Raw genomic sequence first — 57,671 nt, forward strand, 5'->3', positions numbered from 1 at the left:
AATTTTAGTATACTCATCTAATGCACCATCCGCAGTCTGTGTAACACCAATAGCATCATTTGCATTCATAATAGCTTGTCCAAGACCCTGCGCTTGTTGGCGAAGTGTATCGGCAATTGCCATACCTGAAGCATCATCTGCTGCTTTGTTAATACGTAAACCTGATGATAGTGAGTTAAGACTTTTATCTAGTCCAAGATTTGTTTGTGTAGCATTTCTGTGCGCATTCATCGCACTAATATTCGTGTTAATTCTAAAACCCATCATAAATCCTTTTTCGGGTTAGAGCCTTTCGCTCTAAATTAATTTTTTATCTTGGTATCCTTACCTTGATGTAAAAGTAGATCGGTACCTAAAAAAATAACTTTAGTAATTTTATAAATTTTTTCTATTTTATATTTTTTAAACTTTTTGTGTTAAACTTCCGACATTAAAACCAATATACTATATATATAGGAATACTAATTTGAACTTAATTATTGTCGAGTCTCCTGCCAAAGCTAGGACTATAACAAACTTCCTTGGAAAAAACTATAAAGTAATTGCATCTAAGGGTCACATTAGAGATTTACCAAAAAGTCGTTTTGGAATAACTGTTGATGAAGAAACAGGTGAAATAACTCCAAAATATTCAGTTGCAAAAGAGAATGCACAAACCGTCAAAGAGATAAAAGATTTAGCAAAAAAAGCTGACACTATATACATCGCAACCGATGAGGACCGTGAAGGTGAAGCAATCGGATGGCATATTGCACATGCTATAAAAAAAGATCCGGCAGAACTGCCACGTATAGTTTTTCATGAGATCACAAAGTCTGCTATAAAAGCTGCGTTAGAGCATGCAAGACATATAGATATGAATATGGTAAATGCTCAACAGACTCGCCGTTTACTTGATCGTATAGTTGGTTACAAACTATCACCTCTTTTAAGTTCAAAAATTCAAAAAGGCCTATCAGCCGGACGTGTTCAAAGTTCTACTTTAAAACTTGTAGTCGATCGTGAACGTGAGATCAAAGCTTTTGTTCCACAAGAATATTGGTCTATCGATACACTATTTAAAAAAGATATTGAAGCAAATCTTATCAGTTTTGAAGGTGAAAAAATAGAAAAACTTAGTATTGCCAATAAAGATGAAGCTTCAAAAATAGAACAAAGTGTAAAAGCTGATTCTTTTACAATATCTAATATTGAAACAAAAAATAGAAAGTCAAAAACGCCACCGCCTTTTATGACATCAACTCTCCAACAGGCTGCTTCAAGTAAACTTGGATTTACACCTAAGAGAACTATGATGGTAGCTCAAGCATTGTATGAAGGTGTAAAAACTCCTGACGGTACAAGTGGTGTTATTACGTATATGCGTACTGACTCACTAAACCTGGCTCAAGAAGCCGTAAGTATGGTTCGCGGTGTAATTGAGAATAGATTCGGTGCAAAATACCTGCCAAAAGAAGCTAAAGTTTATACAAAAAAAGCAAAAGGCGCTCAAGAAGCTCACGAAGCTATTCGTCCTACAATGCTAAGCTTCACACCAGAAGTTGCTCAGAAATTTTTAAAAGCAGACGAGATCAAACTTTACCGTTTAATTTATGAGCGTTTTATGGCTTGTCAAATGAATGATGCAGAGTTTGAACAACAAAGCATTACTTTTAGCGGAAAGAATTCAGAATTCCGTGCAAGTGGTAGAAAATTGACTTTTGATGGTTTCTATGCACTAACTGGTACTGAAGACAAAGACAAACTTTTACCACAATTAAAAGAAGGAGAAAGCGCTGAAATACAAAGCGTAAAACCTACTCAACACTTTACAGAACCACCTTCTCGCTACTCTGAAGCAGCTTTGATTAAAAAGCTGGAAAGTGAAGGTGTTGGTCGTCCATCTACATATGCTCCAACTATTGCAACTTTAAGTGGGCGTACATATGTAAGTATTGAGAAAAAGCAAATTATTCCTACGGAAATGGCATTTACAGTTACTGAAACCTTAGAGAAAAACTTTGCAAATATCGTAGATATTAACTTCACTGCACGTATGGAAGAGAAACTAGACCAAATTGCAGAAAGCGGTGAAGACTGGGAAAAACTTTTAAGTGATTTCTATGTTAGGTTTATGAAGCAAATTGAAGAGGGAAAAGAAAAAATTATCTCACTAAAACTTGCTAAACCACTTGGTCGCTCTTGTCCTAAATGTGGAGAAGAGCTTCTTCTAAGAAGTGGTCGTTTTGGAAACTTTGTAGCTTGTAGTGGTTTTCCAAAATGTAAATATACTGAACAAGTAGATGAAGAAGGAAACAAAGTAGAGAAAAAAGAAGAGACTTCTGATGAAATTTGTGATAAATGTGGAAAAGAGATGATCGTAAAAACTGGTCGTAACGGTCAGTTTTTAGCATGTAGTGGTTATCCTGAATGTAAAAACACTAAAAGTATCCAGGTTGAAGAAAAAGTGAGTGAGACTCCTTGTCCGGACTGTGGAGGTAAGCTTAGTCTTAAAAACTCTCGCCGTGGGCCATTCTGGGGATGTGAAAACTATCCGGACTGTAAATTCATCTCTAAATTTGAACCTACTACAATTAAGTGTAAAGAAGATGGCTGTAACGGTGTTTTAGCCGAGAGAACTTACAGGAACAAAGAAGTGTACGAGTGTGTAAAATGTAAAGCACGTACACCAAAAGAAGAAATAGAGAAGTAATGAAGATCGGTGTGCTCTCAGATACCCACTCTAAAGTAGGTAAAACAAAAAAAGTAATTGAAAAACTACTACATGAGGGTGCTGAATTTTTTATACATGCCGGTGATATTGTTGAAGTTGAAGTTCTTGATCTGCTTGAGAGTAGTGGGAAAAAGTATGTAGCTGTATATGGAAACAATGATGCACATTTGGCAGAGTTTCATAACAAATACAATCTTGTTCAAGAGCCAAATTATTTTAAATTTGCAAATTTAAAATTTAAACTTATGCACCTGCCTTTTTATATGACTCCCGATACAGATGTTGTAATCTCAGGTCATACTCATACTTTTCATAGTGAATATAAGAACGATACTCTTTTTTTAAATCCTGGTGAAGTATGTGCTAGGAGCAAGCCAATATCAGAGTGTGCCATGCTTGAAGTAAAAGAGAACAACCTGATTGTTACTCATTACACTAGAGATAGAGGAAGCGAAGAATTTTTACCGAGAGTGATGAACTATGCAAGATAAGAAAATATTTTTATGCTCGATCTGTAATATAAACAGCGGTACATGTAAAGAGGATTGTAAGTTTTGTTCTCAAAGTGTCCGCTATAAAGCAGATATAGATCGTTACAAACAAAAACCTATAGAAGATATACTAGGTGAAGCAAAAACTGCAAGAGATAACGGTGCACTTGGTTTTTGTCTGGTTACTGCGGACAAAGGACTAAATGATAAAACTCTAAAGTTTGTATGTGACACAGCTAAAATACTAAGTAAAGAGGTACCTGAACTTAGACTAATTGCCTGTAATGGGACAGCTTCACTTGATCAGCTGTTAACTTTAAAAGAAGCGGGAATAAAAGCTTATAACCATAACCTTGAGACCTCACGTGAGTTTTATCCTCGCATTTGTACAACACACTCATGGGATGAGAGATATGAAACTTGCCAAAATGTAAAGAAAGCCGGTCTTGTACTAATTAGCGGCGGGATATTTGGTCTAGGTGAAACTCAGGAAGATAGAATAAGCATGTTAAAGTCTCTAAAATCTTTAAATCCGACAAGTGTACCTATCAATTTTTATATGCATAATGAAGCGTTGGAATTAAATCCAAGCACAATTTCCATAGAAGAAGCATTTGAACTTATCAAACTAACACGTGAAATGATTCCTGATGCTGAGCGTATTATGGTTGCCGGTGGACGTGAACTTATGTTTGGTGATCGCCAAAGTGAAATATTTGATTACGGTGCAAATTCAATCGTAATAGGAAATTACTTAACAACTTCAGGTAGAATGATGAGTAAAGATTTAGATATGTTAAAATCATTAAATCTAGAAGTTGCTAAAGAAGTAAAATAACACAGGAGAAGATAATGAGCGATACCATTGTACTTATTACAACAATATCACTTATTATTATATTCTCGCCTTTTTTTGCCAAAAAATTAAAACTTCCAACTACACCGATAGAGATTATATTCGGATCAGTTCTAGCTTCAATAGGATTACTTCACGATGAACATATATTTGAACTTGTAGCAGAGTTTGGTTTTTTATATTTGATGTTTATTGCAGGGACTGAGATCAACTTGACAAACGTGTTTAAGACACCTAGTCATATAGTAAAAAAAGTTGCCCTATATACAATTATTTTATATGCATTTTCAATCTTTTTATCGCTGTATTTGGATCTTGGAAAAATATTTATGGTGCTACTACCGCTAATTTCAGTAGGGCTTGTTGCAACCCTCTCAAAAGAGTATGGGAAAACACCTTGGCTTGAGTTCTCAATGACAAGTGGTGGTATTGGAGAGGTTGTAAGTATAGCCGTTTTAACTATAACCTCAGCAGGACTTCAATCAGGTGTTGGGATAGGACTTTTTAAAACTATTTTGGCACTGACTCTGTTTTTGATTTTTATGTTTGTTCTCTTTAGAGCTATAACTATCTTAACATGGTGGTTTCCAAGCATATCTACAATTTTAATGCCACATGAAGATAAAGCTGAACAAGATATTCGTTTATCCATGGGTATATTTTTTCTACTTGTTGCATCTATGCTCTACCTTGATCTTGAACTTGCCTTTGGAGCATTCTTGGCAGGTATTTTTATTCCGACATTTTTCCCTCATAAAGAAGATTTACCGCATAAACTAGAAGCTTTTGGTTTTGGATTTTTGGTCCCAATATTCTTTATTTATATCGGTACTACATTTAACCTAGAAGCTCTAACTATGGATGGTTTAATATCTAAAGCCCTTATGATAACAGTAATGATGATTATGATGCGTGTTATTGCCTCTTTGGTATTTGTAAAAGAGTTAGGATGGATTGATTCCATTCTAATGGGACTTTCACACTCTATGCCGCTAACGCTTCTTATTGCGATGGCTACACTTGCTTTTCACGCAAATTCAATTGATAAACTTCACTACTACGCATTTATTTTAGCAGCCCTGTTTCAAGTGATCAGTGTGATGGTTGTCATCAAATTTATAAACAATTATAAAGAAAAAAATACGCTATAATATTTTAAAACATCTAAAGTTCTCAAGGATTGATATGGCTCGTTCAGTTTTACTACAACTTGCACGTGACTCCATTGAAGAGGTATTAGAAGCAAAAAGAAAAATAGATAAAAATGCACTTATTGATGAACACCCTCTTTTAAAAGAGAGTGTTGACGTTGATGTTAAAATATACTTGCATAACAAACTCAGAGGTTTATCTAATCTAAAAAGCAACAATCAATCACTTATTGAAAATATTATTTTAAATGCAAAAAAAGCTGCTTTTGAAGATAAAAATTTTACTCCGTTGTCAACTTCTGAATATCTGGAATGTGAAGTGGAGATAGAGCTTAAAACTTCAAATGGAGATATGAAAGAGAGAGACCCGTCTATATTAACTACGACTAGTTACTCGCTCGAGAAGGAATTAAACAATTAATGTACTATGTTATAAAAAGACAGCACGCTCAGCCTTTACACCACTTTATAGGTTTTGTAGTGAAAAAATATATAACTTCAAAAACTTCAGAGAATGTTATTTTTGAATTTGAAAAAGACGGTAAAGTTGAACGTAAGTGGGTAAAACGAGAAGATATTATTTTACTTACTGACAATAAACAATACTTTTTAGACACATTTAAAAAATTTAAACAAACAGAGGCTGAACAGCAAAAGCTGGTAGATGAAGCACAAGAACAATTAAACCAAAGTATAGAAAATTTTGAAACTACTATGAATGAAGAGATAGATAAATTCACTGAGATTAAGAATGTATCAGATATACCTTGTAAAATGTTGGAAGATTAATTCAACAAAATAGTAAAACTAAAAATATGCCTAAAATTGACAACGATAAATTTTATTCATCTGCCATAGAAAAATACGGAACAACTGCAAAAGGTGTTAACTGGAATTCTGAAAAAACACAAAAGCTGCGCTTTAAAACGATCCTTAAACTTCTTCCAAAAGAGTTGCAAAAATATACTATTTTAGATGCGGGATGCGGTTTTGGCGACTTTTATTTTTACCTTGAAAAAAACAATAATCAGCCAAAAAACTATATCGGTGTAGATTGTCACGATGATATGGTATCTATAGCATCTAACAATACAGGACATGAGATCTTAAATATAGATATTGTGCAAGACAGATTACCAAAAGCTGATTTTATAGTATGTAGCGGTGCTATGAATGTACTAAGTAATTATGAAACATATCTGTTTATGAGAAACTGCTATTTATCTTCAAATATAGCATTTATTTTTAATATTTTGCATGGAGATAAAGAGAGTGAGACATACAACTATCTAACAAAAAAACAAATTGAGCTGTTTGCAAAAGAGTTAAGTGTAAAAAAGGTAACTTTCTTAGATGGTTATCTAGATGCAGATATAACTGTTAGGTTCGATAAATAATGTGTGCTATTTTTGGAGTAATTGGTGAGTATGACCAGCAAAAAGCAGAGAGCTCTTTTTCTAAAATGCTTCATCGTGGACCGGATGAGTCTAATATAATTCAAACTAAAGACTTTTTCTTTGCACATCAACTTTTAAAAATTCAGAACACTTCAAACAAGCAACCATTTAAATTTAAAAATATACTTATCTCCTTTAACGGTGAGATCTACAACTATAAAGAGCTCTCAGATGAACTGAATTCTTTTGGATATACAACACAAGATGAAATAGAAGTGCTTGCATCCGCTTATGAGCGATGGGGTGTAGAGTTTGTACATAAACTAAGAGGTATGTTTGCCATAGCTATCAAAGATGAAGATTCTCTCTATCTTTTTCGTGACAGACTTGGTAAAAAACCTCTTTTTTATCTTGATGGGGAGAGTTTTGTATTTGCTTCGGAGATCAAAGCGCTTGTGCCGTATTTGAAAAAAAACGAGATGGATAACGATGCCCTGCTCTCATACCTTTCATTTTTGGCTCCAACTCCTCCGTATACTTTTTTTAAAAGTATTAAAAAACTTGGAGGCGGAGAGTATCTTATATATAAAAATAACAAGATATCTATAAAAAAATATTTCAATATTTTAGATCAAAAATCAAACCTGATAACTGATAAAGATGAAGCACTGCACCTTCTCGAATCAAAACTAAAAGAATCTATTGAGATTCGCTTACAATCAGATCAGCAAATGGCAGGACTCCTCTCAGGCGGAATCGACAGTGCAACCCTAAACTATTTTAGCTCTAAATACGGACATAATTTGCAAACGTACACCTTGGGGTATAAAGGTTATGAGAAATATGATGAGAGTCTTGATGCCAAAGAGAGTGCAAAGCTTTTGGGACTTGAAAACAAAAGGGTTGAAGTATCACTTGATGATTATAACTCAAGTGTGGAAGATATTTTAAGCTCTTTAGATGAGCCGCTTAACGATCCGGCAGCCATTCCTCTAAACCTGCTTTTTAAAGAGATAAAAAAAGACGGTATCAGAGTTGTACTAAGCGGTGAAGGAAGTGATGAGCTTTTTTTAGGCTACCGTCATTATTTTAACTACCTTGACGTAGAGCAGATGAAAAACTTAAAAAATAAAAACTGGTTAAAGAGATATTTTAAAAATAATTATGATGAAAATAGAGAGTGGGAGTGGTATAAAAGAGTTTTAAATGATAGTGTATTGTTTCGCACATCTGGTGAAAAATTTACTGATCTACAAAAGAATAATCTACTTCGCCAAAATATTGTAGATGATCAAGCACTCAAATACATAAAATCCTACCGTGATATGTTTGAGAACTCTACACATACGGATGAAGCTAATTGGTATAGTTATATAGATCTTGTGCTTTTTCAAGCCGAGCATTTCTTGAGCAAACTCGATCGTGTAAGTATGGCTCACTCCATAGAATCACGTACACCTTTTTTAGATCATGAACTAGTCTCGTTAGTATTTAGTATCGATCCAAAATTAAAATATGAAGATGGAATAACAAAATCTCTTTTAAAACAAATTATGAAACCTCATATAAACAAAGAGATACTCAAACGTAAAAAGAAAGGTTTCTCAAATCCTTACATAGAGTATCTTATAGAATCTAAAAAAATATCGCTTATACAAGAAGTAAACAAACAAACTCATCTTTTTAAAGAGCTTGAATTAAAAGAGTTGCTAAGCGCTGCAAAAAGTGGAGCCTTTAAACACCATATCTGGGGGCTTTATGTTTTAAGTGTATGGATTAAAAAGAATCTTCTTTAGTTTTTAGAAATCTTCCTCGCAGATAAAAATAGATAATCTTTTCCTGTTATTACTACACGGTAGCCTTTTTGTTGAAGATACTTTTTACAAAAGTGAATATCTTTTAACACTAAACCCATCTCATTAAAACTGTAGTTTGGCGCTTTTGCACCATAGATCATCTCACCATCAATCCAGCGGCAATTTGGAAAACCCAGTATTATAGCTCCATCTTGTTCGAGATGATTTTGATATAACTCCATAAATTTTGCATTAAAGTTGATGTTTGAGCTTTGAAGTGTACCAATTGAGATCATAAGGTCAAACTTCCCTAAAGATATATCTTCCAGCTTATTAATATCCGCACATAAAAACTTAACATTTTTAAAATCCATAAACTGCTTTTTAGCATACTCTATTGCCGAATTTGAATAATCGATCCCTAAAAAGTTTTTTTTCTCAAACTCTTCTGCTGATAAATACTCTTTTATAGCTAAAAATTCATCAGCTTTATTTACTCCGATATTTAAAACACTTTTCCTAGAGCTTATATTTACAAACTGCAAAGCTTTTTCAAAATAGTATAAAAATGAGATCTCTTCATTTTTATTAATATTAAAAAATTCACTCTCTACTCCATATTTTTCTGAATCAGCACTTTGTATATGAAAGCTTTTGTTTGTATCAAGTTTTTTTAGAGTAATAATATAAACATCTTTAAATGAAAGGTCTACAATTTTATATAAAAATATTTGAGCCAACTCAACAAAAGTTTTTATACCAAGTCTGTCAAAATTATCTTTTGTACAACGAAGTTCAACTTTTCCATCTTCATCAATTTCTAGGTTTTCAAATAGTTTTATAATTTCAGAAATACTTAGTTTATCTAGTGTTTTTTTAATCATAAACAGTATTATATTATATATTTAGTAACACATATGTTACGATTTTACTCAAATGTTAATTATTTGAGAATGTTATCATAAAATTATAATACATCATATTTTTGTGATATTAACATTTTATATAAATTATATTTATTCATCAAAGTCCCTATATATTAGGTCTGATATAATTAAAACAAATATTAACATCTATAAAAAAAGTTTTTTTATAATTTATTCTTATATATTTTAAACAAGACTTATTTAAAAATCTTATATTCTTTTTATTGCTTTAAGTTTTTAATTATTTTAGTACATATAACATTATCGATATCCTAAAAGAATTTGATTTCTTAGGTATTTAAGGAGAATGAATGGAAATGAATCGTCGTGAAGCACTTAAAGTTGGTGCATTAAGTGTTGCTGCTGCAGCAACAATGGCTACAGTAACAGGCTGTAATGAAGGTGCTAAACCAGCTGAAAAATCATGTGCTGGTGATGCTAAAGTATTAGGTAAACATCAAGTAGTTATTATTGGTGGTGGTTTTGGTGGACTAACTGTCGCTAAAGAACTAAAAAGAAAAGACTCAAAATTTGATGTTTTAGTAATTGAAAAAAATGAAACTTTTATGTCTTGTCCATTTTCTAATACTTTATTAGGTAGATTAGACGGTGTAAATTTAGGTACATTTATTCATGATTATGCACAAGCAATAGAAGGTCATGGTTACGGGATGCTTCAAGCTGAAGTTACAGGTATTGATAGAGCGCACAAACAAATTCATACAACTAAAGGTATAGTTGAATATGAAATATTAGTAATGTCACCTGGTATTGCATACAACTATAAAGGGCAATTCCCTAAATGGTCTGATGCTAAAATCAACCATATTAAACGTGTAGCTCCAGGTGCACTTATTCCTGGTAATGAGCACGTTATTTTAGATCGTCAATTAGCTGATATGGAAGATGGTAATGTTATTGTTACTGTTCCTGCAGGAAAATTCCGTTGTCCACCTGCACCGTTTGAGCGTGCAAGTATGATAGCTGCATATATGAAAAAAGAAGGTATTGAAGGTAAAGTTATTATCCTTAATCCAACTGACAAAATAGCTAAAGGTGCTGCATTTAAAGAGGCTTGGGCTGAACTATACCCTGGTCTAGTTGAGCACATGGATTTTGCTACAATTCAAGATGTTGATCCGGCTACTAAAACTGTAACTTATAAAGTTAAAGATGAGATGGAAGATGGTGGTTTTGCTACTAAAACTATGAAGTACTCTGTACTTAACTTAATCCCTAACAATATGTCTAACCCTGTTGTAGATATGAGTGGTGTTGAAACTACTACAGACAGCTTCAAAAAAGTTGTAATGAATGGTTGTTCTTTCCAAACTAAAACAGATAAAGATGTATATGCTGTTGGTGACGTTGTTGCTCATGGTATCCCACCAAGTGGTCAAACAGCTAACTGGGCAGGTCATCAGTGTGCTAATGAGATTGCTCATAGATTACACGGTAAAGCTTATGAGCTTGGTGTTAAATCAAAATCAGTTAAAGCAGGAAATGTTTGTTACTCAATGGTTGGTGACAAGCCAGAAGAAGCTATTATGGTTACTCATGACTTTAGCTGGGATGCAGCAGCTAATTTAATTAAAGGTAAAGGTCACGTGCCTAAAGCTCCAAGCGGTAAATTCCGTTCAGGAAATACAGCAAAAGCTACTCGCGAGTGGTACGGAGGAATTATGAGAGCTCTTTTCTCATAGGTCATTTAAAAACTATTCTTCCACATTTTGTGGAAGAAGTTTTATATTTATAAATTTCTCTCTTTTCTTTTTTGTTTCATTTTTAACTTTGCTAATTCACGCATATCTTCGGTAGTATCACTCTCATCCATGATCTCAACACCAAGAATTGTTTCTACACAATCTTCAAGTGTAACTATACCTTCTGTTTGATCGTAGTTGTCCATAACCAAAAACATATGATCTTTTTTAGCAATAAACAAATCAAGTGCTTTTGCAACAGGGATATTTTCATTAATCGAGAATATATCTTTTTTTATACTCTCTAGAGTTACGTTTTCATCAATTTGAGCTTGTTTGAAAATCTTTTTTGTAAGTACGATTCCTGTTACATCCTCAATTGACTGATTATAAACCGGAATACGAGAAAACTTGAATATAGCAGGCTGCGAGCTCATAACCTCTTTTATACTCATAGTCTCATCAAGAGCGAACACAACACTTCTAGGTGTTAAAATATCTTTAACTTTTACTTCGTCAAGTTTTAATATATTTTCAATGAAATCACTCTCTTTTTCATCAATCACACCATCATCTTCACTTAAAAGCATACTCTGCAATAGTTCTTCTTTTGTTAGAGAGTGTACATCCTCTTTACCTTTGGATATCTTATCAGTTATAAACAGTGTAGATATAATTATTGGATATGTGATCCATATAAAAATTCTAATAGTATATGCAGATATCGGAGCTAGCTCTTTCCAGTATATAGCACCTATCGTTTTAGGTATGATCTCCGATAAAAACAATATAGCAAAAGTCATAATAACAGATATTATCACAACTGCATCGTTTCCAAAAAGATTAGCAGCCTGAGCACCAACTGCTGCTGCACCAATAGTATGTGCTATAGTATTTAAAATAAGTATTGATGCTATTGATTTATGTATATTTGTTTTTTGAAGTCTTAGTAGTGTACCTACACTGGGTCTATCTTTTTCAAGAACTGAAATATATGACATATTTACAGATAAAAGTACTGCTTCAAGCACGGAACATATAAAAGATATCCCTACCGCCAAAGCAAAATAAAGTAGTAACAAGTCCATTAAGTTTAATAAATCCTTTGTTTTATAATAAAATTAGTGTAGCTAAGCCTAAAAAACTAAAAAAGCCAACTACATCAGTAACAGTTGTTAATATAACTGCGCTTCCTATGGCCGGATCTACATCTAATCTTTTTAAAAAGAGCGGTATAGAAGCGCCAAATAAACCAGCCATAAGCAGATTTATAATCATACTTAAAGCAATAACTAATCCAAGATGATCAATTCCAAACCATATGTATGCAATTAATCCCATAACTACTGCAAATACAAAACCATTTAAAAGAGATATTAGTACCTCTTTTTTGATTATCCTAAATGCATCACCTTGAGAGATATCCCCTAAGGCTAACTGTCTAACTACAACCGTTAAACTTTGAGTACCTGCATTTCCACCCATAGAAGCTACAATAGGCATCAATACTGCAAGTGCAACCATGCTTTGTAAAGTATCTGAGAACAACCCTATTACAACTGAAGCTAAAATAGCGGTTATTAGGTTTAAGCCAAGCCATGAAGCTCTTTTTCTACCAGCTTTTATTACCTCTTCATCTTCCTCGGCTTCATCATCAACACCGGCAAGATTATACATTTGCTCCGTGGCATGTTCGTTAATAATGTCATATATATCATCAGATGTGATACGACCGACTAATATTCCATAGTCGTTTACAACAGGCATAACTGAGAGGTCATACTCTTCAAAGTAATGTACTACATCTTTTATATCTTCTCTGTCACGTGCAGATTTTGGCTCAAACTTCTCACCGGTATTTTCAATATTTTCTTTTAACGTTTTAGAAAAATCAAATATAAGCAGATCATCTAAGCCAATTGCATAACGCAGTTTATTATCTTTGTTTGTTATAAAGAGATTTTGTATATTTTCAAGCTCGTTTGCACGTCTTAATTCTGCAAATCTTCTTATAACATCGTGAACTATCTCCTCCTTAGAAGCAGTAAAAACCTCAAGCTGCATATAGGCACCAGCTTCATCTTCATCATATGTTTGAAGCTTAGTAATCTCTTGTTGATCATCTATGTCAAGCGTATCAAAAACCTCGCTCGCCATATGTTGATCTACTTCTTCAAGCTCCTGCATAAACTCTAGTTGGTCATCTGATTCAAGTTCAGTTACGGCATGGGAGAGTTCATCTACACTTAAATTTTCAACTACATCATCAAAAAGTCTATCAGGCAATGCTAATGCTACATCACCTATTAAATTTTTTGGTATAAGTTTTACACTATCGGCAAATTCATTGTCATCCAACTCTCTAAGAATATGAGCTATATCCGATGGGTGCATCTCATTTTCAGTATGAGATTTTAAATAATCTTGTAGTTTTTCCATGTGTCGAATTATACCACTAAATAAGTAATTAAGATAGATGTACTATTTATTAATATATAATTTTTTATAACTGCTTAAGTTTAAAAACTCTACAATAAAACATTCTATTTTTCAAAGGATTCACATGAAAAAAGTTCTAGTAAGTATAGCTGCGGTTGTAGCTTTAAGTTCATCGTTAACTGCAAATGTAAATAACCAAACAGGTTGTGGTCTTGGGGCAATGATTATCAAAGATGATTCTACTGCTATAATGCTTGCACTTCAAGCTACAACAAATGGTATGGCTTCTCAAACTTTTGCCATTACTTCAGGTACAATGGGCTGTAAAAAAACTAAACTTGTAATGAATAAAAGAGCTGAAGAGTTTGTTGCTTCAAATATGGACATATTAGCTAAAGAGATCTCTATGGGTCACGGTGAGTCACTTGACACACTAGTAGAGCTTTTAGATGTAAAAGAAAAAGCATCTTTTAAAGTAGCTTTACAGTCAAACTATAACTCTATCTATACAAGCCAAAATGTTGAAATGGCTGACGTTTTAGATAACATCTCTACTACTTCTTTATAAGAAAGATTAGTGTTTCCAAGTTTTACTTGGGAACATACAGGAACTACCATTTTCACAAAACTTGTTTTCATTGCACTACTTACAAATATTTCACTTTTTGCATCTTCACAGTTTTACAAAGAAAAAGCACAAGAACTTAACCTTTCAGATTCAAGGTACTGGCATATACTATTACATTTTGAAAATGGAAAAAGTGAAATAGAAGATGAAAACTTCTTTCTATCTAAAGATGGTTTTAAAAATCCATCAGCAGAGTTAAATGCAACAATTGATGCTTTATTTAACGAAACAAAATTTGACGACAACTCAACTGCATGTAGTTTTCCTGCAAGAAAAGACTGGTTATCCAAACAATTAGGTTTACCTAAATTAGCCGACGTTAAATGTGAACAATTTGACATTATAATGGAAAAGCTACAACCTGAATCTGCTACTTTAGTTTTCCCTGCAGCCCATATCAACTCACCTGCATCTATGTTTGGTCACACTTTTCTAAGAGTCAATTCCAAGTATAACTCTAAACTGTTATCTTACGCTGTAAACTATGCTGCAAATGCCGATCCGACAAAAGAAAATGGCTTTATGTTTGCAATTAAAGGTCTGTTTGGCGGGTATTATGGAAAATATTCACTACTGCCATATTATGACAAATTAAAAGAGTATAGAGATACTGAACAAAGGGATGTATGGGAATATGATCTAAACCTTACAAAAGAAGAAACCATCAAAATGCTCAAACATATTTGGGAACTAAAAGATACACACTCGGCATATTATTTTTTTACACAAAACTGTTCGTATAATATGCTTTGGTTTATTGAAGCTGCTAGGGAAGATATTCACTTAAGAGAATATTTCTATTATGAAGTAATTCCATTAGAAACCGTACATGCAGCAAAACTTGAAAATATCATATCTAACAAAAGCTATAGACCATCAAAAAGAACTAAGCTTTTAAAGTATGAAGATCTTATAAAAGACGAATATATACCATATGTACAAAAAATAATTGACAATCCTGAAGATATGAGCTCTATTACAGAAGATAAGACAATATCAATAGAACAAAAACAATATGTGCTAGAAGCTGCTATAGAGTTGATGGAGTACCAATATAAACGAAATTCAATGGATAAAGAAACTTATCTTAAAAAATTCCATCAAATATCAAGTGTTAGGTCTACACTCGGTCTGGGAAATGCACTTGAATATAAAACCCCTCCAAATCCTATAAATGGACATAGAGCTTTTAGAGTCCAGGCTGGTGCCGGAGTTAGAGAAGGAAAGTCTATAGGATTTTTAGGAATTAGACCGGCTTATCATGATATAAATGATATAGGTATAGGTTATTTAAGAGGTACGCAGATTGAATTTTTGAACTTTGAGTTATCATATATTAAAGATGGAAAATTAGGGCTAGAAAATGCTACACTTATTTCTTTATTGTCACTTGCGCAAAGAAGTAACTTTTTTAATAATATATCTTTACGCGTTAAACTTGGTTTTGATAAAAACTACCTTTATAATACAAAAACAAATTTTATCATAACAGGTGGTGCTGGTTTTAGCTGGGGTAATGATTTGGGGTATATGTATATTTTAGCTGACCCTCTAGCTTATGTCGGTAAGGAAAGTAAAATCGGTATAGGTGTTAGCTTAGGAATTGTAATAGATCAAATGCAATGGATGAGTAGTAGTATCGAATTAACACAAAGGTTATATGATGATGAAGAGGATCAAAAACTTATTAATATATCACAAAATATAGCAATAGATCAAAATATTGAATTAAGGTTCGTATATGACTATAAAGATAAAAATATAAATAACGTATCTTATAAAGAGGAAACTTTCAAGTCTTTATTAAACTTCTACTTCTAAAGTAGTTTTATTTTATATCCGTAGTTTTGTTTAGACTTTTTATATTTATACTGCCCGTCTAAAGTTACTACAGCTCTGTAGTAGCCCTTATGAGTACCAAGACTGATCTTTTTAAATACTTGTGTAGAAAAATTCTTTTCTTCACTTTTTAGATTTACATCTTTTTTAAAATCAAGTACAAGTCTATATGGTTTTGTTAATAGAAAACTTCTTATTAGTTCATCTTTTGTATCTATTTTTAATTCTTTTTCATCCTTATAAAACTTTATATTTTTTGATGAAAACAGATGAATATATTTTTTTGTTTTTACAGGTTTTTTACTTTGAGTTTTTACCTCTTTTATATCATTCATACTTTGAGATATAAATATTGGTATATGCCAATCAATTGAGTTATTTAGAAGAATTGATTTAGTTTGTATAGAACCATCTAAATTTTTATACTCTACTGTAAGTTTCTGAACTATTCTAGCGCTTGATGGTAAAGATATTGCTGCTCTTTTTAAAGATGCAACTGAGAGATCTTTATTTGATGTATTTGGTAAGTCTTTTTCACCTGATGCAGGGAAGAAGGGATTTTCTCTAGCTTCAACTGATATAAGTAATAGTAAAATTATTGTAAATAGTTTAATCATGGTAATTATTATAGCGAAAAATTATTTTGCTTTAACATTAACTGGAGCAGAAATCTCTTTAAGTTCAAAATACTCTTTTTGTAAAGAAGCATTTTCACTTTTTAACCTTGAGATTTCACTCTCAAGAAAATTTTCATAGTCTTGTAGTCCAAATAATACCTCTAAAGAGTTATTACCATAAAAAAGTATTCCTATATAAATACCAAGGGCTAAAACTATGAATAGTAAAAATAAAAACTTTTTTAGAGATAACCCTAAGTATTCTTCTGTAATACTTTGGGAATTATCTATCTCTTCATAAAGTTCTTGGTTTTGCATAATTATTTATTGAACAGTTTAGAACCTAAATATTCACCATATACTACTTCATTTTCAATCTCTAGTAAACGGTTGTATTTTGCAGTACGTTCACCACGTGCAGTTGAACCTGTTTTGATTTGACCACAGTTAAGTGCAACAGCAAAGTCAGCGATAAATGCATCTTCACTCTCACCTGAACGGTGACTCATTACTGTAGTGTAACCGTTTCTTTGAGCTAAACGAACAGTTAACATAGTCTCAGAAACTGAACCGATTTGGTTTGGTTTGATTAAGATAGAATTAGCAATACCTTTATTGATACCTTCATTTAAGATATTTACGTTTGTAACAAAAAGATCATCACCAACAAGTTGAACTTTACCACCTAACTTCTCAGTTAGAATTTTCCAACCGTCCCAGTCATCTTCACTTAAACCGTCTTCAATAGAAACGATTGGATATTTAGAACATAGATCAACATAATACTCAGCTAATTCTTCTGATGTAACTGTACGATTTTCACTATCAAGTCTATAACCGCCATCTACAACTAACTCTGAAGCTGCTACATCTAAAGCGATACCCATTTGCTCACCAGGTTTGTAACCTGCTTTTTCAATAGCTTCGATTAAGATTTGAATAGGTTCTTCATTTGAAGAAAGATCAGGTGCGAAACCACCTTCATCACCTAAAGCAGTATTGTGGTTTTTAGCTTTTAAAATAGCTTTTAGATTATGATAAACTTCAGCAGATGCACGAAGAGCTTCTGCAAAGTCTTCAAAACCTACAGGCATAATCATATACTCTTGGAAATCAACAGAGTTATCTGCATGGCTCCCTCCGTTAATGATGTTTAACATTGGTGTTGGCATAACCATAGCATTTGCGCCGCCAAGATAACGATAAAGAGGAATATCTAAACTTTTAGCCGCTGCACGAGCAACAGCCATAGATACACCAAGTACTGCATTAGCACCTAGATTTCCATAGTTATCAGTACCATCTAGCTCTTTCATAGTAGCATCAATAATAGCTTGATTAAAAGGTGAGTAACCAATTAATGCGTCTGCAATTGGACCGTTAACATTATCAACAGCTTGCAGAACACCCTTACCCATGTAGCGTTCACCGCCATCGCGAAGCTCTAATGCTTCACGTTTACCAGTACTAGCTCCAGAAGGTACTATAGCACTCTCACGAGTACCGTCACTTAATTCTACCGTAGCTTTAACCGTTGGATTACCGCGTGAATCCATAACTTCAATTGCACTAATGTTATCTATAAACATATATCTGCCCTTTTACATTTAGATTGTGCAATTTTACCTAAATCTTATTAAAATTTGGTTTAGATTATTAAACATCAGCTTCAGCTATTTCTGATGTGTCCATAGTCATCAATGAACTCATCCCCATAGCTACTTTTATTTTTTCTTCTATCTCTTGTGCAAGTTCAGGCTCATCTTTAAACTTTTGCTTAACATTTTCACGACCTTGACCTAGTTTTTCTTCCCCATAACTAAACCAAGCACCTGATTTGTCAATAATATCTAGTTTAACACCGTAATCAACTAGCTCGCCCTCTTTAGAGATCCCTTCTCCAAACATAATGTCGAATTCTGCTTGACGAAATGGCGGTGCTACTTTATTTTTAATTACTTTTGCTTTAACACGGTTACCTATCTGGCTCTCACCCTGCTTTAGCGAAGCGATACGGCGTACATCTATACGAACAGAAGAGTAAAACTTTAGTGCATTTCCACCAGTAGTAGTTTCAGGCGATCCATAACCCATCATACCTATTTTCATACGGATTTGATTGATAAATATAACAGTACAGTTCATCTTATTTAATACACCTGTTAATTTACGTAAAGCTTTTGACATTAAACGTGCCTGAACACCAACTTGTTGATCATTCATCTCACCTTCTAGTTCTACTTTTGGCGTTAATGCAGCAACCGAATCGACAACTATTAGATCAACTGCACCGCTTCTTGCAACTGTCTCAACAATATCAAGTGCTTGTTCACCATAATCCGGCTGAGATACTAAAAGATTATCAATATCTACACCAAGATTTTTGGCATATACAACATCTAGTGCATGTTCGGCATCTATAAATGCACATACTCCGCCTTGTTTTTGACATTCTGCTGTTACTTGAAGTGCCAAAGTTGTCTTACCAGAACTCTCAGGTCCATATATTTCAACAACACGCCCTTCAGGAACACCACCTATACCAAGAGCTAAATCAAGTCCGATTGAACCTGTACTAATTGCTTTAATTGGTTCTATCTCTTTATCACCAAGGCGCATTAATGCACCTTTTCCAAATGCCTTGTCAATCTGTTTTATAGCCAAATCTAGTGATTTTTGTTTATTCTCATCCATGCTGTTTCCTGATCATGATTTTTATATATTGACAAAATTATATACGAAAATTTGTTTTTTAAAATAAAATATTGCAAATTGACATATTTTTAATTAAGACAATCTCCTATTAGAGTTAAACAATACAGTTATTGAACTAAGCAAAGCCCCTATAAACACGAGTGTATAGCCTGTTGGAAAATCATAATAGTATGATATTAAAATCGCTAAAATAGAAAAAATCCAACCATAAATAAATGAAAAAATCATCCCTTTATTTAAACTTTTTGCTACTAATGCAGGTGCAATTAAGAGTACAAATACAACTAAAACTCCTGCCAAAGATACTGATGACGTAACAGTGATTGCCAAAAGTGTAAAAAAAGTAAGTTCTCTAAAAAAGCCTCTCATCTTAGGATATATTTTATATAAAACAAAAGCTATAAATCCATAAATTACAGCACTTTTATACAAGTCACTCGGTGGAGTAAATAATATATCACTGGCAAGTAAAGATTTAAAATGCTCCATTCCTTCTGCGGAGTGTGCTAACACCATCATAATCCCGCTAGCACCAAGTACATAGAGTAAACCTATAAAAGCTTCAAGGTTTAACTCTCTTACAGATGCAAAAGCTATCAAAAAAGCGCTTAACAGTGCAAAGCTCAAAGTTAAAATATAAAAATATTCTTGATGAAAATACCCTAAACTTATAGCTGATCCAAGTGCTGCAAACTGTGCAATAGCAAGATCAGTAAATATAATTCCTCGCTCTAAAATACCCCTGCCAAAATATGCATGAAGCATAACAAGTATGATAACTAAGGCTATCGGTACCAACAAAATATCTATCATTTTAATGCCCCTGTCAAATAATCAAACAGCGAAAACAAATCTTCTATCTCATCTAGTGCACCTATATCATGTGGCATTATAACTATAGGTACACCTGTTTTTTGTGAAATAAACTCTGCCGTTTTTGTAGAGTGATAAACGTCGTGCAATATATATGAAGGTTTTTCTTCTTTAATCAGCTTAATTAATTCTATAGTATGGCGTGAACTTGGTGGAATCCCAGGAAGCGGTTCTATAGTCCCTATATTTTTTAGTGAGTATCGCTTGTTAAAATATGCAAGGTTGTTATGGTACTGAACCACTTTCATACCTTTTTTAGCTTCCATCTTTTTTTCCCACTCTTTTAATTTAAAACTCCATTTTTCTTTAAACTTCTCATAGTTTGATTCATACACTGTTTTATGTTCAGAGTCTAAAGAGATCAAATATTCTTTTACTATATCTGCTAAGATTAAAATATTGTTTGGGTCTAATTGAAAATGTGGATTTCCTCTTGGGTGTACATCACCGTCTGCTCGGTCAAGCTTTGTAGGTCTATTTAAAAACTTTATATACTCAGACAGATCTAGATAACCTTTACTACCTTTTGCAATTTTTGAATTTGAAGCACGTCTGATCAGTGGGGGAAGCCAACCGATCTCAAGCTCTCCACCGTTTATTATAAGACCATCAGCACGTCTGACTTTAGATATTAGTGAGGGACGAGGGACCACAAAATGTGGATCCCAATTCCCCTTGGCAAGAACATATAATTCTACATTGTCTTTTGCTATCTCCTTTACAACAGCTCCCATATATGGGTATGTTACAGCTATCTTAAGATCTGCAAAAATACTAAGAGGCAATACTAATAAGAGTAAAATTCTATACATATTTAATCCCTTAAAATGCATGCGCTCCATGAGCACCTATTGAGATATTAGCTGAGAATATCACAGAATCTAAATTAACTCTTTTTCCATCTTCATTAACAAGAGACTTATTAGAGTTATATTGAAGTCTAAATCTTGCAAACTCACTTGTTTTATACTCCGCCATTACCGAATACTTATCAAGAGCATCTTTTTTATTCATATCCGTGCCGTTAGCAGTCACATCATTTTTAAATATTGAATCATATCTAGCACCCATCGACCAGTTTTTGTTTGGAGCATATATAGCTTGAACATATGCACCAGCCTGCTCTTTTGTAAGATTTGGCTGAGATGTTATAAGACCGTTTGCATCAAGATTATATTGTTTGCCGTCCATATCTCTGTAAAGCACTTCAGTCTGTAGTTTGAAAAAGCTGTATGAATCAAAGTAGTGTTTTAGAGTAAAATCAAATCCATATAATTTGCTATCGCCTGCAAATGCATGAGGTTCTTCATCTGTAGTGTGATCTATCCTTGAAATACCATCTGCATAAGAAATACCTGTAAGTATAGAACTATCACCTATATCAAATGCCGTTTTAGCATAAGCTATATATAGTGTAGCTCCATCACGACCTTTAGCAATAGGATCCTCAACATCACCTATCGTAGAGTTTCCAAACATCTGCTCATTCTCACCTTGAAGTGCTTCAAAACCTATCATAAGGTATAAGTCAGTTGGAGCTGTATATTGTAATTGAAGACCTTTTTCATTGATACCGTGCATACCTAGAAAACCTTCATATACCAAAGGCATATCGTTAAAATCCCAAGTGTGGTGGTGCTGTTCGTTTAAATATCCGAAGTTTGAGTTAAACTTACCAGCTCTTGCTCGTATACCGTAATCTAGAGCAGTTGAAGTTATATATGCCTCTTCAATCTCAACACCTCCTTCTGAATAATGAAATACTCCATTCATCTCAAAGTACGGGTCAACACTACTTGATAAAACAAGCTCTGCATAGTTAAGATTAAAACCGTTAGATCCATTATATGATGCATGATCATGCCCATCATGTGAATGTGAGCCATATAAACCGTGAGCTACACCGTCAAGTTCTAGATGAGCTATCTCATCATCTTTTATACTTCTATCTACGTACGATGCATCTAAAACTAGAGATATATCCGGAATAAACTTCGATGCGCTAAATTCTCTTTTTTCTACTGGAACTACGTCCATACCTAAAGCTAAAACTGCACAAGCAGACATTATTAATATTTTTTTCATGTATAAATATCCTATATTTTATAATTTATTGTTTGTAATTTGTAAAGTTTTTTATTGGGGTTTAGGATATAAATGGCGGAGCGTTGGATTGATTGTCTGTTTTTGTAAATTTAAAAACAAAAACTTTGAAGTTAGAGATTATCTCTTTTGTATAGTCTAGTTCTAATGAAAAGTCGGCTGTAGGAATATCTGCCGATAAAAAGTTGTGAGAAACCGTACACACTAAACATTTAGAGCTATCGTGTTTATTATCTACGTGTTCAAGTTCATGAACAGCCGTTAAAGTTGTAGCGATAACAAAAAGAAGCGATAACAAGACTCTTAGTTTCATGGCCGGAATTATATCACACATATATATTTCTTTAATTCAAAAGTAGATATAATCCAAACTATGAACAAAACATTAATTGCACACTCACCTGACGCCGACGATATCTTTATGTACTACGCCATAAAATTTGGCTGGGTAGATATGGAAGATACGGTTTTTGACAATATTGCCGAAGACATACAAACACTAAATGAAAAAGCACTACGTGGAGAATATCCGATCGTAGCCATCAGTTTTGCACTATATCCACATATAAAAGACGACTATGCACCACTGAGAACTGCTGTTAGTTTCGGAGAAGGTTATGGTCCAAAGATCATAAAGAAAAAAGGCACAAAACTAAAAAGAAATTTCAAAGTTGCACTTAGCGGTCAACATACTACAAACGCGATGTTGTTTCGCATTAAATATCCAGATGCGCGCATTACTTATATGAACTTTTTAGATATTGAAAAAGCTGTACTCGATGGTGATGTAGATGCAGGTGTGCTTATACATGAGTCTATTTTAACTTACGATGATTCATTGGAAGTTGAAGCTGAAATGTGGGATATCTGGCAAGAGCTGGCAGGTAATGATCTTCCTCTTCCACTTGGAGGTATGGCGATCAGCAGATCTATTCCTCTTAATAAAGCTATTATGTACGAAAAGACTCTTACTAAAGCAGTCGATGTTGCACGTAAACACAAAGAGAAATTGAGCGAGATGCTTTTGGAGAGAAACTTAGTACGTATAGATGCTCCGACACTTGATAAGTATCTTGAACTTTATGCAAATGATGAATCAATCACACTTAGTGAACTTCAGATCAAAGCTATAGATAAACTATATGAGCTTGGCTATAAACACGGATTTTATGATACACTTGTAAAGTTTAATGACTATACTATACCGACAGAGTACGAAGAGTTACGTAAAGGTTAAAGATGGAAGCAAAACTGGTAGCACTTGGGATTGATACATTTAAAATAGCACTAATGCTTGCACTGCCTGGTTTGCTAACAGGTATGCTTCTGGGTTTAGCTGTATCTATTTTCCAAGCTACTACTCAGATCAATGAAATGACATTATCATTTATCCCGAAAATCATAGGCGTTGTAGTAGTTATAGTTTTAACCATGCCGTGGATGCTAAACTCTATTACAGACTTTTCACTTGAAGTGTTTAATATGATCCCAACATTCATAGAATAATGTCATATAAAAAAATAGACTTCTCAAAATATTCATCTATAAAAATAGGTCCTGAACTTGATGTATACATATTAGACGCCTGTGATACAAAAGGGATGAAAGATGCTTATCTTATAGGTTCATGTAACAACATACTAATAGGTGACAATCCACCTCCACTTATGAAACTAGCAAAAATATATGACTATATAAAAATAGAAGATAATTTATTAAAAATTGGCGGAGCTACACCCAGTGGAAAAATAGCTTCATTTTGCAAGAAAAACAATATATCAGATTTTGAATTTGTATCTCATCTGCCAGGAACTCTTGGCGGTCTTGTATATATGAATGCAGGTCTTAAAGAGTTTGAGATTTTCAATCACCTGATCTCGATAGTTACTTGCAGGGGAGAATTTGTAAAAGACGAGATAGAATACAGTTACAGGTTTACAAATATTGACAGCCCTATCTTAGAAGCTACTTTTGAATTAAATAACAAAGGATTTAGCGACTTAAGAGTTGAAATGTTTAAAAAAATGCGCTCAAACCAGCCAAGAACTCCAAGTGCCGGAAGCTGCTTTAAAAATCCAGAAGGTGATTATGCAGGAAGGCTTATTGAAGCTGTAGGACTAAAAGGTGTCAAAAAAGGAGATATGGAATTTAGCCTTGAACATGCTAATTTTTTAGTAAATCATGGTAACGGTACATATCAAGACGCACTATACTTGATAAAAGAAGCTCAAAGGCTTGTATACGAAGAATTTAAAATTGAATTAGAATTAGAGATTCAGATACTAGATGAAGAGTTTATAACCATCTAGTATCTTTTGTTTTAAAAACGAATCATCACACCTGCATAGAAACCTGAAAAATCAAAATCAATTTTACCAAGTGTAGTATATAATAGCTCATCTGTCTCTATCTTTTGAACTCTATAACCAACTTCAATGGCAGGTTGAATTACCGGTGAAATATCAAAAGTATAATCAAGTTTTATTCTTGCATCATAAACAGTATTATCAGAGTATGAAACATATTTTGCATCAGCCTCTGCACCCAATCCTGATAGTGGAAGTTGAAATCTTGTTCTTAAATATCCTAAAGGTAATACAAAGTCATCTGACATATTCATTGATGCATGAACAGTATCTAGTGATATAGATTTTATATCTAAACCTAAATCAATAGTGATCCAACCTGTGTTATCTAAAATATTGTAATAAGGGATTACATCTATTTGAGCAAATTCAGTTGTCTCATTCCATGCATTTACAGAAGTAGTTTTAACATGCTCAATTCTTATGTTAGGAATAATAGGAGCTGGATGTTTTATAAAAGCCCATACATATGTATCGTTTTCTTTGTCGTATGTCGTTTTTGTACCTGTAATAGATGTACTTGATGTCTCTTGCTTCCACACACCTACACCTGCTTCAACTCTTGCTATGTCTGCAAAGATTGAACTTGCTATCGCACTAGAAGCTAATAGTGCTAGTAATAATTTTTTGTACATAATTTTCTCCATTTATATTAATGGCATATTATATCTAATAATTGAATTTGGGATACTTAAAACAATGTATTAGAGCAAAAAGCTCTAACACTATATATGAAGGAGAATAAGATCTTTAGGAGAGAAATCTTATATAGTTTTTCACCCTTACGGGTGATGTGATAATTTATTTACCAAGGAGTGATAATAAAATTATAAAGTGCTTTTCTAAAGAAAGCTTACAGTGCAGCTTTTGCTGCTTCTAAAGCTTCTTCATAGTTAGGCTCAGTTGTAATTTCAGGTACAACTTGCTTATACGTTACTTTACCGTCTTTACCAACTACAAAAATAACTCTTGCAGTAATACCAGCTAAAGGACCATCAGCTAGTAATACACCGTAGTTATTTGCGAAATCTTTGTTTCTGAAATCAGAACAAACTTTTAAGTTCTCAATACCAGCTGCACCACACCATCTAGCTGCTGCAAAAGGTAAATCCATAGAAACCGTAATAACCTCTACACCTTCTAATGAAGCTGCTTCTTGGTTGAATCTTCTTGTTTCTGCATCACATACACCTGTATCTAATGAAGGAACAGCTACAACTAATTGAACCTTACCTTCACCACCGATTTGCTCATCTTGAAGCATCGGATCACAGTTTACAACTGTTGTTACTGGTGCAGTATCACCTACATTAACTTCGTTACCTGCTAGGTTACAAACGATGTCATTCTTAAAAGTTACTGTTGCCATATTTGGCTCCTTTTGTGTGTTTTGTTGTTTGGGTAGAAGAAGTTTACATAAAATCGGATAATTTTAGTCTTATTAACTTATAAGTAAAAAATTAACTAAGTTTTACTTAAGATTAGACTTTTGATTTTGGAGAAACATCTATATTTTTAAGCTCTGTAAACATCCCTTTTTCATACATCTCTATAGCTACACGCCCTATCATAGCTGCATTATCCGAGCAGTATTTTAACTCACTTAAAAGCAGTTCTGCACCATGTGGTTTTAACAACTCTTCTATTTGTGAGCGTAAATAAAGGTTTGCTGATGCCCCACCGACTATCGCAAATCTTTGTGGCGGGTTTGTTTTAAAATACTTTTTCAACTTTTGAGTAAGGTGTGCTGTAGCTATATGTTCAAACGAAGCGGCTATATCTTTATATTCATTTTCATTTTCTGCTTTTTCAACTGCTAAACGAACGGCATTTTTAAGTCCAGAGTAGCTAAATGCTATCAGCGGAGATTGTGATAGAGGGATCGTAAAGTTATGTTTTTTTCTATCTCCATCTTTAGCCAATTCTTGAATAAGCGGACCTCCAGGATAACCAAGTCCCATCATCTTTGCAACTTTATCAAAGCTCTCACCAAAAGAATCATCCATACTTTTAGCTACTGTTTCTATATTTTCTAAAGATTCAACCTGCATTACCTGCGTATGCCCACCTGAAACAAGCAGAACTGTACAAGGAAACTTCGTCTCTTTCTCAATGAACAAAGAGTATATATGCCCAATAAGATGGTTAACACCTATAAGTGGAATGTTTAAAGATATAGCAACAGCCTTAGCCATAGTAACACCTTCAACAAGCGTTACTGCCAGTCCAGGAGATGAAGTAACGGCAACTGCTTTTAAGTCTTTAAAATAAGGTTCGCATTCCTCTAGTATCTTTGGTAGTGCTTCTGCATGCAGACGTGCAGCAAGCTCTGGTACTACTCCACCATATACAGAGTGTTCCAACTCTTGAGAGATCTTTTTATGAAAAATCAGCTCTTTAGTTTCTATATCTGTAATAGCTATAGCACTATCATCACATGAACTCTCAATACTTAATATCATTATCTGCCCAGTTCTCTACGGATTTTTGCATCTATCTCAAAAACATCATCAATGCTTTTTGGCTCTATATCGTAAGTCTCGTAGGCATCTAAAATAGTTTTGTGAATATCTAAAAATCCGATCTCTTTATTTATAAACTTCTCTATTGCAACCTCATTTGCTGCATTAATAACAACACCACTATTTGGATTATTTAATAAATCTTCTTTGATTTCCCATACAGGATAGCGCTCTTTTTCTATTTTTCTAAATTCAAGCGAACCAACTTCCAGCAGATCCACATGCTTTAATATGTTGGAATTCATCTCTTGGTTTAGTGCATATGAGATTGGAAGTTGCATATTTGCATGGGCAAAATGTGCAGTAGTTGAGCCATCTTTAAAATCAATAAGTGCATGGATCAGTGACTTTGTCTCAATAATGGCATCATAATCACCCTCACCAAAAAGCCATCTAGCTTCTAAAAGCTCAAACATCTTATTTACCATGGTAGCTGAATCAATTGTTATCTTTTGACCCATTGACCAGTTTGGATGTTTTTGCGTATCAGCTAAAGTTGCATTTTTTAACTTAGATATATCCCACTCACGAAATGCACCGCCACTAGCTGTGATGATCATTTTTTTAACAGGTCTGTCTTGAAGAAGATACCAAAGACCGAAGTGTTCAGAGTCGATCGGTTGTATTTTAGAACTGTCTATAAAATTACCACATGCAACCAGAGACTCTTTGTTTGCTAAAGCTACTTTTTTACCGCATTCTATAGCTTTTAAAGTCGGACGAAGCCCCATAAATCCAACAAGTGCATTTACTACAAGCTCACTTTCGGAGTCTTCTATAGCTTTTAGTATATTCTCTTCGCCTGCATATACATTTGAATGATTTACATCTTGAATATCTTGATGATCTGCTATTACTACAGTTCTTGGAGAGTGTTCTTTTAATTGTTCATTTAAAAGTTTTATGTTTTTTCCAGCAACTAAAACTTCAATTTCTATTCCAAATTTTTTGGCAATTTCTAGAGTATTTACACCTATCGAACCAGTGGAACCAAGGACTATCAAATTATACTAATCCTCTTAAAAGAACAAGCATTACAACTGCACCAAACAGGTAACCGTCTATTCTATCAAGCACACCACCGTGACCAGGTAATATATCACCGCTGTCTTTTACGCCTGCAGCACGTTTTAGAGAGCTTTCATACAGATCACCAAAGATAGATATAGCCGAAACAGCCATAGAGATAACAAAAGATGTAAATAGATCAACAACTGCAAGCCCCACAAACATACCACTTAGTGTTGCAACAGCTATACCACCTGCAACCCCTTCTAAAGTCTTATTTGGGCTAGTCTCTGAAAACTTTGTTTTACCTATACTTTTACCAACACCGTATGCACCTATATCAGTCATAGCTACAACTATTAGAAGCCATGCAAGACTCGCTACACCATATTCTTGATACATTGTAAAGATAAAAAGCATCCCTGCTGTAGGATAGATAAAAGGGAGGAAATTTTTCCATTCTAGTTTTGGGTTATAAGCAACTGCAGCTGCATAAAATATACCTGCCAGTACAAACAGATCATCACCGTAAGGATAGATTAGAGTTAAAAGCCATAAACCTACTGCAAACTTAAACTCATTATCGCTTTCTACGCCATAAAGTTTTTGAGCCTCTTTAAATGCAAGTAAGTAAATACCACCAAAAACCAACCACATAACAAAAAAACTATCGATTAAGCCTATGATTATTACAGCTGCTAAAAGTGCTAAACCTGTTATTACTCTTTCTCTATCGCTAAAAACACTCATCAAAAATCCTCAAATTTGTTCTTGACAGTATAGCAAATTACACTTTAATATCTAGTTTATGTATAGGGTATTCTTCTTGAGTTTCCTCTTTTTCCTCTTCTTTATTTTTTGACTCTTCTCTTTTTGTTTCTTCGTCAGCTTCTTGACGTTGATGTTCACGATCAGGGTCTACTTGTTGGTTCTCTTCGGTAGGGCGAACCTCCATAACCTCTTTTTCTTTCTCGTTTGCAAGAGTCTGAGCCACCATATTTTGAAAGTCTACACGATTATTATGTGCATTTTGAACATTGGAAGCCGCTGCAGTCTGCTGGTTAACATAGATTGCATTTCCTATTGGTCCAATAGCCATAATAAACTCCTTTCTATCTTGTATCGACCTCTATGGTCTTATATTTGTTATACAAAACATTTGCTCCGTTTTGTATAGTTACTTCACGTCTTGGAGTATAATCGACTAAATAGCGATCTTTTGAAGTTGTCGTAAAATCAACGCATAATCTTGCAGCACTCTCAATAATATTCATAGGTACGTTTTGTTTGTCTGTTGTAATGATCACGTGAGTTGATGGGGCATCTTTTAAATGTAGCCAAATATCCCTAGCTCTGGCATTTCCTAAAAGTGTTATATTTCCTCTTTCGTTCTTTCCTAGCTGGATCTTGTAGCCCTCTACATAGAAAGTTTCAACACTATCATCAACTTTTACTTTTTTACTTTTTAACTGTTTAGGAAACAAAAGCTCTATTTTTGAACTCTCTTTTGCATCTTGAACCGTATTTATAAAAAGCTCGGTATGTTTGATCTTTGACTCTAGTGAAGCTTTTTGTATATGCAGGTTAGATGCTTTTTGTTTTGCCTTTTTACTTTTTGTAAAAAAATAATTACTTATCATAGACGGAGATGAAAAACTTTTATCTAAATCCACTTTTACAGTAGAACCGTCATAATCAAGAAGTTCTACAGAAGTACTGTAGGGCTTTATATTATGTAAATTTGATAGCACTAAATTTCCGTAATGATTAAACTGCTCTACCTCATCTTTTAAAGCATTTTCATCCTCAAGGTTTTTATACAACTTGTTTAGTTTTTTTAGCTTTTTTTCTAAAAGCGAGACCTTTTGTTTTTTAAGGCTAGATAACTTTTGAGACTGCTCTTTTTCATAAACATCATATAAAAACTTCTCCACATCTTCTAGAGGATACTCTTTTGCCTCAAATGGAGCCTGAGGTACGTCTAAAAGTTTTTGCCCCACTCTTACCTCACGAAAAGAGCTGTAAAGATCTATATGGCGCAGAGCTTCGATCACTATCATATCTTCATCTAATATGATCACGTTTGTATATTTTCCCGTAAATTCAAACTGTAAGTAAGCGATCTCCTCTTTATATGCCGAAGCTATGGTTGTTTTAAAACGGATGATCTTATCGTTGTTTACAAGCTCTACACCTTGTATGTTTGCACGTATAAATCTTTTTGCCAAAACTACATCAAATGGTGCGTTGTAAACCTTGCTTCTTGCGTAAGTCTCACATCTGAAGATCGATGAGTTTGAGCGTTGCATATTAAAGTAGATCTCTTCGTTTTTATCAAATGCAACTTTGACTATAGTGTCGCTTACTCTGTATATGGCCGATATTTTTTTAAAATTTTTAAGATAGTCTTTTATTTGTTTAAGATGTGATAGTTTCATAAATGGATTATATCTAACTATGACTTTTAATTACGCAATGGGTTTAAGCAAAATAATTTAAATTAATATATTAGATGTTCTTTTATTTGAATATATTGGCTGAGTTATATATAATGTTTGTTAAATAAATAGTTACTACTAAAAGGAAGCATCAAATGGCAGCCAAACCACATATAATATATCAATCTATGATGCTTGAAATTAAAATCAGAATTCGAGAGATCGACAGCAAGCTTGAAAATGCTGGTAATTCTCTTTCAGCACTAGATGTGGAGTTCTGTTTCTTACAGGCTAGAAAGATCGTTGAACAGATTTGTTTTTCATCGATATTGTGTGATCAACATCGTTATAAGGATTTTCGTCTAGCAGAAGGTATGACAAGTAACGATGATGTAGGTGACTATGAAAAAGATTGGAATTCAAGAGTCATATTAACTAAGTTAAAGAATATTACACCACATTTCATGCCAATTCCATTAGGTGAAAATACAAGATCTAATAATGTGAATCATTTTAAAAAAGCTGATGTTAACACTACACATACAAAACTAATAAATATTTACAAAAAATGTGGTTCGTTTCTTCATATTCCAAAACCTTTTGGTGAAGACTATGAAACGTATATCAATAAACAAAGGAATCGTTATAAGCAAGCGACTGAAACAATTCATGATTATAGCAATTATTTTAAAGATTTACTTTGGTGTCATGCCGCTGTCAGCTTGGAATATAGTGGCTCACCAGAAAGTCTTGAAGCTTTAGAAAATGCAAATCCTAAAACAGTATGGTTAGTAAATTTTGAGGACTACGAAAGTGATAATGTTTCTATTGTATTGGCTCATGCAAATTAATTTCATAACAAAACCTGAGAAGATCAATTAAAAGATTTGCACAGTTAATATGATTCGAACTTTTTTGTTATAATTTCAAAATATTTTTAAAAGGAACTGCTTGTGCATGTAAGAGGCTTTGGTCGTAATTACTTTTCACTTATCGCTATTCAAGCCTATGTGTCTTTGCAAAAAGTTGCAGCACTAAGCACTTCCGTATCTACTCTTAGTGGAAAACCACTTACTATAAAGATAGCTTCACCACCTTCAAAATAATTTTTTCCAACACAAAACAAAAATATTTACAGGATTAAATTATGAATAAAACAATAAAACTATCAATGGCGTGTGCTGCACTTTCAACTTCTATCTTTGCCGAGGCAGTTGATCTTGGAGATATCACAGTAACGAGTGCTACAAAATCTAAACAATCGATCAAAGACGTAACTTCAAACATGGAAGTGATCACTTCAGAAGAGATCGAGGAGAGACACTACACAACAGTATCTGAAGCTCTAAACTCACTGTCAGGAATGAGCTTTACACAAAACGGCGGATTTGGAAAATCTACTTCGGTAATGTTACGTGGGTTTGACTCAAAAAGGGTTCTTGTTCTGATTGATGGGATCAGATACAACGATCTTACAGGTTTAAGCGGTGCGCCGTTTGAGCATCTGATGATCAGCGATATTGAACGCATAGAGGTTGTAAAAGGTGCACAGTCTGGTATATGGGGTGCTGATGCAAGTGCAGGTGTTATAAACATAATCACAAAAAGTGCAAAACAAGGACTTCAAGCTTCAGCTAATGCAGAGTACGGAAGTTTTGATACAAGAAAATATGGTATGAACGCATCATTCAAAGATGACAACTACTACGTAAAAGCAAGTGTTCAAAAAGTTAAAACCAACGGGTTCTCCGCTCAAGCTCCATACGGTGAAGATCTGGACAATTACGAAAGAGACGGATACAAAAACATAACGTCAAATATCAAACTTGGGTTTAATATAAATGAAACAAACAAAATAGATATTTCACATACAGATATAAATGCAGAGAACGAGTACGACGGATACAACGATCCGTTTGCAGAAAATACTTCTACGACGGATGATACATTTTCAAAAATCAACTTTAATCATATAGACAGTTTTAATGAACTTGACATCTATGCAAAAAGATCAGTTTTTGACAGAGAGTATTCAGGTACAGAGTATGACGGTGATGTGTATGAGTACGGTTTAAAATCAAATATTGGCTACAGAGAAAAAGACTTTCTAGTAGTTGGAGGAGATTATAAATCTTACGAGCATAAGAACAATTTCGATAAAAAGTACAACAATAAGGCTGTCTTTATTACAAACAGCAACCATTTTGACAAGACGATTATTACTGAATCTGTAAGATACGATAAATATGACAAGTTCAAAAGTAAAACAACAGGTAAACTTGGAGTTAAACATAGTTTTATTGATGATCTATCTCTAAGTGCAAACTATGGTACATCTTACAATGTGCCGACTTTGTATAATCTATATTCACCTTACGGTAATGAAAACATTACCCCTGAGAATACAAAATCATACGATATTTCCATTGAATACAAATCTATAAAAATCACTTATTTTCATAGTACCATTGAAGATATGATAGATTTTGATACAGGAACGTTTACATATGCGAATATAGCAGGAAAATCTATCATTAAAGGTTGTGAAGTAGAGTATCAAGATGAAGTTTTTGAAAACCTGTTTGTTAATGCAAACTACACATATTTAGATGCTAGAGACAAAAATGAAAAACTACTTTATAGACGCCCTCAAAATAGCGTAAAAGCATCTGTAGATTATTACGGTGTAGAAGATCTTCACCTTGGTATAAACGGCGAGTATGTAGGTAAAAGAGTTGAGTATGCTTATGGAGGCTATGAAATAGACGCACAAACAGGAAGATACACGCTTGTAAATATGGTAGCAAACTACGACATCAATAAAAATCTTCTTATATATGCTAAAATTGATAATCTGTTTGACAAGTACTACCAAGTCGTAGACGGATACGCTACGGCTGAGCGTAGTGGCTATATTGGACTCAAGGTTAAATATTAATGTTTAAACTTTTACTGCTTCTTTTTAGTGTCGTAAATCTCTTTGCAATAGAGAGAGTCGTGACCTTGTCACCCTCTTTAAACGAGATCGTCTTTGCTCTTGGCAAGGGTGATAGCGTTGTAGGAAATACAGAGTACTGCAAGTACCCAAAAGAGTCTTTAAAAGTTGCTAAAGTTGGAGGTTACTTCAACCCCTCGCTTGAGAAAATTATGGCACTAAATCCCACTTTGGTGCTGATGCAGCAAAACAATTTCAAGCTAAACCAAAAGCTAAAACAACTCGGCATTAAGACAAAGATCGTAAAAATAGACAAGCTAAAAAGTATTAGAAAAACTATACTAGAGATCGGTGAGCTTCTAGGTGAATCAAAAAAAGCAAAAGATATTGTAAAAAACATAGATACTGAGCTAAAAAATCTGAAAAATATAACAAAAGACAAAAGAATTTTAATCGTTATGGGACACAATACATCCTTAGCTTCTAGAATATTTGTAGCTGGACAAAACCTTTACTTTGACGACATCATAAACGAAAGCGAAAACACAAACGCACTTCAGAGCAAAAGAAAAGGTCAGCCGATGCTGAATATGGAAAACCTTATTGCTACTAACCCTGATATTGTTATACTTCTTGCTCACTCTATGCATGAAAAAAATCTTACAAGAGATGAGCTAATAGATCCTTGGCTGGAGTTGCCGATAAGTGCTGCAAAAACCAAGTCCGTGTATATTGTAGACAAACTTTACGCGGGAATTCCAAGTGACAGACTTGTGTTGTTTTTAAAAGACTTTAGGGAGATACTTAATGATTATAAAAACAATAACTAAACTAACGTTATTACTAACTATCTCTTTTGTTATTCTTAGTGCCAACTCACTAGATAAGTGCAAAAACAAAAGAATAATCTCCCAAAGCCCTTATATCACTCACGCACTTGATTTTTTCGGTATGAAAGAGTGTATAGTGGGTGCAAGTATATATGATGAGCAGGTAGATCCCTATCTGCCAAGAACCGGCAAAGTGTTTGTACCTGACAAAGATGCTATAGCAAAACTAAAACCTGATTTTATATTCACATCTGACTGGACTAAAAAAAGCGTAATGGCAGACATTACGTCAAAAGGTGCAAAAACATTTATGCTTCACGGATTTCAATCTATGGAGCAGGTTGAGAACAATCTATATGTAATTGGCAATGTTTTAAAGATCAAAGAGTTTCAAAACAAAGTTAAAAACTTCTCAAAAGAGTGGAGAGATTTAGCACGCAGTATTAAGCATAAAAACAAAAAAGTGCTTCTTATGTCGGCTTGTTCACACGATCCTTATTCATACGGTACAAATACATACCTTGGAGATATGTTTTCAGAGGCTGGGTTTGACGTGGTTGATAAAAGCAATAAGGTAAAAATATTTCACATTTCAAAAGATAAAAACGAGCTCGATGAGTTTATAAAAGAGTTCAAACCTGATTTTATATTTGGATTTGTACCATATACTCAAGCAAATGTTTGTTCAGTACTTGAGACAAACAAAAAGCTTCCGATCATATACCTAAACGGTGATAAGTTCTTACACCCTGCTCCAACGCTTTTAGATGGGCTTAAAGAGCTAAAATCAAAAGAGAACGAGTACTAAGATGTTAAAAATATCTGACTTTAGCAACTCTATATTAGCTAACATTGATTTTCATATAAAAGAGGATGAAAACCTGATAATTCTGGGCTCAAACGGTGCCGGAAAATCAACATTGGCTAAAGTATTGTGTGGAATTACTCACTCAGAGAGTGTAGAAATATTTTCACATGCGTTAGAGAGCTTAAATGCCAAACAAAGAGCAGAGTTTATAAACTACATACCTCCTAAGTTAGAGATATTTGATGAGTATATCTCGCTTTATGAATATCTGGAGCTTAGCAAACTATATTCAGAGTTCAGCATAGACGATGTGGTATCTTTGCTTGGTCTGGATGAATTAAAAGAGAAACAATGCATAAAACTAAGCAGTGGTGAACAACAGCTCACTATGCTTGCATCATCACTACTTCATAATGCAAAACTGACTATTTTTGATGAACCGACATCAAACCTTGATCCGCAAAAAACACGCAGAGTATATGAGATCTTAAAAAGCAACAAACTGCAAAACAGGATCATAATCACACATGATCTAAACCTTGCACATAAACTCGGTTATAAAATTCTTTATATTCAAAATGGAAAAATAGAGTTTTTTGATACGAACGAGAAATTTTTTGAAGAAAAAAATCTTTACAAGTTTTTTGGCTCAAGCATCATACATGTAGATGATTTTTTTATGGTGGACCTATGAGATATCTGTTTATACTTTTATCACTTTTTATTGTAGCCGTTGCTCCCTTTTTTGGTCAAATTGAGATAAGCCTCTCAAATATAAACGACATTGCCTCGATGGATTATAAACTCTTTTGGGATCTAAGACTTCCGCGCGTAGTTGTAGCTTTTTTTACGGGTGCACTTTTAGGTCTTAGCGGTCTTTTATTTCAATCACTATTTAGAAACCCTATGAGTACACCTTTTACGCTCGGTGTTGCAAGCGGAGCTACTCTTGGAACTGCCTTTGCCATAGTTTTTGGGTATATCTCACTAGTAGCTATGTTTGGATTTTTCGGGGCAATACTGACTATAGTGATTCTATTTACGATCACTTCAAGACTTAAAGCCTATGAAACCTCATCACTTCTTTTAGTGGGAATTGCGCTTTCATTCTTTTACTCTGCAGCTTTAATGATACTCTTTTACATCAGTGATGAAACTCAAAGCTATGAGATAGTTCGCTTTACTATGGGAAGCTTGGATATTGTAGGACTAGATCATACTATGCCTGTAGTTATAGCATCTGCCCTGCTTTTAGCCCTGTCACTAAAATACAAGCGTGAGATAAAGCTTCTGCTTACATCTTATGACAATGCATTTTTAAAAGGGATCGAGGTTAAAAAGATCAATACAATCTTACTTATCTCAGTCTCTATCGGTATAGGCGTAGCCGTAAGCATAACGGGACCTATCGGTTTTGTCGGGCTTATAGTTCCGCATATACTAAAGACTATCTACAAACAAAGCGCAGACAAACTGCTCTTTATTACCTTTTTTTACAGCGGAATATTTTTGGTATTTTGTGATCTAATCTCAAGAAACTTAGGCACTAGCTCAGACATCCCAATAGGTGTCATAACTGCATTTTTAGGTGGACCGTTTTTTATCTACTTACTGATCAGAAGGAGAAGAGCATGAGAGCACTCTGCGTATCTGCCGTAGCTTCAAACCAAGGAAAAACCGTTTTAACAATGGCACTGCTGAATCATTTTAAAAACTCGGTAAGACCTTTTAAAATAGGACCGGATTTTATAGATCCGCTATTTCATAAAAAGATCTCAAATACGCCATCTGTGAATCTGGACAGATTTATGATGGATGATGAACAGCTAAAGTGGATGTTTGAGCATTACTCAGACAAAGATATATCTATTTGCGAAGGTGTTATGGGTTTTTATGATGGAATGGACAAAGGAAGCAGTGCATATGATTTGAGTAAGCTTTTAAATATCCCGACTATTCTTATTTTGGATGGAAGTTCTAGCTACATTACTATCAGTGCCGTTTTAAAAGGTCTAGTTAGCTACAAAGAGGACAATACAATAAAAGCCGTAGTTCTAAACAAGATCTCATCACATGGTCATTTTGAGCTAATCAAAAACCAAATAGAAAAAGATCATGATAACATCGTTGTTCTTGGCTGGATTGAGAAAAACATCCCGTCTTTGAGTGATACTCACCTAGGACTTGATCTAAAAGATATGGAAAAAATAGATGAGATCTCAAAAGAGGTCTTAAAACATATAGATACTGCAAAAGTGTTAGAGATTGCGTCTGAATTTTCTATGCCAAAAGCACAAGATTACCCTTTTGAAAAATTAGAGAAGCAGAATAAAAAGATAGCCATAGTTAATGATGAAAACTTCTCATTTTTGTACCATGACAACAAAGAGTTTTTAAAAGAAAGCTTTGAAGATGTGTTAATTATAGACTCTACCAAAGATGAAGAGATCCCAAGTGATACTGACATAGTCTATATTGTCGGGGGTTATGTAGAAGATGAGAAAAACTACGACAAAGTTAAAGACTCAAAACGCTTTAGAGACTCACTTATAAAACACTCAAAAACTAAAACCATATATGCCGAATGTGCAGGTCTGCTTTATCTCTCAAACAGAGTTGATAACAAAGAGATGAGCGGTATTTTAGATCTGGACTTTACACTTCATGGTAGGTTTCAAAGAATGGGTTACTACTACTCAAAAGAGCTTGATGCAAAGGGACATTCTTTTCACTATACAAATGTAGTAGATCCAAAAAACGGTACAGACATAATCTCAAAAGAGAAAAACGGTGAAGGTACAGTAGGGAGTTGGGAAAAAGATAAAGTATTTGGAACTTACCTGCATACGATGCTTAGATGTAACACTGAACTGATAAAGAAGAAGTTTTTATGTTAGAAGCTGATCTACTACTAAAACTCATGCAAAGCAGACGCGATGTAAGAGGGAACAGTTTTTTAGACAAAAGAATTGAAAAAGAGAAACTGGAGATGATACTCAAAGCCGGTATCTCAGCTCCGTCTGTGGGCTACTCTCAGCCTTGGAAATTTATAGTTATAGATAATGAGCGGGTAAAAAACGAGATACATGAAAACTTTGCCATCGAGAATGAAAAGGCAAAGCAGATTTTTGAAAAAAGTGAATTATATAAAAACCTGAAACTAGAAGGGATAAAAGAAGCCCCTCTAAACATAGCCGTGCTTTACGAAGATAGCAATGAAGATATTTTGGGGATGACTAGTATGTCAAGTATGGGTGAGTACAGCGTAGTTTGTGCAGTTGAGAATATGTGGCTGATGGCAAGAAGTTTAAATATCGGTCTTGGATGGGTTAGCATCTTGGATGAGCAAAAAATACTAAAAAGTATAAAAGCTCCAAAGAACCATAAACTGATCGCATATCTTTGCCTTGGATATGTGGATGGCTTTAAAGATGAACCTGAACTAAAAACTCTCAGATGGAAAGAAGAGAAAAAACTTAATGAGTGTGTTGAGTATATATGTTAAGATCTAATTTTGGAGAAGTGTAAACGTGGGCATAAAAACAAAACTAACTCTAAAAGAGTTAAATGATATCTTTGAAGGTTATAACTTTATCTCTATAGAGGCTACTCTATACGGTGTTATCGATACTACCTATATTGCCAGTACACAAACAGATGATTACATCATAAAAAAGTATGAGAGAGATATAAAAGACAGAATTGAGACAGATAAAAAACTCTTAGAGCATTTAAAGCTGTCCGGTTTAAATGTACCTGCTTTTTTAGAGGAAAAAAACGGCTGGTATATATATGAAAAGCTCTCAGGCGATGTTCCAAAGGGTACGACTACTGCTCATATACAAGCTCTTGCAAGACTTTTAAGCGATCTGCATAGAGCTACACATAAAAGAAGTTTTCCAAATCCATTTTTAGAAAGCTGTGAAGTAAAACAAAGTTTAAAATACATAAAATCAAATTATTACCACTACTTCAAAAAGTTTCAACATCTATATGATTTTGATATGCCAAATGACGGGCTGATCCACGGTGATATTTTTAAAGACAACACCGTTTTTGATGAAAATAAAATCGGTATTTTTGATTTTATAGATTCTGGTTATGGAAGTTTTTTATTTGACTGCGGTGTGGCACTTACTGGTTTTGGGGTAAAAAGCACAAACAACTATTATATAAACCTCTTTTTAAATACTTACAACCAAAAAGCCCCTAAAAAACTGAAAAAGTCTGAGCTTATAAACGAGATGGAACTGGCTTCTAAATTTTACACCCTGCTTAGAATCTATAGAAATCAAAATATAAACAATGCAAAAGAGTTGTTATGAAGCACGGCGCAAATATATATAAATACGCTAAAGTAGCTAACTGTAAAGTAGATGAGATTATAGACTTCTCATCAAACATAAATCTTTACCAGCCAAAATGTAAGGTAAAAACGACAAATGATCTGATTGTGAAATACGGGGATACTTCTTATAAAGATCTCAAAAAAATCATCTCTAAAAACTACGGCGTGAAAAAAACTCAGATCTCACTTTTCAACGGTGCTACATCTGCGATCTTTGCCCTGCTGAACTCTTTAAAACTAAACAAGGTTTATCTATATGTCCCGCTTTATGGAGAGTATGAAAAAGCGATCCCTAAAACTGCTAAGATCAAGAAGATAGATCGTTTTAAAAATATTTATAAAACGCCAGAAAAAAACTCAACCGTCATATTTGTAAACCCCTCTACTCCCGATGGAAAATATTATGACTTAAAAAAACTCTTTAAGATCTGGCAAGAACAAAACTGCACCGTAATTTTAGACGAGTCTTTTTTAGAGTTTGAAAATCTGCCATCACTTCGTCAAGAGATTAACAACTATAAAAAGCTCTACATTATCCAGTCTTTTTCAAAGTTTTTCTCTTGTGCTGGAGTTAGGATCGGAGCCGTATTTTCAGACAAGGCAAATATAAAAAAACTAAAACAGCCGATCTGGAATCTGTCATCGTTTGATGCAGAGTTTTTAACACAAAGGCTTAATGACAAAAAGTTTGTAAAAAAAACAAGAGAGCTTCACAAAAAGCAGAAAAAAGAGCTAAAAAAGACACTTAAAAACTCCAAGCTGTTTTCTAAAGTATACGAGAGCGATTCAAACTTTTTTCTTGTAAAAAACACCAAAAAAACTCTTTTCAAATATCTTTTAAAACACAAAATTTTAGTTCGTACCTGCGGCAGTTTTGATAATTTGAGTGATAATTATCTGCGCTTTGCGGTTAAAGATAAAGTATCGCATAAAAAACTAAAAGAGGCGTTGAGAGAGTTTCATGATTAATATAACAATTGCTATCTTTGCGTATTTGATCGATAGAAAATTCGGCGAGTTCAGATCTATAAAACACCCTGTTATTATATTTGGAGAGATGATAGAGTTTTTTGAAAAACATTTTTACAAAGACAGTGTAAGCAGAGGTGCGCTACTTGTTATTTTTATGCTTTGCGTAGTTGGAACGATCGCAATTTTAATCCAGCTATACATTGAGTCTTTGGGATGGTTTTTGAACATACTTATAACATCAGTTTTAGCTTCTATATTTGTAGCTCACAATATGCTTATAGAAAGCGTAAAAAATGTGCTAAGTGCAGAAGATAAAAAGCAAGCCATATCTATGCTAGTTTCGCGCGATACTGAGCATATGAGCGAGAGTGATATCTACAAAGCTTCGATCGAGACCTATGCAGAAAATCTCAGCGATGGTGTTATAGCTCCTTTGTTTTATCTTCTGTTTTTCGGATTATTCGGGATCGTTATTTACAAGGTTATAAACACTATGGATTCTATGGTCGGATACAAAAATGAGATATATATAAACTTTGGAAAAGTTGCAGCGCGCTTGGACGATCTTGTAAACTACATACCTGCTCGTATAACCGCAGTTTTAATCATGCTTAGCTCTTACGATGCAAGGGAAAAATACGGAACATTAGGTTTTTACAAAGATGGAGAAAAACACGAAAGCCCAAACGCAGGACATCCGATCACTGCTATGGCTTTGGTACTCGAAGTGAAACTAGGCGGTGATACTTACTACTTTGGTAAACTAAAACATAAACCCTACTTCGGCGAGGGACGTGAAAACATAACAAAAGAGGATGTGCAAAATGCCTTACAAATCTTGGTTTGATGAACATACAAGTAAGCATAAAAAGATAGTAGATAAACTGCTTCAAAAAAACTTCACTACTGAAGAAATAATTGAATATTTTGACTTTGAGAACATGGTAGAGATGGAGAAAGATTTTTGTCCACTTTATGAGAAAAATAAAAAATGCCACGATATGAAAAAATTAAACTGCTACCTTTGTGCATGTCCGAATTTTCGTTTTAACGACAATGGAATTGAGAAAATAGATGATAAAACAAAATATAGCTACTGCTCAATTAATTCTAAAAAAGGTGAACTTGGCACTTACGGAGATGCAATCCACCAAAACTGTTCAGGTTGTGACGTACCACATGTTAAAAAGTATGTAGAAGATAAGTTTGATATAGATTGGAAGAAAATTATGAAAGAGTGTGATTTAGATGAATAACCTAAGCATTTTCGGAACAAGCTCAGACGCAGGAAAGTCAACTCTAAGTTTTGCGATCACTTATCTGCTTCATAAACGCGGTATTAAAGTAGCACCGTTTAAAGCTCAAAATGTCTCAAACAACTCACAAGTTACAGATGCAGGCGGTGAAGTTGCGATCCCTCAGTATTTTGCCGCAGAGGCTATTGGTATGAAAACTACTCCAGATATTAATCCTATCCTTTTAAAGTCAGGTTCAAAAAACTCTACACACCTGATCATTAACGGTAAAAGTGTCGGAGACAAAGACGTACTTTCTTACTACCGAGATATCGGCACTTTAAAACCTGTTGCAAAAAAAGCTTTTAAAACATTAAGTAAAAAGTATGAGTGTATAGTTGCCGAGGGTGCTGGAAGTCCGGTTGAGTTAAACCTGATGGAGAAAGATCTCTCAAATATATACATAGCCAAAAAGTTTAACACCAAGATCATACTGGTTGCAGACATCGAGCGCGGTGGAGTATTTGCATCTATATACGGTGTGTATAAACTTTTGCCAAAACAGCTTCGTAAAAATGTCATAGGTGTTATTGTAAATAAATTTCGTGGGGATTCATCGCTTTTTGATGAGGGGATAAAGATCATTGAAAAAGACTTTGGTATAAAGGTGCTCGGAGTAGTTCCATACAAAACTTTCAACCTTGGCTTTGAAGATTCTCAGTCGATCATGGGTTATGTTCAAGATACAAAAAAAGCCAAAATTAAAGTCGGAGTTGTAAAACTCCCTCATATATCAAACTTTACAGATTACGAACCACTTGTGGCAGATGAGGAGTTAGAACTTAGTTTTATACAAAATGTTAGCGAGTTATCATCATGTGATGTGGTTGTTTTACCAGGGAGCAAACGTGTTGTAGATGATTTGGAGTGGCTAAACACAAACTGCTTTTCAAAACAACTTACAAACACAAACAAAACAGTTATCGGTATCTGTGGTGGTTATGAGATGATGTTTGAGAACATAATAGACGCAGAAGCGATTGAAACCGATAATAAAAGCACAAAAGCTCTTGGAATTTTTAAAGGCAAAGTTGAGTTTAAAAAAGAGAAAATTGTTAAAAAAGGCAAGTATGAGATCTTTGGTTCAAAAGTTAAAGGCTATGAGATCCATAATGGAGTTAGCAAAGATCTTCATATGCAAAAAAATAACTACTACGGTACATTTATACACGGGCTATTTGATAACGACAAGATAAGATATAAAATTTTTAATCAAGTAGATCCAAACTATAAAGGATATAATTTCAAAAAGTACAAAAAACAAACAATTGAAGATTTTACTTCACATATTGATACTCATATAGATATGGAATATATATTAAAAAAATTATAGGAGACTTTTTGACAACAAAAAATATTTTTACAAATGAATTAGATTCACTGCCGGATGGAAAAGCAGACTTTTTACTGGCAGCTTCAGTTACAAATACATGTAAGATAAAAGGTATTACTCAAGCAGGTATTCCGGGCCTAATTCCGCTTACTCCAACTCTAGATGCAGAGTTTATAGTAAATGAAAAAGTATATTCTATAGACGAAGTTGCAGAGACTCCAACAGGTGTTCCTACTCCTGCACTGATGACAAGAGCTGTACACAATTTAGATCCTTTTGAATCTATTGAAATTTTAGATTTAGGACTTACTACAAGTCCGAAGAACACTGTAACTCATCAGTTTAATATCCATCCATCTCAAGCTATAAACGAAGGTGCAAATATAGATGCTAAAGAGATCTTTGCAAAAGGTATGGAATTTGGAAGAAAGTATGAACTAAAAGGAAATTATCTGATACTAGGTGAGAGTACGCCAAGTGGTACTACGACAGCAGCTGCATCCATACTTGCACTTGGATATGATGCTAGAGGATGCTTTTCATCAAGTTTCAAAGATGTACCTAAAGATATAAGAGAAAAAACAATAGATGAAGCACTATCACTTATAAACGACGATATGTCAAACTTTGAAAAACTTGGAATTGTAAGTGACAATATGCTCCTCTTCTGTGCTGGCTTTTTACTTGAAGCTACGAAAAGATTTCACGTAGTTTTAGGAGGCGGTACACAGATGGCGGCTTGTCTTCTTATAGCCGATAAAGTACGCGAGGATGTTTTGATGCAGCTTAATTCTAAAAATCTCACACTTGCTACTACTGCTTGGGTTGCAGACGATAAAAACTCAGATATCAAAAAACTTCTCTCACATCTAAGCTACACTCCCCATGCCGTATATACTAAGATGAGTTTTGCGGATGCTGAGATACCTGTACTTAAAAAATATGATGAAGGTGAAGCAAAAGAGGGTGTTGGAGCAGGTGCGGCACTAGCATATGCAAATGCAAACAAGCAAGCGAATAAAAGTGTTGTTGATGCAGTTGAACTTGTGATGTATGGGATGATGTAAAAATGAAAGCTCTGTTTATTGGTGGAATAAAAAGCGGTAAAAGTAAAAATGCAGAAGATTTTACTATAAAACACGCCAATAAAAAACCATACTACCTAGCTACTACAGAGTTTATTGACGATGAGATCGCCAAAAAAATAGAGCTTCATAAACTCCAAAGAGAAGACAATTTTATAACGATAGAAGAAGCTCTAAATCTATCTGAAAAAATCAAAGAATGTAACGAGATCGTTTTAGTAGAGTGCCTAAGTATGTGGATCAACAATATGCTTTACCATGAAAAAAGCCACGAAGAGATATTTTACGAGATCGACAAAATACTAAGTTTAGAAAACTCAATAGTCTTTGTTCTAAACGATGTTGGAAGTGGGATAATTCCAGAGAACAAACTTGCGCGTGAGTTTATAGATCTAAGCGGAATAATAGCTCAAAAAATAGCTTCAAAATGTGATGAAGTTTACCATACAATAGCAGGGATAAGTACAAAAATAAAATGAAAAATATACTAAAAGGTTTTGCACTATCAATCTCAATGTTAACTACTCTGCCATTTTTTAAAGTGCATGACTTTTTTAAAGGGATCAACGGTTATGCCGTTATGTTTTTTCCTTTCGTTGGTTTACTTATAGGCTTTATACTTATTTGTGTTTACTATATTCTTGATGGGTATATAGAACAAACGCATCTAAACATAATCATATTTGCACTAAGCATCCTACTAAGCGGTGCCCTTCACCTTGATGGTTTTGCAGACAGTGTTGATGGGCTTTATGTAAAAAAAGAGCAAGCATTGGAAGTTATGAGTGATCCTCATATCGGCGCAATGGGTATGATAATAACGGCCACGTTTTTAATCTTAAAAGCTTCAACGTTTATGCACTTAGAATCTGTTTTTCTGCTTCCTTTAGTGTTTATGCTATCACGTTTTAATGCAATTTTGGCGATCTATTTTTTCCCTTATGTAGGTGGTGGTATGGCAAAATTGGCAAAAGATGAATTTAGTAAAACGCATCTTATTTTGGGATCTGTTTTTGTTATATTGTTATCGCTTTATTTCTCTTGGCTACTACTTTTAGTTTCGCTTCTAACTGTACTGATTATATCTAGAGTTTTTGTTAAAAGATACGGCGGACTAAGCGGCGATATTTACGGTTTTATAATAGAGCTAAGTGAGCTTATACTTTTAAATGTCATAATATTTGGACTTATATGAGAGTAACACTTCTGCGCCACTGTGAGGTAGATGAAAAATATCTCGGATGCTATAACGGACACATAGATATAGGACTCTCAAAAAAAGGCTACGAACAGGCTGAAGTTCTGGCTAAAAAGCTTAAAAATGAAAATTATGACGGAGTATTTTGTTCGGATCTTCTGCGCGCTAAAGAGAGTATAAAATACTTTCAAAACCTAGAGAACATTTTCTATACCGATAAACTTAGAGAAAAGTCTTGGGGCGTGGATGAGGGAAAAAAATACGATCAGATCTGCCAAGAAAAAAATATAACTTATGAGAGTTTTGAGCAATGGATAGATGCTCTTGGAGGTGAGAGTGTTGAAGAGTTTTCAGCCAGAGTAAAAAACTTTTTTTTTGATTATCTCTCATCATCAAACTATGAAAATGTGTTAGTTATAACACACAGCGGTGTTATAAAAACGTTTTTCTCTCTGCTAAATAAAACTAGCTTAGAGAAAGCATTTTCACAAAAAGTGGAATATGCTTTTTGTGAAACAATTGAGTTTTAAAACTCTTCCTCTTTATACATGCCATCTTCAAAAAGAATAACTTTGTTCCTTCCTGTATTTTTAGCTTCATAAAGGGCAACGTCAGCATATTTTATGGCATGCCAAGGTGTATCGATCTGATCAGGGTACATAGACACACCTACACTTAATGTTTTTGAAAAAGTTTTGTCTTGAGCATTAAACTGTTTATTTGAAAAAGAGATTCTAATCTTATCCGCTATAGCTAGAGCATTTTCTTGACTTACATCAAACAGCAGTACCATAAACTCTTCACCACCATAGCGTATAGCCATATCAGAACCTTTAGTCTCCTTCTTCAAGACTTCTGCCAATACTTTTAAAACCCTGTCTCCTACATCGTGACCAAAGTTATCATTTACCTGTTTGAAAAAGTCCACGTCTATCATTAAAATCGCAAACTGTCTGTCTCTGTCTTTTAGATCTTCATCCATAAAGTTATCTAAAAAGCGTCTATTGTAAAGTTCTGTCATAGGATCTACCAGTGTAGAGTTTGTAAGGATCTGCATAAGCATCTTACTCTCTAATACAGGACGTGCAAGTTCAAAGTAGTTCTTGATGATTGGAATATGCTCTTGAACTCTCTGTAACTCTCTTAGTGAAGATGTTTGAATATGAACTACCAACTCGTAAGAATCATTTATATCAAAAGGCAGACATATAAAGTTACATTCACCTTCACAACAAACATCACATATATTTTCAAAGTCGCTTGAGAAAACATTTGTACTAGTTCTGAACGCTCTACAGTTCATAGATGAGAGTCCATAAACACCATCAGACCAATTATGACGTGTCTCATAGATAACTTTGCGCTCTTTTTTCTTTATATCTATCTCCATAAATACAAAGTTTTCTATACCAAATGATGTTTTTAATACATGAGCCAACCTGCGATAAATAGAGCCTTTATCAGGATCTAATTCTATTGTCTTTTTAAATCTGAAAATCTCTGAGAGTTCATTTAGTCTCTCAGCTACTTCTCCCGCTTCATTTGAAAGATTTGTTTTAACATGATGAGAAAAGTCACCTCTATATGCTTTAGAGATCCCAGCTTCCAAATCATCAAAAAGTTTTACATACGGATTTATATAGTGATTACCTATAAGCATAGCAATGAGTAAAAATACAATAGTTATAAGCATAATACGTAAGATAACATCTATACTTTCATCTTTTACATCTGAAATGTCTAAGTCCATACTTATTACACCAAGTACGTCTCCCTCTTTTGCATTTGTATGGCACTGCAAACAGTTGGGATTAGAATATTTTGTAGCTATATAAGGTATGGTAACACGCATAAAAATGTCATCATTTCTCTCATATATCTTTGTCATACTCTGTGCATTTTTTATAACTTTCTTTTCAATGTCGTCATACTGATATACGTCAACATGCCCCTTTCCAAACTGCTCAATAACATTTTTAGAACGCAAAACTCTTAAATTTTCAACTTCCTGATGACGCATCATATTGTCTAAAAACATAAAACGTTTGTCCATAGTTCCGTTAACCATGTGCGATGTTAAACTGTCACGTACAGACTCAGCAATAGAGTGTGCTTTTTCATCTGCAGACTTTTGACCAAACTTCATAAAGTTAAATGCCACGTTTGCCATAGTAGCAAGTGATAAAAATACTAATAAAAACCCAACTACAACTAATACTTTCTTGTTTGTACTCATGTTTCCCCAATTTAATATTATTTTTTAATTTTAACATGTTATAACTTACAATAGAAAAAAACATCATATTTAGTTTATACTTATATTTTCAAACTTTAAAGTTAGTCAGGCCGGAAAGAACTTATTTATAAAATATTTTAATAAAGTTTAAAGTCTACTATCTTTATAATGGTTGCTTATTTATCATAATATTTACAAAAAGGGCAAAGTAAGTATGATTAAAAGTATAAAGTCTAAAGTTGTAATCTCTTTATTATTAGTAAGTGTACTAGGCCTTATAGGGATGAGTACTTACCTATCAAACACTCTTCAAGAAATCTCAAACAGCACATCAAAAAAATCTCTAAATATGCTTAGCAAGTCTATTTTTCAAACAATGACAACAAGTATGATGATGGGGGATCCTCACATTGTTCAACAAACACTTAAAGATGCACAGCATATTGAGGGTATAGAACACTTAAGTATCTATAAATCTAAGGCTGTTCAAGAAACTTACGCACCAGATGAAAAATATACTAACGATGCCCTTATACGCGAAGTTTTAGAGAAAAAAGCCGTAAAAGTTATAGAAAAAACAGAAAATAATCACCATACGATTAGAATGATCAAACCTATGGTTGCAGAGGATAGATGTCTATCGTGTCACTACAATGTAACTCCTGGTTATGTTCTTGGTGCACTTGATTTAATTATATCACTTGATGAAAACGACAATAATATATCTAGCACTAACACTACACTTATAGTTACACTAGCTATTGCCAGTATATTATTCATTGCCGTTGCATTTATATTTTTTGCAAGAGAGATCTTCAGGCCACTACAAAGTTTAACTCAAAGGGTAGCTGACCTTGTAAGCGGAGATAAAGATTTAACTAAAAGGGTTGTTCATAATAACGATGATGAGTTTGCCGAAACTGCCAAAGAGGTAAATAACTTTATAGAGATGATCCAATCAACAATTCAAGATATAAAGTCTTTAGGTGAACAAAACTATGACATATCTTTAAAAATTGAGCAATCAAGTCATGTTATTCAAGCTACTACAAAAAAAGAGGGTGAGATAATAAATAAAGCCATCTTAAAAACTAAAACTATTGAAGATCTTTTATCTCAAAATATTAGTGCAGTTGAAGAGACACAGGAAAATGTTGAAGAAACTCAAAAACAACTCAATACTGCAAAAGAATCTCTTCTGTCTTTGTCTAACGAGGTTGATATATTTGTTGAATCAGAAAATGAACTCTCTCATGAACTTGTAGGACTAAAAAGTGATGCAGACAGTGTTAAAGATGTTCTAAATGTTATTAAAGATATAGCTGAGCAAACAAACTTACTTGCTTTAAATGCAGCTATAGAAGCTGCTCGTGCAGGTGAACACGGTCGTGGTTTTGCCGTAGTTGCTGATGAAGTTCGTAAACTGGCTGAACGTACTACAAAAAGTCTGAGTGAGATAGATATGAACGTAAGTACAATCGTTCAGTCTATAAACGATGTAAGTGATAAAATGCAGACTAATGCATCTAATATAGAGAGTTTATCTAATATTTCACATGAAGTTGAAGAAAAAATCGATCACACGGCACAAGCTATTATACACTCAAACAACATAGCAACTCAATCAGCCGAAAACTCTAGAGAGATGTCAGGCAATATTAATGAGATAATTGAAGATATCAACTCAATAGAAGCACTTTCAAGCTCAAATAATACAAGTACGAAAGATATTGAAGCTCAGCTAAAAAGCTTAGTTGGAACTGCTAAAAAACTTGAGGATATGTTAAACCAATTTAAAAGTTAACAGAGGGTTTTAAGCCCTTCTGTTACGTCTGCGGTTTTTAACCCCAAAATTTTTCTTATAACATGAGTTACATATGTTGTACTTAGTGTTTGGTGGCAGAGTAGCTCCACACATCTTACATGAATGAACAAAACCGCTTTGATGAAGAGAATTTTCAATATACTTATTTAAAGTAGCACGATAACGTCTAGCTTTTTCCTGATCTAAAAAATAATCCCCAAATCTGTAAGATAACCATAGGTATAGTGAGATCTCTTTAACCATATCTTCTGCGAGCAGTAGATCCTGAGTAGTTCTTGCATAGTTTCCGACAAGCTGTGGAGGTATATAATCGATTGAGCGTTTTTGTTCAATCTTTCTAATATAGCTCTCGTAAACCGAAACGATATATGGAGACTTAAGTGTAAGCGGAGCACATGCAAGATGATACTTTGTAGCAATATCAAGATCATGCTCATCCGTTATTTTAGAAGCTTCGAGCATATCTTCTAGGTTTGAGGCTTTAAATGGACCGCTAAACTCCATATTTTTAACAAAGAACTTGAGGACTTCAAAAAGTGAGTTCTCTTCAAGTATGTTCGATACAAGCTGTATATGACCAAGATTTGCCATCACCTTAAAAGGTATCTCTATTTTTTGTGCCTCTTTATAGAAGTTTTTATGGATAATACTTAAAACATCACTATATAAGGCACCAACATACCCCTCTTCGTTTAAACCATACCTTCCTGCACGCCCTGAAATTTGATGAATTTCACTCGCTGTTAACTCCCTGTCTCTGACACCGTCAAACTTCATAGCTTTTGAAAAAAGAAGTGTCTTAATAGGAAGGTTAAGACCCATAGCAATCGCATCTGTAGCTATCAGCAGTTCAGTCTCACCTTCACGAAACTTTCTAGCTTCTTCACGTCTAACTTCAGGCGAGAGGTTTCCATACACTACACTTATATTAAAATACTTTGAAAAGTCTTGTTTTAATCTGAGTACGTCTTTTCTTGAAAAAGCTATGATCGCACTGCCTTTTTGCACATCTTTTATATCTGTAGGTGTATCTAAAAGTTTTAAAGGGTTTTTACGTTCAAACTCTATGATCTCAAGCTCTTCACCCAAATACTCTGCTAAGGCTATAACTGCATCTTTTGCATTTGGTGAACCTGTCATAATAATCTCGCTTGCCGGTGCTCCAATGATGGCATTTGCCCAAGCCCATCCACGATCACGATCACCTATCATCTGAACTTCATCAATTACACATACATCTACATCCACTTCAAAGTTTACCATCTCTATGGTTGAGCTTATATGTGTAGCATCTTCATCTATGATCTGCTCTTCACCTGTTATTAAAGAGACATCAATACCGTCATCTCTTAAACCCTCATATCCTTCAAGTGCTAAAAGTCTAAGAGGTGCAAGATAGTACCCGGTATCTGCAGCTTTTAGTTTTTCCATAGCTTCATATGTCTTACCGCTGTTTGTCGGTCCTATATGAAGAGTAAGTTTTCTTTTGTTTGCACGAGCAAGTGGAAAAAGGTTTTTAAAATCCCTGATAGTTTGAGCTAAAAGTGCATGTTTTTGTGCCTTTATTATCTCACCCTGTATAGAGTAAATAAAGCGTTTTTTCACTTTTCTTGCTACTTTTGGCGTGATAATTAAAGAGGTCGGTAAAATATCTAAAAGATGTTCATATATCTTTTTGTACATAGCTTCATCTGTTAAATTAAGTGTAGAGGCTAGTTTTTTACACTCATCTATTAACGATTCCAATTCCTCTAAAAAATGTTTTTCATGTTCGGCTTTAGAATCTGTTAAGACCTCATCAAATTCTATCTCTTCATCTCTCCATACTGCCTGTAAAAAAGGATCTACCTCTATGTGCAGGTCTAGTTTATACTTGAATCTATCTTCTAAATACGGAAGTGTTATATACTCCTCTACTTCAAGCATCAACTCTTCATTGTGAATATCCAAAGATACAAGACTCAGATGTTTTGACAATATATCTTTGATAATTTCCTCTTTTATAAGCGGATATTCGTGCAGAGGCTTTGGAGGAGAAGATCTTAAAGATGCGACAATATCTTTTTCACTTAAAATAGAATGTGGATTTGGGATAGAATTTATAAACTCATTTATCTTCTCTTGAAAATTTTGTTTTGTAAACTCCTTATCACCCTCAATCTCTTTTATAAGTTCCTCTTTGTCCGTTTCAGCCAAGTGTGATGATTCATACTTTTTAGTGTTTAAAGTATGTATTTTATGAAAACTCTGTCCCAATAGTACATAATGAATATCTGCATTAAACTCTAATGAGTCATCAATATCAAATATGCCATCTACCTCTTTTTGGATCTCCATCATCTTTTGTTCATGACGTATGTATTGAAGTTTTGAGAAGATCTTATTAGGAGTTATTTTTTTTGCTTTTAATGAAGCAAATTCACCGTAGATCTGAGTTGTTTCCTCTTTAGTCAATGTATATTCTTGTAAAAGTTCGTCTATCTTATCAAGAGTTGATTCATCTGGTTCTTTAGGTTTTTGGCTAAAGTATATTTTTCCGTTGTTTACAAAAAAATCTAAAATAAGTTTTCTTACCGTACTATCTGCTTCACTCCATACCATTCTCGCAGTTTTTACTAGTATATCTTTTGAATGTGCGACTTCATATATACCAAGATAGTGAAAAAGCTCACTAAGAGTTTCACTCTCTACACGTTCAACACCTACGTCAAACGGATCGTCATCAAAGTATCTTCTAATCTTCTGATTAATTTTTGTATTTTTCTTATTTTTCTTAGACATAGTATAATTTTATCCAAGTAATTATAAAAGAAAAGGCTTATTATGAGCTATCCTGATGAATGGACACAAAAAGAGTTTTTAGAAAATAAAAAAAAGCTTGAAAAAGAGGGTATTGAAGTTGTACTTATAGATACAATTTTATCGCCTATAGAAAAAGCGGATACGGTTGTGTATAACCCTTATGAACTTAGCAACTATCCAGACGGTAGTGTTTTCGTTTTTTACTGCGATACAGGTAAGGCTACATTTGATAGACTAAACGAATATAGAAAAAAATTTCCAAACAAACACTGCATTTCTCTAAAAGGCGGAAGAGGTTATTGGAGAAAAAATATGATGGTATTTGATGATAACGAATAAACATGCAGAAGATTTTATACAAGCACTAGATGAAAGTCGTTTTTATGATGCCCACGAAGTCTTAGAAGAGTTATGGTTTGACAATAGAAAGAACCCTACTAATGAAGTAAATCTTTTAAGAGGTTTTATAAATGCTGCCGTTAGTTTTGAACTTAACAAACGCGGAAAAACTGAAGCCAGCAAGCGTGTTTGGAGGAACTATTTAAAATACCGCCAACTAGTATTTAAAACAGGTTCAAACAAGGTAAAGATATACTACAATATATCTCTATATATAGATAATCTTTATAAAAAAACTCAGCTATTTTAGTGATTGACGCTCAAAAAATCTTAAAAAAACAAATGATAAAAAAGCTAAAAAAGCAGCAGTTAAGAACAGATATTCAGGAAAGTACTCATATACATATCCACTATATAATGCTCCAACAAAAGCCCCAAGTCCATAGGTAATACCCGAAAACATCTGCTGAGCTAAAGATTTATGTCTGTAAAGTGAGAACAGATATGAAATAGCCGCCGAATGAAACAGTGCAAAGCTTAATGCGTGCAGAGCCTGAGAGAAGAAAAGCATATACAAGTTTTGCGGAAATAAAAATACTAAAAACCATCTAAATGCCGTAGCAAATGTGGTTACCTGTAAAACTAAAAGAAGATTTTTTTGTAAAAATCTCCCTTGATAAAAGAGCATAAATACTTCAACTATTACACCAAAGCTCCATAAGTATATTGTCATATCCAAACTAATGCCCGCATCGGTTTCATAAATAGTAAAAAAGTTGTAAAAAGGACCAAAAGCAACCTGCATTAGAGTAAGCCCCAGCCATAATCTCCAATCTTTTAAAAGATTTATATCATTGTCTTCTTTGCTTGTTCTGTTAAGTGTGTCTTTTTGCCCTCTTACAATTATAAATGAGCTAAAAACCGTTAAAAATGTTAGTGCTAAAAGATATGTTAAAGCAGTTGAAGGTACCGATAAAAATTTCACCAATACAAGTGCGACTAGTATAAAGCCGATAGAACCGAACAACCTAATCTTTCCATAACGCTCTTTGCCTAAATGGTTTAATGATATAACTTCAATATATGGCAATACTAAACTAAGCCCTATTCCGATACCTATGTTCGAGAAAAGAAGTCTGTAAAAACTCTCTAGTGAAAAATAAAAAGATGTAGCTGAACTAAGTAAAATTATAAGAGCTATATTAAAACTTCTGGTATCAAGTTTTAAACCCTTTATAAAAAGAAAAGGCACCACAAAACGTACAAGTGGAGCTGCTGCGAAAATTATGCCGATCTCACTAGCACTATAACCGCTTAAGTTGAGTACTTTTGGTAAGAAAATAACATATACACCGATAAGTGCAAAATAAAAAAAGTAAAATAATGATAATAATATTTGCATGTGAAATTATATCCTAGCAACTAAGTAAATGTATTAATAAAAATATAAAAAAAATAATGTTAACATAATCTGTTATCAACATAAAAATCATATAAACAAATATCACAAAAAGGATGTCTTATGCTTATGGAGATGAGAGAACAAGACTTTATCGTATCTAAAACAGATACAAAAGGTAAGATAACTTATGTAAATAAAATTTTTATGGATATGGCGGAGTATAAGGAAGATGAACTACTTGGAAAGCCCCATAGTATAGTAAGACATCCTAAAATGCCAAAAGCCGTTTTCAAACTTCTTTGGGATTACGTAAAAGAAAAAAAAGAAATTTTTGCTTTTGTTATAAATAAAACAAAAAACTCAAATGCTTATTGGGTTTATGCGAATGTTACCGCATCTTTAGATGAAAGAGGTAATATCATAGGTTATTACTCAGTTAGGAGAAAACCAAATCCTGAAGCTATAAAGATCATAGAACCGCTTTATGAAAAAATGGTTGAAGCAGAAAAAACAGGCGGTGTAGAGGCATCTACAAAAATACTAGAAGATCTATTACATGAAAAAGGGGTATCTTATGATGAACTTATCATCTCAATTCAAGGCTAATAACTTCCTTATTGTTTTTATAGCTTTAATTGCTATAGGAATATACGGAATTGTAAAAGTAGATTATATCCTGGCTTCAGTGAGCATTGTTATAGCTATTATCTCTGTCTTTATACCTCAAGCAAAACAGACTAATGAGAGTTCAAAACTTTTTCAAAATGCTAAAGTCGTATTAAAAGAGGCAGCGCAGGGAAAACTGGAAGGACGTATCACACATATACCTGATGATGATTCGGAACTTTCTCACTTTGCTTGGGATATAAACGACTTACTTGATCAACTAGAAGCATTTATGCGTGACACTCAAACAACAATTAAAAATGCCTCTGTAGGTAAAACATTTAGAAAAAATTATACATCAGGTCTGCATGGTCTATTTCAAGTTACTGCAAGAGAATTAAGCGGAGCTATACACTCTATTGCGGCAGGTTATGAGACAAAACTAAAAGGTGAACTATCAGCTGAATTAAGTTCCCTTGGCGGTGGTATAGGTGATGGACTTAGTACCATACAAAACGATCTTATAAAATCTGAAGAGGAAGCTACACAAATTGTATCATTATCAGATAATACAGCTAAACAATCTAAAGAGAGTTTAAGCAGTGTTATAGATATTACTAAAAGATTAAATAATCTCGTAGAGCTTATATCTTCTTCACACGAAGCTATTATCTCTCTAGAAGGTAGAAGTAAGGAGATCTCCGAAGTAGTTGGGTTAATCAAAGAGATTGCCGATCAGACAAATCTTCTTGCACTTAATGCTGCTATTGAAGCGGCACGTGCAGGTGAACACGGTCGCGGATTTGCGGTAGTTGCCGATGAGGTTCGTAAACTGGCTGAGCGTACACAAAAAGCAACTACAGAGATAGAAATAACCATCTCTAGCTTGCAGCAAGAAGCAAATGATATGAGGTCAAATTCCGACAATATATCAGATATAGCGAACAACACAACAGAAGTTATAGGAAATTTTGAGAACACATTTGAAGAGATGAATAAGTTTGCACAAGAATCATCTGGTGTTGCTTTAGGAGTACAGAATAGACTTTATACAACACTTGTAAAAGTTGATCATATCCTATTTAAGTCAAATGCTTATTCGGCTACTCTTGAACAAAACAAATCATATACTGTTGTAGATCATCACAACTGTAGAATGGGTAAATGGTACATAGGTAACGGTAAAGAAAGATTTGGTCATCTAAAGTCATTTGAAGCTTTAGATATACCTCATAGTGAAGTTCACAATAATGTAAAACTCGTAGGTAATTTTATTCAAGATGGTACTGTGTTAAAATATGACAATCCTAAAAAAATAGTAAAATATTTTGCCGATATGGAAGAAAGTTCTAAAAAATTATTTGTTATACTTGATGAAATGTTAGCTGAGTATAATAAGTAATCACATTTTTGTGATATTTATTTATGTTAAGTAGTTCTTAAGAAATTGTTTACCTTTATTTAGTACAATTACAGTATCTCAATTATGTTTCCCCCTTTTTACATAAGCGAGACAAGATAATCTTAATAATTATTTTGACTTCAGCTAAGTTTTTCCCCTTTTTTATACACTTAGCTGAAGTACTATTTCTATCACATTTTACATATAATAAAAAATAATATCACTTTAAAGCACTATTACAGCTAACTATGATAAAATCTTATAATTAAATCTAATAGGTAGCTTAAATATGAAAATTAACTCATTAAAAAACTCGTTTAGAATCTCCCTAACTGCCATAACTATAAGTTTATTTATAGTCTTTTATTTCTTCTCTTCTTACATACATACAAACTTAACTATTGAAGAGAATCAAAAGATATCTGAATCTTTATCTAAACAAGTATTTAATTCAATGTATCAAGTTATGAGAAAGGGTTGGAGCCGAAAAGATTTAAAAAAATTTTTAGATGAAACAAAAAGCTCATTTGACGGTTCAAACTATGATGTAGAGATTTTCCGTGGGGAGAAAGTTGAGAAAATTTTCGGAGAAATAGAACAAAACAAAATTACAAAAGATGTACAAAAAGTATTTGATACAAAAACAAAACTATCAAGTTCTACAAATGAATCAACTAAAATAATTACGCCTATCATAGCCAAAAACGAATGTGTAAAATGCCATGTAAATGTTACAGAAGGAGATATATTAGGTGTAGTTAGAGTTGAGTATAACTTTAAAGACATTATAGAAAATACAAAACATAAATACTTTATATTCTCTTTGATCATTCTTCCTCTAATGATTGTCATAGTGTACTTTTTAGCCAAAAACCTTCTTAATAAAATAAATCTATCTCTTAATTCGTTTGAAGATAAAGTTAACAGTATCAACAGTGTAAAAGACTTTAAAAAAATAGAGGTGTGTAAAGACAAGAAAACTTATGTAGAGTTTGATAAAGTAATACAAGGGTTAAATACCCTAAGCCAAAAACTAAAAGATATCGCCGTAGATAAAGATATTTTAGAGTTTGAAGTTAAGCTGCTTGATAAGATGATCATTACGTCAGATATTATTAAAGACTGGAAAGAGTATATAAAAGATCTCTTACATGAGATCAATATAGTCCTTCCTGTTTATTGTTTAATAACTATTTTTAAAACTGAAAATGAGCACTATGAGATAGAGATATTTTGGTATGGGAAACCTGAAGAGAACCTACTTGAACATTTAAACGAAGTTGCTAAAAAAATGATACTGGATCATCACCATTTAGAAGATGCAGAATGTAATATAAACCATAATTTCAGCGAAGAGAATATATGTTTAACAAAATTGGCCATTGATGATATTGAGCATGAAGCAAAATCTATACTTTTAGACGCACCAAAAATCGGTGGTATAGTTGGGCTTGGCGTACAGTCAAAACTTGAAAAAGATTCGGTTCACTCTATAGTGATCGATTCAATTTTAACAACTCTTCTTAATCTTGTAGGTTCAATAAAAGCTATAAACAAATATACCGAAAACCTCGAGTTTTATGCTACAAGAGATCCTCTAACTGGACTTTTTTCACAAAGAGTTTTTAGAGATCTACTTGAATATGAAGTAAAAAGAGCCAATAGCCACAAATA

General features: G+C 33.7%; 59 protein-coding genes and 1 pseudogene (1 of these 60 running past the window's edge). 38 read left to right on the plus strand and 22 right to left on the minus strand.

The genetic code is table 11. From position 1 onward, the window contains the following. Nucleotides 1–264 (minus strand): annotated as a pseudogene (locus tag ABZA65_RS05885) (flagellin); the annotation flags it as partial. Between the two features lie 202 nt (nucleotides 265–466). Between ABZA65_RS05885 and topA the strand changes: the two are divergent. Genes topA through asnB form a run of 8 tightly spaced genes read left to right on the plus strand, consistent with a single transcriptional unit; the run spans nucleotide 467 to nucleotide 8,404 of the window. Beyond that, a complete protein-coding gene (gene topA / locus ABZA65_RS05890; protein WP_373071639.1) occupies nucleotides 467–2,692 on the plus strand; it encodes a type I DNA topoisomerase in 2,226 nt (741 codons plus the stop codon). Next, nucleotides 2,692–3,204: a metallophosphoesterase gene (locus ABZA65_RS05895; RefSeq protein WP_373071641.1), complete on the plus strand. Its 513-nt coding sequence runs from the start codon at nucleotides 2,692–2,694 to the stop codon at nucleotides 3,202–3,204. Before topA ends, ABZA65_RS05895 begins: the two co-directional genes overlap by 1 nt. Beyond that, a complete protein-coding gene (locus tag ABZA65_RS05900; RefSeq protein WP_373071643.1) occupies nucleotides 3,194–4,042 on the plus strand; it encodes a biotin synthase in 849 nt (282 codons plus the stop codon). The genes ABZA65_RS05895 and ABZA65_RS05900 overlap by 11 nt, the downstream gene beginning before the upstream one ends. A 14-nt stretch (nucleotides 4,043–4,056) precedes the next feature. Next, the gene (locus ABZA65_RS05905) at nucleotides 4,057–5,211 is read left to right on the plus strand and encodes a cation:proton antiporter (RefSeq protein ID WP_373071645.1); all 1,155 of its coding nucleotides are present in this window, start codon (nucleotides 4,057–4,059) and stop codon (nucleotides 5,209–5,211) included. Between the two features lie 34 nt (nucleotides 5,212–5,245). Beyond that, on the plus strand, nucleotides 5,246–5,632 hold the full coding sequence (locus ABZA65_RS05910) for an AMMECR1 domain-containing protein (RefSeq protein WP_373071647.1): 387 nt from the start codon (nucleotides 5,246–5,248) through the stop codon (nucleotides 5,630–5,632). Next, a complete protein-coding gene (locus ABZA65_RS05915) occupies nucleotides 5,632–6,000 on the plus strand; it encodes a hypothetical protein (protein WP_373071649.1) in 369 nt (122 codons plus the stop codon). Before ABZA65_RS05910 ends, ABZA65_RS05915 begins: the two co-directional genes overlap by 1 nt. Nucleotides 6,001–6,026: 26 nt before the next feature. After that, nucleotides 6,027–6,608, plus strand: a complete 582-nt coding sequence (locus ABZA65_RS05920; RefSeq protein ID WP_373071651.1) for a class I SAM-dependent methyltransferase — start codon at nucleotides 6,027–6,029, stop codon at nucleotides 6,606–6,608. Then, nucleotides 6,608–8,404 (plus strand): asparagine synthase (glutamine-hydrolyzing), encoded by a 1,797-nt coding sequence (gene asnB / locus ABZA65_RS05925; protein ID WP_373071653.1) that lies wholly within the window; start codon nucleotides 6,608–6,610, stop codon nucleotides 8,402–8,404. The genes ABZA65_RS05920 and asnB overlap by 1 nt, the downstream gene beginning before the upstream one ends. On the opposite strand, the gene ABZA65_RS05930 is transcribed toward asnB, so the two are convergent. Continuing rightward, the gene (locus ABZA65_RS05930; protein ID WP_373071655.1) at nucleotides 8,401–9,288 is read right to left on the minus strand and encodes a methyltransferase domain-containing protein; all 888 of its coding nucleotides are present in this window, start codon (nucleotides 9,286–9,288) and stop codon (nucleotides 8,401–8,403) included. The genes asnB and ABZA65_RS05930 overlap by 4 nt on opposite strands. A 353-nt stretch (nucleotides 9,289–9,641) precedes the next feature. Between ABZA65_RS05930 and ABZA65_RS05935 the strand changes: the two genes are divergently transcribed. Beyond that, entirely contained in the window at nucleotides 9,642–11,033 is a 1,392-nt protein-coding gene (locus ABZA65_RS05935) for an FAD-dependent oxidoreductase (protein ID WP_373071657.1), read from the plus strand. A 47-nt stretch (nucleotides 11,034–11,080) separates the two neighbouring features. On the opposite strand, the gene ABZA65_RS05940 is transcribed toward ABZA65_RS05935, so the two are convergent. Further along, nucleotides 11,081–12,121 (minus strand): CNNM domain-containing protein, encoded by a 1,041-nt coding sequence (locus ABZA65_RS05940; RefSeq protein ID WP_373071659.1) that lies wholly within the window; start codon nucleotides 12,119–12,121, stop codon nucleotides 11,081–11,083. 22 nt (nucleotides 12,122–12,143) lie between these two features. Beyond that, nucleotides 12,144–13,472 carry a magnesium transporter gene (gene mgtE, locus ABZA65_RS05945; RefSeq protein ID WP_373071661.1) on the minus strand — a complete coding sequence of 443 codons (1,329 nt, stop codon included), beginning with the start codon at nucleotides 13,470–13,472 and terminating at the stop codon, nucleotides 12,144–12,146. A 124-nt stretch (nucleotides 13,473–13,596) separates the two neighbouring features. Between mgtE and ABZA65_RS05950 the strand changes: the two genes are divergently transcribed. Together ABZA65_RS05950 and ABZA65_RS05955 are read left to right on the plus strand one after the other, a co-directional pair. Beyond that, on the plus strand, nucleotides 13,597–14,040 hold the full coding sequence (locus ABZA65_RS05950) for a DUF3015 family protein (protein WP_373071663.1): 444 nt from the start codon (nucleotides 13,597–13,599) through the stop codon (nucleotides 14,038–14,040). Nucleotides 14,041–14,049: 9 nt separating this feature from the next. Beyond that, the gene (locus ABZA65_RS05955) at nucleotides 14,050–15,921 is read left to right on the plus strand and encodes a DUF4105 domain-containing protein (RefSeq protein WP_373071665.1); all 1,872 of its coding nucleotides are present in this window, start codon (nucleotides 14,050–14,052) and stop codon (nucleotides 15,919–15,921) included. Here ABZA65_RS05955 and ABZA65_RS05960 read toward each other — a convergent pair. From ABZA65_RS05960 to ABZA65_RS05995, 8 genes are all read right to left on the minus strand, one after another. Continuing rightward, on the minus strand, nucleotides 15,918–16,556 hold the full coding sequence (locus tag ABZA65_RS05960) for an AMIN domain-containing protein (protein ID WP_373071667.1): 639 nt from the start codon (nucleotides 16,554–16,556) through the stop codon (nucleotides 15,918–15,920). The two genes, ABZA65_RS05955 and ABZA65_RS05960, sit on opposite strands and share 4 nt — an antisense overlap. Nucleotides 16,557–16,577: 21 nt before the next feature. Beyond that, nucleotides 16,578–16,874 (minus strand): hypothetical protein, encoded by a 297-nt coding sequence (locus ABZA65_RS05965; protein ID WP_373071669.1) that lies wholly within the window; start codon nucleotides 16,872–16,874, stop codon nucleotides 16,578–16,580. Nucleotides 16,875–16,876: 2 nt separating this feature from the next. After that, nucleotides 16,877–18,145 carry a phosphopyruvate hydratase gene (gene eno / locus ABZA65_RS05970; RefSeq protein WP_373071671.1) on the minus strand — a complete coding sequence of 423 codons (1,269 nt, stop codon included), beginning with the start codon at nucleotides 18,143–18,145 and terminating at the stop codon, nucleotides 16,877–16,879. Nucleotides 18,146–18,212: 67 nt separating this feature from the next. Next, complete coding sequence (recA, locus tag ABZA65_RS05975; RefSeq protein WP_373071673.1) at nucleotides 18,213–19,250, minus strand: recombinase RecA; 1,038 nt, start codon at nucleotides 19,248–19,250, stop codon at nucleotides 18,213–18,215. A 93-nt stretch (nucleotides 19,251–19,343) separates the two neighbouring features. After that, nucleotides 19,344–20,084: a metal ABC transporter permease gene (locus ABZA65_RS05980; protein WP_373071675.1), complete on the minus strand. Its 741-nt coding sequence runs from the start codon at nucleotides 20,082–20,084 to the stop codon at nucleotides 19,344–19,346. Continuing rightward, a complete protein-coding gene (locus tag ABZA65_RS05985) occupies nucleotides 20,081–20,956 on the minus strand; it encodes a metal ABC transporter substrate-binding protein (RefSeq protein ID WP_373071677.1) in 876 nt (291 codons plus the stop codon). The genes ABZA65_RS05980 and ABZA65_RS05985 overlap by 4 nt, the downstream gene beginning before the upstream one ends. A gap of 10 nt (nucleotides 20,957–20,966) precedes the next feature. Next, nucleotides 20,967–22,229 carry a hypothetical protein gene (locus ABZA65_RS05990; protein WP_373071679.1) on the minus strand — a complete coding sequence of 421 codons (1,263 nt, stop codon included), beginning with the start codon at nucleotides 22,227–22,229 and terminating at the stop codon, nucleotides 20,967–20,969. A gap of 61 nt (nucleotides 22,230–22,290) precedes the next feature. Next, nucleotides 22,291–22,581, minus strand: coding sequence for a hypothetical protein (locus ABZA65_RS05995; RefSeq protein ID WP_373071681.1), 291 nt, complete (start codon nucleotides 22,579–22,581; stop codon nucleotides 22,291–22,293). 39 nt (nucleotides 22,582–22,620) lie between these two features. On the opposite strand from ABZA65_RS05995, the gene ABZA65_RS06000 reads away from it, so the two are divergent. Genes ABZA65_RS06000 through ABZA65_RS06010 form a run of 3 tightly spaced genes read left to right on the plus strand, consistent with a single transcriptional unit; the run spans nucleotide 22,621 to nucleotide 24,556 of the window. Next, nucleotides 22,621–23,484, plus strand: a complete 864-nt coding sequence (locus ABZA65_RS06000; protein WP_373071683.1) for a menaquinone biosynthesis family protein — start codon at nucleotides 22,621–22,623, stop codon at nucleotides 23,482–23,484. Nucleotides 23,485–23,486: 2 nt separating this feature from the next. Beyond that, nucleotides 23,487–23,753, plus strand: coding sequence for a flagellar biosynthesis protein FliQ (gene fliQ / locus ABZA65_RS06005; RefSeq protein ID WP_373071685.1), 267 nt, complete (start codon nucleotides 23,487–23,489; stop codon nucleotides 23,751–23,753). Next, nucleotides 23,753–24,556 carry a UDP-N-acetylmuramate dehydrogenase gene (locus ABZA65_RS06010; protein ID WP_373071687.1) on the plus strand — a complete coding sequence of 268 codons (804 nt, stop codon included), beginning with the start codon at nucleotides 23,753–23,755 and terminating at the stop codon, nucleotides 24,554–24,556. Before fliQ ends, ABZA65_RS06010 begins: the two co-directional genes overlap by 1 nt. 11 nt (nucleotides 24,557–24,567) lie before the next feature. Here ABZA65_RS06010 and ABZA65_RS06015 read toward each other — a convergent pair whose 3' ends face one another. From ABZA65_RS06015 to ABZA65_RS06045, 7 genes are all read right to left on the minus strand, one after another. After that, a complete protein-coding gene (locus ABZA65_RS06015) occupies nucleotides 24,568–25,248 on the minus strand; it encodes a TIGR04219 family outer membrane beta-barrel protein (protein WP_373071689.1) in 681 nt (226 codons plus the stop codon). A gap of 218 nt (nucleotides 25,249–25,466) precedes the next feature. Further along, nucleotides 25,467–25,982 carry a thiol peroxidase gene (gene tpx, locus ABZA65_RS06020; RefSeq protein ID WP_373071691.1) on the minus strand — a complete coding sequence of 172 codons (516 nt, stop codon included), beginning with the start codon at nucleotides 25,980–25,982 and terminating at the stop codon, nucleotides 25,467–25,469. A gap of 112 nt (nucleotides 25,983–26,094) precedes the next feature. After that, nucleotides 26,095–27,075, minus strand: a complete 981-nt coding sequence (gene tsaD, locus ABZA65_RS06025; RefSeq protein WP_373071693.1) for a tRNA (adenosine(37)-N6)-threonylcarbamoyltransferase complex transferase subunit TsaD — start codon at nucleotides 27,073–27,075, stop codon at nucleotides 26,095–26,097. After that, the gene (gene dxr / locus ABZA65_RS06030) at nucleotides 27,075–28,139 is read right to left on the minus strand and encodes a 1-deoxy-D-xylulose-5-phosphate reductoisomerase (RefSeq protein ID WP_373071695.1); all 1,065 of its coding nucleotides are present in this window, start codon (nucleotides 28,137–28,139) and stop codon (nucleotides 27,075–27,077) included. The genes tsaD and dxr overlap by 1 nt, the downstream gene beginning before the upstream one ends. Before the next feature lies 1 nt (nucleotide 28,140). Beyond that, complete coding sequence (locus ABZA65_RS06035) at nucleotides 28,141–28,893, minus strand: phosphatidate cytidylyltransferase (protein ID WP_373071697.1); 753 nt, start codon at nucleotides 28,891–28,893, stop codon at nucleotides 28,141–28,143. 37 nt (nucleotides 28,894–28,930) lie between these two features. Then, on the minus strand, nucleotides 28,931–29,242 hold the full coding sequence (locus ABZA65_RS06040) for a hypothetical protein (RefSeq protein WP_373071699.1): 312 nt from the start codon (nucleotides 29,240–29,242) through the stop codon (nucleotides 28,931–28,933). 13 nt (nucleotides 29,243–29,255) lie between these two features. Further along, entirely contained in the window at nucleotides 29,256–30,581 is a 1,326-nt protein-coding gene (locus ABZA65_RS06045; protein ID WP_373071701.1) for an NFACT family protein, read from the minus strand. A gap of 155 nt (nucleotides 30,582–30,736) precedes the next feature. Here ABZA65_RS06045 and ABZA65_RS06050 point away from each other — a divergent pair, with 155 nt between their 5' ends. The 18 genes from ABZA65_RS06050 to ABZA65_RS06135 all read left to right on the plus strand — a co-directional run bounded on the left by ABZA65_RS06050 (nucleotide 30,737) and on the right by ABZA65_RS06135 (nucleotide 45,915). Beyond that, nucleotides 30,737–31,432 carry a hypothetical protein gene (locus ABZA65_RS06050; protein WP_373071703.1) on the plus strand — a complete coding sequence of 232 codons (696 nt, stop codon included), beginning with the start codon at nucleotides 30,737–30,739 and terminating at the stop codon, nucleotides 31,430–31,432. A 102-nt stretch (nucleotides 31,433–31,534) separates the two neighbouring features. Further along, complete coding sequence (locus ABZA65_RS06055) at nucleotides 31,535–31,687, plus strand: hypothetical protein (protein WP_373071705.1); 153 nt, start codon at nucleotides 31,535–31,537, stop codon at nucleotides 31,685–31,687. 41 nt (nucleotides 31,688–31,728) lie between these two features. Continuing rightward, nucleotides 31,729–33,519 (plus strand): TonB-dependent receptor plug domain-containing protein, encoded by a 1,791-nt coding sequence (locus ABZA65_RS06060; protein ID WP_373071707.1) that lies wholly within the window; start codon nucleotides 31,729–31,731, stop codon nucleotides 33,517–33,519. Next, a complete protein-coding gene (locus ABZA65_RS06065) occupies nucleotides 33,519–34,346 on the plus strand; it encodes an ABC transporter substrate-binding protein (protein ID WP_373071709.1) in 828 nt (275 codons plus the stop codon). Before ABZA65_RS06060 ends, ABZA65_RS06065 begins: the two co-directional genes overlap by 1 nt. Then, nucleotides 34,324–35,154 carry an ABC transporter substrate-binding protein gene (locus ABZA65_RS06070; RefSeq protein WP_373071711.1) on the plus strand — a complete coding sequence of 277 codons (831 nt, stop codon included), beginning with the start codon at nucleotides 34,324–34,326 and terminating at the stop codon, nucleotides 35,152–35,154. Before ABZA65_RS06065 ends, ABZA65_RS06070 begins: the two co-directional genes overlap by 23 nt. A gap of 1 nt (nucleotide 35,155) precedes the next feature. Further along, nucleotides 35,156–35,848 carry an ATP-binding cassette domain-containing protein gene (locus ABZA65_RS06075; RefSeq protein WP_373071713.1) on the plus strand — a complete coding sequence of 231 codons (693 nt, stop codon included), beginning with the start codon at nucleotides 35,156–35,158 and terminating at the stop codon, nucleotides 35,846–35,848. Then, nucleotides 35,845–36,789 (plus strand): FecCD family ABC transporter permease, encoded by a 945-nt coding sequence (locus tag ABZA65_RS06080; protein WP_373071715.1) that lies wholly within the window; start codon nucleotides 35,845–35,847, stop codon nucleotides 36,787–36,789. The genes ABZA65_RS06075 and ABZA65_RS06080 overlap by 4 nt, the downstream gene beginning before the upstream one ends. Then, nucleotides 36,786–38,051, plus strand: a complete 1,266-nt coding sequence (locus ABZA65_RS06085) for a cobyrinate a,c-diamide synthase (RefSeq protein WP_373071717.1) — start codon at nucleotides 36,786–36,788, stop codon at nucleotides 38,049–38,051. The genes ABZA65_RS06080 and ABZA65_RS06085 overlap by 4 nt, the downstream gene beginning before the upstream one ends. Continuing rightward, the gene (gene bluB, locus ABZA65_RS06090) at nucleotides 38,045–38,659 is read left to right on the plus strand and encodes a 5,6-dimethylbenzimidazole synthase (protein WP_373071719.1); all 615 of its coding nucleotides are present in this window, start codon (nucleotides 38,045–38,047) and stop codon (nucleotides 38,657–38,659) included. Before ABZA65_RS06085 ends, bluB begins: the two co-directional genes overlap by 7 nt. 25 nt (nucleotides 38,660–38,684) lie before the next feature. Continuing rightward, a complete protein-coding gene (locus tag ABZA65_RS06095) occupies nucleotides 38,685–39,479 on the plus strand; it encodes a phosphotransferase (protein WP_373071721.1) in 795 nt (264 codons plus the stop codon). Next, a complete protein-coding gene (locus ABZA65_RS06100) occupies nucleotides 39,476–40,471 on the plus strand; it encodes an aminotransferase class I/II-fold pyridoxal phosphate-dependent enzyme (protein WP_373071723.1) in 996 nt (331 codons plus the stop codon). Before ABZA65_RS06095 ends, ABZA65_RS06100 begins: the two co-directional genes overlap by 4 nt. After that, a complete protein-coding gene (gene cbiB / locus ABZA65_RS06105) occupies nucleotides 40,464–41,321 on the plus strand; it encodes an adenosylcobinamide-phosphate synthase CbiB (RefSeq protein ID WP_373071725.1) in 858 nt (285 codons plus the stop codon). Before ABZA65_RS06100 ends, cbiB begins: the two co-directional genes overlap by 8 nt. Then, nucleotides 41,299–41,730 carry a hypothetical protein gene (locus tag ABZA65_RS06110; RefSeq protein ID WP_373071727.1) on the plus strand — a complete coding sequence of 144 codons (432 nt, stop codon included), beginning with the start codon at nucleotides 41,299–41,301 and terminating at the stop codon, nucleotides 41,728–41,730. The genes cbiB and ABZA65_RS06110 overlap by 23 nt, the downstream gene beginning before the upstream one ends. Further along, the gene (locus ABZA65_RS06115; protein WP_373071729.1) at nucleotides 41,723–43,102 is read left to right on the plus strand and encodes a cobyric acid synthase; all 1,380 of its coding nucleotides are present in this window, start codon (nucleotides 41,723–41,725) and stop codon (nucleotides 43,100–43,102) included. Before ABZA65_RS06110 ends, ABZA65_RS06115 begins: the two co-directional genes overlap by 8 nt. An 8-nt stretch (nucleotides 43,103–43,110) precedes the next feature. Next, the gene (locus ABZA65_RS06120) at nucleotides 43,111–44,169 is read left to right on the plus strand and encodes a nicotinate-nucleotide--dimethylbenzimidazole phosphoribosyltransferase (RefSeq protein WP_373071731.1); all 1,059 of its coding nucleotides are present in this window, start codon (nucleotides 43,111–43,113) and stop codon (nucleotides 44,167–44,169) included. Between the two features lie 2 nt (nucleotides 44,170–44,171). Then, nucleotides 44,172–44,666: a bifunctional adenosylcobinamide kinase/adenosylcobinamide-phosphate guanylyltransferase gene (locus tag ABZA65_RS06125; RefSeq protein ID WP_373071733.1), complete on the plus strand. Its 495-nt coding sequence runs from the start codon at nucleotides 44,172–44,174 to the stop codon at nucleotides 44,664–44,666. Continuing rightward, nucleotides 44,663–45,382, plus strand: a complete 720-nt coding sequence (locus tag ABZA65_RS06130) for an adenosylcobinamide-GDP ribazoletransferase (protein ID WP_373071735.1) — start codon at nucleotides 44,663–44,665, stop codon at nucleotides 45,380–45,382. The genes ABZA65_RS06125 and ABZA65_RS06130 overlap by 4 nt, the downstream gene beginning before the upstream one ends. Next, nucleotides 45,379–45,915, plus strand: a complete 537-nt coding sequence (locus ABZA65_RS06135) for a histidine phosphatase family protein (RefSeq protein WP_373071737.1) — start codon at nucleotides 45,379–45,381, stop codon at nucleotides 45,913–45,915. Before ABZA65_RS06130 ends, ABZA65_RS06135 begins: the two co-directional genes overlap by 4 nt. Here ABZA65_RS06135 and ABZA65_RS06140 read toward each other — a convergent pair. Then, nucleotides 45,912–47,621: a diguanylate cyclase gene (locus ABZA65_RS06140; protein ID WP_373071739.1), complete on the minus strand. Its 1,710-nt coding sequence runs from the start codon at nucleotides 47,619–47,621 to the stop codon at nucleotides 45,912–45,914. The two genes, ABZA65_RS06135 and ABZA65_RS06140, sit on opposite strands and share 4 nt — an antisense overlap. Nucleotides 47,622–47,835: 214 nt before the next feature. On the opposite strand from ABZA65_RS06140, the gene ABZA65_RS06145 reads away from it, so the two are divergent. After that, complete coding sequence (locus ABZA65_RS06145) at nucleotides 47,836–49,425, plus strand: methyl-accepting chemotaxis protein (RefSeq protein ID WP_373071741.1); 1,590 nt, start codon at nucleotides 47,836–47,838, stop codon at nucleotides 49,423–49,425. Nucleotides 49,426–49,434: 9 nt separating this feature from the next. Here ABZA65_RS06145 and ABZA65_RS06150 read toward each other — a convergent pair whose 3' ends face one another. Next, the gene (locus ABZA65_RS06150; protein WP_373071743.1) at nucleotides 49,435–52,227 is read right to left on the minus strand and encodes an SUV3 C-terminal domain-containing protein; all 2,793 of its coding nucleotides are present in this window, start codon (nucleotides 52,225–52,227) and stop codon (nucleotides 49,435–49,437) included. A 42-nt stretch (nucleotides 52,228–52,269) separates the two neighbouring features. Here ABZA65_RS06150 and ABZA65_RS06155 point away from each other — a divergent pair, with 42 nt between their 5' ends. Next, entirely contained in the window at nucleotides 52,270–52,587 is a 318-nt protein-coding gene (locus tag ABZA65_RS06155; RefSeq protein WP_373071745.1) for a hypothetical protein, read from the plus strand. After that, nucleotides 52,574–52,897 carry a DUF309 domain-containing protein gene (locus tag ABZA65_RS06160; protein WP_373071747.1) on the plus strand — a complete coding sequence of 108 codons (324 nt, stop codon included), beginning with the start codon at nucleotides 52,574–52,576 and terminating at the stop codon, nucleotides 52,895–52,897. Before ABZA65_RS06155 ends, ABZA65_RS06160 begins: the two co-directional genes overlap by 14 nt. Here the strand turns inward: ABZA65_RS06160 and ABZA65_RS06165 are convergent. Next, entirely contained in the window at nucleotides 52,889–53,989 is a 1,101-nt protein-coding gene (locus tag ABZA65_RS06165; RefSeq protein ID WP_373071749.1) for an MFS transporter, read from the minus strand. The genes ABZA65_RS06160 and ABZA65_RS06165 overlap by 9 nt on opposite strands. Nucleotides 53,990–54,109: 120 nt before the next feature. Between ABZA65_RS06165 and ABZA65_RS06170 the strand changes: the two genes are divergently transcribed. The 3 genes from ABZA65_RS06170 to ABZA65_RS06180 form a co-directional block, all read left to right on the plus strand. Then, nucleotides 54,110–54,595: a PAS domain-containing protein gene (locus ABZA65_RS06170; protein WP_373071751.1), complete on the plus strand. Its 486-nt coding sequence runs from the start codon at nucleotides 54,110–54,112 to the stop codon at nucleotides 54,593–54,595. Continuing rightward, a complete protein-coding gene (locus ABZA65_RS06175; RefSeq protein ID WP_373071753.1) occupies nucleotides 54,564–55,997 on the plus strand; it encodes a methyl-accepting chemotaxis protein in 1,434 nt (477 codons plus the stop codon). Before ABZA65_RS06170 ends, ABZA65_RS06175 begins: the two co-directional genes overlap by 32 nt. Nucleotides 55,998–56,286: 289 nt before the next feature. Then, nucleotides 56,287–57,671, plus strand: the 5' portion of a protein-coding gene (locus ABZA65_RS06180; protein WP_373071755.1) for a putative bifunctional diguanylate cyclase/phosphodiesterase. Its footprint extends 1,159 nt past the window's final position; only the first 1,385 of its 2,544 coding nucleotides appear in the window; the start codon lies at nucleotides 56,287–56,289; its stop codon lies off the right edge, out of view.

Origin of the sequence: Sulfurimonas sp., assembly GCF_041583195.1 — a bacterium.
Taxonomy (GTDB): domain Bacteria; phylum Campylobacterota; class Campylobacteria; order Campylobacterales; family Sulfurimonadaceae; genus Sulfurimonas.

Coding starts and splice junctions, on each gene's coding strand:
- ABZA65_RS05910 (WP_373071647.1), top strand. CDS start 5,246: ATGGCTCGTTCAGTTTTACTACAACTTGCACGTGACTCCATTGAAGAG.
- ABZA65_RS05905 (WP_373071645.1), top strand. CDS start 4,057: ATGAGCGATACCATTGTACTTATTACAACAATATCACTTATTATTATA.
- ABZA65_RS06115 (WP_373071729.1), top strand. CDS start 41,723: ATGAATAACCTAAGCATTTTCGGAACAAGCTCAGACGCAGGAAAGTCA.
- ABZA65_RS06060 (WP_373071707.1), top strand. CDS start 31,729: ATGAATAAAACAATAAAACTATCAATGGCGTGTGCTGCACTTTCAACT.
- ABZA65_RS06045 (WP_373071701.1), bottom strand. CDS start 30,581: ATGAAACTATCACATCTTAAACAAATAAAAGACTATCTTAAAAATTTT.
- tsaD (WP_373071693.1), bottom strand. CDS start 27,075: ATGATATTAAGTATTGAGAGTTCATGTGATGATAGTGCTATAGCTATT.
- ABZA65_RS05930 (WP_373071655.1), bottom strand. CDS start 9,288: ATGATTAAAAAAACACTAGATAAACTAAGTATTTCTGAAATTATAAAA.
- ABZA65_RS05985 (WP_373071677.1), bottom strand. CDS start 20,956: ATGTATAGAATTTTACTCTTATTAGTATTGCCTCTTAGTATTTTTGCA.
- ABZA65_RS06070 (WP_373071711.1), top strand. CDS start 34,324: ATGATTATAAAAACAATAACTAAACTAACGTTATTACTAACTATCTCT.
- ABZA65_RS05990 (WP_373071679.1), bottom strand. CDS start 22,229: ATGAAAAAAATATTAATAATGTCTGCTTGTGCAGTTTTAGCTTTAGGT.
- ABZA65_RS05940 (WP_373071659.1), bottom strand. CDS start 12,121: ATGGACTTGTTACTACTTTATTTTGCTTTGGCGGTAGGGATATCTTTT.
- ABZA65_RS06040 (WP_373071699.1), bottom strand. CDS start 29,242: ATGGCTATTGGACCAATAGGAAATGCAATCTATGTTAACCAGCAGACT.
- ABZA65_RS06050 (WP_373071703.1), top strand. CDS start 30,737: ATGGCAGCCAAACCACATATAATATATCAATCTATGATGCTTGAAATT.
- ABZA65_RS06000 (WP_373071683.1), top strand. CDS start 22,621: ATGAACAAAACATTAATTGCACACTCACCTGACGCCGACGATATCTTT.
- ABZA65_RS06140 (WP_373071739.1), bottom strand. CDS start 47,621: ATGAGTACAAACAAGAAAGTATTAGTTGTAGTTGGGTTTTTATTAGTA.
- ABZA65_RS06170 (WP_373071751.1), top strand. CDS start 54,110: ATGCTTATGGAGATGAGAGAACAAGACTTTATCGTATCTAAAACAGAT.
- ABZA65_RS05900 (WP_373071643.1), top strand. CDS start 3,194: ATGCAAGATAAGAAAATATTTTTATGCTCGATCTGTAATATAAACAGC.
- ABZA65_RS06075 (WP_373071713.1), top strand. CDS start 35,156: ATGTTAAAAATATCTGACTTTAGCAACTCTATATTAGCTAACATTGAT.
- ABZA65_RS06125 (WP_373071733.1), top strand. CDS start 44,172: ATGAAAGCTCTGTTTATTGGTGGAATAAAAAGCGGTAAAAGTAAAAAT.
- mgtE (WP_373071661.1), bottom strand. CDS start 13,472: ATGGAAAAACTACAAGATTATTTAAAATCTCATACTGAAAATGAGATG.
- ABZA65_RS06085 (WP_373071717.1), top strand. CDS start 36,786: ATGAGAGCACTCTGCGTATCTGCCGTAGCTTCAAACCAAGGAAAAACC.
- ABZA65_RS06155 (WP_373071745.1), top strand. CDS start 52,270: ATGAGCTATCCTGATGAATGGACACAAAAAGAGTTTTTAGAAAATAAA.
- eno (WP_373071671.1), bottom strand. CDS start 18,145: ATGTTTATAGATAACATTAGTGCAATTGAAGTTATGGATTCACGCGGT.
- ABZA65_RS05980 (WP_373071675.1), bottom strand. CDS start 20,084: ATGATAGATATTTTGTTGGTACCGATAGCCTTAGTTATCATACTTGTT.
- ABZA65_RS06035 (WP_373071697.1), bottom strand. CDS start 28,893: ATGAGTGTTTTTAGCGATAGAGAAAGAGTAATAACAGGTTTAGCACTT.
- ABZA65_RS05995 (WP_373071681.1), bottom strand. CDS start 22,581: ATGTGTGATATAATTCCGGCCATGAAACTAAGAGTCTTGTTATCGCTT.
- cbiB (WP_373071725.1), top strand. CDS start 40,464: ATGATTAATATAACAATTGCTATCTTTGCGTATTTGATCGATAGAAAA.
- asnB (WP_373071653.1), top strand. CDS start 6,608: ATGTGTGCTATTTTTGGAGTAATTGGTGAGTATGACCAGCAAAAAGCA.
- ABZA65_RS06165 (WP_373071749.1), bottom strand. CDS start 53,989: ATGCAAATATTATTATCATTATTTTACTTTTTTTATTTTGCACTTATC.
- ABZA65_RS06150 (WP_373071743.1), bottom strand. CDS start 52,227: ATGTCTAAGAAAAATAAGAAAAATACAAAAATTAATCAGAAGATTAGA.
- ABZA65_RS05965 (WP_373071669.1), bottom strand. CDS start 16,874: ATGCAAAACCAAGAACTTTATGAAGAGATAGATAATTCCCAAAGTATT.
- recA (WP_373071673.1), bottom strand. CDS start 19,250: ATGGATGAGAATAAACAAAAATCACTAGATTTGGCTATAAAACAGATT.
- ABZA65_RS06015 (WP_373071689.1), bottom strand. CDS start 25,248: ATGTACAAAAAATTATTACTAGCACTATTAGCTTCTAGTGCGATAGCA.
- ABZA65_RS05950 (WP_373071663.1), top strand. CDS start 13,597: ATGAAAAAAGTTCTAGTAAGTATAGCTGCGGTTGTAGCTTTAAGTTCA.
- ABZA65_RS06135 (WP_373071737.1), top strand. CDS start 45,379: ATGAGAGTAACACTTCTGCGCCACTGTGAGGTAGATGAAAAATATCTC.
- ABZA65_RS06130 (WP_373071735.1), top strand. CDS start 44,663: ATGAAAAATATACTAAAAGGTTTTGCACTATCAATCTCAATGTTAACT.
- ABZA65_RS06065 (WP_373071709.1), top strand. CDS start 33,519: ATGTTTAAACTTTTACTGCTTCTTTTTAGTGTCGTAAATCTCTTTGCA.
- ABZA65_RS05960 (WP_373071667.1), bottom strand. CDS start 16,556: ATGATTAAACTATTTACAATAATTTTACTATTACTTATATCAGTTGAA.
- tpx (WP_373071691.1), bottom strand. CDS start 25,982: ATGGCAACAGTAACTTTTAAGAATGACATCGTTTGTAACCTAGCAGGT.
- ABZA65_RS06110 (WP_373071727.1), top strand. CDS start 41,299: ATGCCTTACAAATCTTGGTTTGATGAACATACAAGTAAGCATAAAAAG.
- ABZA65_RS06100 (WP_373071723.1), top strand. CDS start 39,476: ATGAAGCACGGCGCAAATATATATAAATACGCTAAAGTAGCTAACTGT.
- ABZA65_RS05895 (WP_373071641.1), top strand. CDS start 2,692: ATGAAGATCGGTGTGCTCTCAGATACCCACTCTAAAGTAGGTAAAACA.
- ABZA65_RS06175 (WP_373071753.1), top strand. CDS start 54,564: ATGATGAACTTATCATCTCAATTCAAGGCTAATAACTTCCTTATTGTT.
- ABZA65_RS06010 (WP_373071687.1), top strand. CDS start 23,753: ATGTCATATAAAAAAATAGACTTCTCAAAATATTCATCTATAAAAATA.
- ABZA65_RS05935 (WP_373071657.1), top strand. CDS start 9,642: ATGGAAATGAATCGTCGTGAAGCACTTAAAGTTGGTGCATTAAGTGTT.
- ABZA65_RS06145 (WP_373071741.1), top strand. CDS start 47,836: ATGATTAAAAGTATAAAGTCTAAAGTTGTAATCTCTTTATTATTAGTA.
- ABZA65_RS06160 (WP_373071747.1), top strand. CDS start 52,574: ATGATAACGAATAAACATGCAGAAGATTTTATACAAGCACTAGATGAA.
- ABZA65_RS05915 (WP_373071649.1), top strand. CDS start 5,632: ATGTACTATGTTATAAAAAGACAGCACGCTCAGCCTTTACACCACTTT.
- ABZA65_RS05920 (WP_373071651.1), top strand. CDS start 6,027: ATGCCTAAAATTGACAACGATAAATTTTATTCATCTGCCATAGAAAAA.
- bluB (WP_373071719.1), top strand. CDS start 38,045: ATGTTAGAAGCTGATCTACTACTAAAACTCATGCAAAGCAGACGCGAT.
- ABZA65_RS06080 (WP_373071715.1), top strand. CDS start 35,845: ATGAGATATCTGTTTATACTTTTATCACTTTTTATTGTAGCCGTTGCT.
- fliQ (WP_373071685.1), top strand. CDS start 23,487: ATGGAAGCAAAACTGGTAGCACTTGGGATTGATACATTTAAAATAGCA.